Origin of the sequence: Alkalimonas amylolytica, from assembly GCF_900107845.1 — a bacterium.
GTDB lineage: Bacteria > Pseudomonadota > Gammaproteobacteria > Enterobacterales > Alteromonadaceae > Alkalimonas > Alkalimonas amylolytica.
Map to the genome: position 1 here is coordinate 1 of NZ_FNRM01000008.1, position 57,671 is coordinate 57,671.

The 57,671-nt window shown below is 52.0% G+C and carries 51 protein-coding genes, 2 tRNA genes and 1 other RNA gene (1 of these 54 running past the window's edge); 16 read left to right on the forward strand and 38 right to left on the reverse strand.

Annotation, left to right across the window (positions count from 1 at the left end):
• Window positions 1–14: 14 nt before the first annotated feature.
• The 10 genes from BLW37_RS14530 to BLW37_RS14575 form a co-directional block, all read right to left on the reverse strand.
• Window positions 15–386: a hypothetical protein gene (locus tag BLW37_RS14530; protein WP_139243731.1), complete on the reverse strand. Its 372-nt coding sequence runs from the start codon at window positions 384–386 to the stop codon at window positions 15–17.
• A 146-nt stretch (window positions 387–532) separates the two neighbouring features.
• Entirely contained in the window at window positions 533–1,696 is a 1,164-nt protein-coding gene (locus tag BLW37_RS14535) for a serine hydrolase domain-containing protein (RefSeq protein ID WP_245785754.1), read from the reverse strand.
• Between the two features lie 140 nt (window positions 1,697–1,836).
• On the reverse strand, window positions 1,837–2,226 hold the full coding sequence (locus BLW37_RS14540; protein WP_091344149.1) for a GFA family protein: 390 nt from the start codon (window positions 2,224–2,226) through the stop codon (window positions 1,837–1,839).
• A gap of 368 nt (window positions 2,227–2,594) precedes the next feature.
• Window positions 2,595–5,489 carry an aminomethyl-transferring glycine dehydrogenase gene (gcvP, locus tag BLW37_RS14545; protein ID WP_091344151.1) on the reverse strand — a complete coding sequence of 965 codons (2,895 nt, stop codon included), beginning with the start codon at window positions 5,487–5,489 and terminating at the stop codon, window positions 2,595–2,597.
• Window positions 5,490–5,585: 96 nt separating this feature from the next.
• On the reverse strand, window positions 5,586–5,975 hold the full coding sequence (gcvH, locus tag BLW37_RS14550) for a glycine cleavage system protein GcvH (RefSeq protein ID WP_091344153.1): 390 nt from the start codon (window positions 5,973–5,975) through the stop codon (window positions 5,586–5,588).
• Window positions 5,976–6,099: 124 nt separating this feature from the next.
• On the reverse strand, window positions 6,100–7,194 hold the full coding sequence (gcvT, locus tag BLW37_RS14555; protein ID WP_091344154.1) for a glycine cleavage system aminomethyltransferase GcvT: 1,095 nt from the start codon (window positions 7,192–7,194) through the stop codon (window positions 6,100–6,102).
• Window positions 7,195–7,345: 151 nt separating this feature from the next.
• The gene (locus BLW37_RS14560) at window positions 7,346–8,590 is read right to left on the reverse strand and encodes an FAD-dependent monooxygenase (RefSeq protein ID WP_091344157.1); all 1,245 of its coding nucleotides are present in this window, start codon (window positions 8,588–8,590) and stop codon (window positions 7,346–7,348) included.
• Window positions 8,577–9,842 carry a 2-octaprenyl-6-methoxyphenyl hydroxylase gene (gene ubiH / locus BLW37_RS14565; protein WP_091344159.1) on the reverse strand — a complete coding sequence of 422 codons (1,266 nt, stop codon included), beginning with the start codon at window positions 9,840–9,842 and terminating at the stop codon, window positions 8,577–8,579. The genes BLW37_RS14560 and ubiH overlap by 14 nt, the downstream gene beginning before the upstream one ends.
• Window positions 9,826–11,178 (reverse strand): Xaa-Pro aminopeptidase, encoded by a 1,353-nt coding sequence (pepP, locus tag BLW37_RS14570; RefSeq protein WP_091344161.1) that lies wholly within the window; start codon window positions 11,176–11,178, stop codon window positions 9,826–9,828. Before pepP ends, ubiH begins: the two co-directional genes overlap by 17 nt.
• A 32-nt stretch (window positions 11,179–11,210) precedes the next feature.
• A complete protein-coding gene (locus BLW37_RS14575; protein WP_091344163.1) occupies window positions 11,211–11,792 on the reverse strand; it encodes a UPF0149 family protein in 582 nt (193 codons plus the stop codon).
• A 158-nt stretch (window positions 11,793–11,950) separates the two neighbouring features.
• Between BLW37_RS14575 and ssrS the strand changes: the two genes are divergently transcribed.
• From ssrS to serA, 4 genes are all read left to right on the forward strand, one after another.
• Window positions 11,951–12,133, forward strand: a non-coding RNA gene (ssrS, locus tag BLW37_RS14580) — 6S RNA.
• A gap of 38 nt (window positions 12,134–12,171) precedes the next feature.
• A complete protein-coding gene (locus BLW37_RS14585) occupies window positions 12,172–12,762 on the forward strand; it encodes a 5-formyltetrahydrofolate cyclo-ligase (protein WP_091344166.1) in 591 nt (196 codons plus the stop codon).
• An 84-nt stretch (window positions 12,763–12,846) separates the two neighbouring features.
• On the forward strand, window positions 12,847–13,500 hold the full coding sequence (gene rpiA, locus BLW37_RS14590; RefSeq protein ID WP_091344168.1) for a ribose-5-phosphate isomerase RpiA: 654 nt from the start codon (window positions 12,847–12,849) through the stop codon (window positions 13,498–13,500).
• Between the two features lie 57 nt (window positions 13,501–13,557).
• Complete coding sequence (gene serA / locus BLW37_RS14595) at window positions 13,558–14,784, forward strand: phosphoglycerate dehydrogenase (RefSeq protein WP_091344170.1); 1,227 nt, start codon at window positions 13,558–13,560, stop codon at window positions 14,782–14,784.
• A 66-nt stretch (window positions 14,785–14,850) separates the two neighbouring features.
• Here the strand turns inward: serA and BLW37_RS14600 are convergent, their stop codons facing one another.
• On the reverse strand, window positions 14,851–15,630 hold the full coding sequence (locus tag BLW37_RS14600; RefSeq protein WP_171907638.1) for a DUF481 domain-containing protein: 780 nt from the start codon (window positions 15,628–15,630) through the stop codon (window positions 14,851–14,853).
• A gap of 169 nt (window positions 15,631–15,799) precedes the next feature.
• Window positions 15,800–17,212, reverse strand: coding sequence for a glutamate--tRNA ligase (gene gltX, locus BLW37_RS14605; RefSeq protein ID WP_091344173.1), 1,413 nt, complete (start codon window positions 17,210–17,212; stop codon window positions 15,800–15,802).
• Window positions 17,213–17,412: 200 nt separating this feature from the next.
• Here gltX and BLW37_RS14610 point away from each other — a divergent pair.
• The 4 genes from BLW37_RS14610 to BLW37_RS14625 all read left to right on the forward strand — a co-directional run bounded on the left by BLW37_RS14610 (window position 17,413) and on the right by BLW37_RS14625 (window position 19,954).
• A tRNA-Val gene (locus tag BLW37_RS14610) sits at window positions 17,413–17,488 on the forward strand.
• Window positions 17,489–17,518: 30 nt separating this feature from the next.
• Window positions 17,519–17,594: transfer RNA gene (locus tag BLW37_RS14615), tRNA-Val, on the forward strand.
• A gap of 221 nt (window positions 17,595–17,815) precedes the next feature.
• The gene (locus tag BLW37_RS14620) at window positions 17,816–18,190 is read left to right on the forward strand and encodes a hypothetical protein (RefSeq protein WP_091344174.1); all 375 of its coding nucleotides are present in this window, start codon (window positions 17,816–17,818) and stop codon (window positions 18,188–18,190) included.
• Between the two features lie 132 nt (window positions 18,191–18,322).
• Window positions 18,323–19,954 carry a response regulator gene (locus BLW37_RS14625; RefSeq protein WP_342744216.1) on the forward strand — a complete coding sequence of 544 codons (1,632 nt, stop codon included), beginning with the start codon at window positions 18,323–18,325 and terminating at the stop codon, window positions 19,952–19,954.
• Between the two features lie 22 nt (window positions 19,955–19,976).
• On the opposite strand, the gene BLW37_RS14630 is transcribed toward BLW37_RS14625, so the two are convergent.
• The 10 genes from BLW37_RS14630 to BLW37_RS14675 all read right to left on the reverse strand — a co-directional run bounded on the left by BLW37_RS14630 (window position 19,977) and on the right by BLW37_RS14675 (window position 31,720).
• Window positions 19,977–21,872, reverse strand: a complete 1,896-nt coding sequence (locus BLW37_RS14630) for a sensor domain-containing phosphodiesterase (protein ID WP_091344176.1) — start codon at window positions 21,870–21,872, stop codon at window positions 19,977–19,979.
• Between the two features lie 75 nt (window positions 21,873–21,947).
• Window positions 21,948–22,427: a DUF2919 family protein gene (locus BLW37_RS14635; RefSeq protein WP_091344177.1), complete on the reverse strand. Its 480-nt coding sequence runs from the start codon at window positions 22,425–22,427 to the stop codon at window positions 21,948–21,950.
• Window positions 22,427–22,759 carry a DUF3392 domain-containing protein gene (locus BLW37_RS14640; RefSeq protein WP_091344178.1) on the reverse strand — a complete coding sequence of 111 codons (333 nt, stop codon included), beginning with the start codon at window positions 22,757–22,759 and terminating at the stop codon, window positions 22,427–22,429. The genes BLW37_RS14635 and BLW37_RS14640 overlap by 1 nt, the downstream gene beginning before the upstream one ends.
• Window positions 22,759–24,792, reverse strand: coding sequence for an NAD-dependent DNA ligase LigA (gene ligA, locus BLW37_RS14645; protein ID WP_091344179.1), 2,034 nt, complete (start codon window positions 24,790–24,792; stop codon window positions 22,759–22,761). The genes BLW37_RS14640 and ligA overlap by 1 nt, the downstream gene beginning before the upstream one ends.
• Window positions 24,793–24,854: 62 nt before the next feature.
• Complete coding sequence (gene zipA / locus BLW37_RS14650; RefSeq protein WP_091344180.1) at window positions 24,855–25,742, reverse strand: cell division protein ZipA; 888 nt, start codon at window positions 25,740–25,742, stop codon at window positions 24,855–24,857.
• A gap of 18 nt (window positions 25,743–25,760) precedes the next feature.
• Window positions 25,761–29,180 carry a chromosome segregation protein SMC gene (smc, locus tag BLW37_RS14655; RefSeq protein ID WP_091344181.1) on the reverse strand — a complete coding sequence of 1,140 codons (3,420 nt, stop codon included), beginning with the start codon at window positions 29,178–29,180 and terminating at the stop codon, window positions 25,761–25,763.
• A 6-nt stretch (window positions 29,181–29,186) separates the two neighbouring features.
• On the reverse strand, window positions 29,187–29,690 hold the full coding sequence (locus BLW37_RS14660; protein ID WP_091344182.1) for a YcgN family cysteine cluster protein: 504 nt from the start codon (window positions 29,688–29,690) through the stop codon (window positions 29,187–29,189).
• Complete coding sequence (locus BLW37_RS14665; protein ID WP_091344183.1) at window positions 29,687–30,352, reverse strand: fumarylacetoacetate hydrolase family protein; 666 nt, start codon at window positions 30,350–30,352, stop codon at window positions 29,687–29,689. Before BLW37_RS14665 ends, BLW37_RS14660 begins: the two co-directional genes overlap by 4 nt.
• Before the next feature lie 21 nt (window positions 30,353–30,373).
• On the reverse strand, window positions 30,374–31,381 hold the full coding sequence (locus tag BLW37_RS14670; RefSeq protein WP_091344475.1) for a lytic murein transglycosylase: 1,008 nt from the start codon (window positions 31,379–31,381) through the stop codon (window positions 30,374–30,376).
• 63 nt (window positions 31,382–31,444) lie between these two features.
• Window positions 31,445–31,720, reverse strand: a complete 276-nt coding sequence (locus BLW37_RS14675) for a YcgL domain-containing protein (protein WP_091344185.1) — start codon at window positions 31,718–31,720, stop codon at window positions 31,445–31,447.
• Between the two features lie 266 nt (window positions 31,721–31,986).
• On the opposite strand from BLW37_RS14675, the gene minC reads away from it, so the two are divergent.
• Genes minC through minE form a run of 3 tightly spaced genes read left to right on the forward strand, consistent with a single transcriptional unit; the run spans window position 31,987 to window position 33,786 of the window.
• The gene (minC, locus tag BLW37_RS14680) at window positions 31,987–32,679 is read left to right on the forward strand and encodes a septum site-determining protein MinC (RefSeq protein WP_091344478.1); all 693 of its coding nucleotides are present in this window, start codon (window positions 31,987–31,989) and stop codon (window positions 32,677–32,679) included.
• Window positions 32,680–32,711: 32 nt separating this feature from the next.
• On the forward strand, window positions 32,712–33,521 hold the full coding sequence (gene minD / locus BLW37_RS14685; RefSeq protein ID WP_091344187.1) for a septum site-determining protein MinD: 810 nt from the start codon (window positions 32,712–32,714) through the stop codon (window positions 33,519–33,521).
• Between the two features lie 4 nt (window positions 33,522–33,525).
• A complete protein-coding gene (gene minE / locus BLW37_RS14690; protein ID WP_091344188.1) occupies window positions 33,526–33,786 on the forward strand; it encodes a cell division topological specificity factor MinE in 261 nt (86 codons plus the stop codon).
• 79 nt (window positions 33,787–33,865) lie between these two features.
• On the opposite strand, the gene BLW37_RS14695 is transcribed toward minE, so the two are convergent.
• The 5 genes from BLW37_RS14695 to BLW37_RS14715 form a co-directional block, all read right to left on the reverse strand.
• Entirely contained in the window at window positions 33,866–35,251 is a 1,386-nt protein-coding gene (locus BLW37_RS14695; RefSeq protein ID WP_091344189.1) for a DUF4397 domain-containing protein, read from the reverse strand.
• 145 nt (window positions 35,252–35,396) lie between these two features.
• Window positions 35,397–36,536, reverse strand: coding sequence for a ribonuclease D (rnd, locus tag BLW37_RS14700; RefSeq protein ID WP_091344193.1), 1,140 nt, complete (start codon window positions 36,534–36,536; stop codon window positions 35,397–35,399).
• A 3-nt stretch (window positions 36,537–36,539) separates the two neighbouring features.
• Window positions 36,540–38,198 (reverse strand): long-chain-fatty-acid--CoA ligase FadD, encoded by a 1,659-nt coding sequence (gene fadD, locus BLW37_RS14705; protein ID WP_091344196.1) that lies wholly within the window; start codon window positions 38,196–38,198, stop codon window positions 36,540–36,542.
• Between the two features lie 161 nt (window positions 38,199–38,359).
• A complete protein-coding gene (locus tag BLW37_RS14710; protein WP_091344197.1) occupies window positions 38,360–39,205 on the reverse strand; it encodes an alpha/beta hydrolase in 846 nt (281 codons plus the stop codon).
• Complete coding sequence (locus tag BLW37_RS14715) at window positions 39,189–39,947, reverse strand: class I SAM-dependent methyltransferase (RefSeq protein ID WP_245785751.1); 759 nt, start codon at window positions 39,945–39,947, stop codon at window positions 39,189–39,191. Before BLW37_RS14715 ends, BLW37_RS14710 begins: the two co-directional genes overlap by 17 nt.
• Before the next feature lie 333 nt (window positions 39,948–40,280).
• On the opposite strand from BLW37_RS14715, the gene BLW37_RS14720 reads away from it, so the two are divergent.
• Window positions 40,281–41,615 (forward strand): alkaline phosphatase, encoded by a 1,335-nt coding sequence (locus tag BLW37_RS14720; protein WP_091344200.1) that lies wholly within the window; start codon window positions 40,281–40,283, stop codon window positions 41,613–41,615.
• Between the two features lie 3 nt (window positions 41,616–41,618).
• Here the strand turns inward: BLW37_RS14720 and BLW37_RS14725 are convergent, their stop codons facing one another.
• The 11 genes from BLW37_RS14725 to BLW37_RS14775 all read right to left on the reverse strand — a co-directional run bounded on the left by BLW37_RS14725 (window position 41,619) and on the right by BLW37_RS14775 (window position 51,623).
• Entirely contained in the window at window positions 41,619–42,125 is a 507-nt protein-coding gene (locus tag BLW37_RS14725) for a chalcone isomerase family protein (RefSeq protein ID WP_091344202.1), read from the reverse strand.
• Window positions 42,106–42,597 carry a DUF2878 domain-containing protein gene (locus tag BLW37_RS14730; protein ID WP_091344203.1) on the reverse strand — a complete coding sequence of 164 codons (492 nt, stop codon included), beginning with the start codon at window positions 42,595–42,597 and terminating at the stop codon, window positions 42,106–42,108. The genes BLW37_RS14725 and BLW37_RS14730 overlap by 20 nt, the downstream gene beginning before the upstream one ends.
• Window positions 42,594–43,331 (reverse strand): SDR family NAD(P)-dependent oxidoreductase, encoded by a 738-nt coding sequence (locus tag BLW37_RS14735; protein WP_091344206.1) that lies wholly within the window; start codon window positions 43,329–43,331, stop codon window positions 42,594–42,596. Before BLW37_RS14735 ends, BLW37_RS14730 begins: the two co-directional genes overlap by 4 nt.
• A gap of 64 nt (window positions 43,332–43,395) precedes the next feature.
• A complete protein-coding gene (locus BLW37_RS14740) occupies window positions 43,396–43,692 on the reverse strand; it encodes a hypothetical protein (protein WP_091344209.1) in 297 nt (98 codons plus the stop codon).
• 62 nt (window positions 43,693–43,754) lie between these two features.
• Window positions 43,755–44,438, reverse strand: coding sequence for a tRNA (adenosine(37)-N6)-threonylcarbamoyltransferase complex dimerization subunit type 1 TsaB (gene tsaB, locus BLW37_RS14745; protein ID WP_091344210.1), 684 nt, complete (start codon window positions 44,436–44,438; stop codon window positions 43,755–43,757).
• A 64-nt stretch (window positions 44,439–44,502) separates the two neighbouring features.
• On the reverse strand, window positions 44,503–46,449 hold the full coding sequence (yoaA, locus tag BLW37_RS14750; protein WP_091344213.1) for a DNA repair helicase YoaA: 1,947 nt from the start codon (window positions 46,447–46,449) through the stop codon (window positions 44,503–44,505).
• A 55-nt stretch (window positions 46,450–46,504) separates the two neighbouring features.
• Window positions 46,505–46,756 carry a hypothetical protein gene (locus BLW37_RS14755; protein ID WP_091344215.1) on the reverse strand — a complete coding sequence of 84 codons (252 nt, stop codon included), beginning with the start codon at window positions 46,754–46,756 and terminating at the stop codon, window positions 46,505–46,507.
• Between the two features lie 133 nt (window positions 46,757–46,889).
• Window positions 46,890–48,104, reverse strand: coding sequence for a M24 family metallopeptidase (locus tag BLW37_RS14760; RefSeq protein WP_091344481.1), 1,215 nt, complete (start codon window positions 48,102–48,104; stop codon window positions 46,890–46,892).
• A 20-nt stretch (window positions 48,105–48,124) separates the two neighbouring features.
• On the reverse strand, window positions 48,125–49,645 hold the full coding sequence (locus BLW37_RS14765; protein WP_091344216.1) for an aldehyde dehydrogenase (NADP(+)): 1,521 nt from the start codon (window positions 49,643–49,645) through the stop codon (window positions 48,125–48,127).
• Window positions 49,646–49,677: 32 nt separating this feature from the next.
• Complete coding sequence (locus tag BLW37_RS14770) at window positions 49,678–50,679, reverse strand: 4-hydroxyproline epimerase (RefSeq protein WP_091344219.1); 1,002 nt, start codon at window positions 50,677–50,679, stop codon at window positions 49,678–49,680.
• The gene (locus tag BLW37_RS14775) at window positions 50,676–51,623 is read right to left on the reverse strand and encodes a dihydrodipicolinate synthase family protein (RefSeq protein WP_091344220.1); all 948 of its coding nucleotides are present in this window, start codon (window positions 51,621–51,623) and stop codon (window positions 50,676–50,678) included. The genes BLW37_RS14770 and BLW37_RS14775 overlap by 4 nt, the downstream gene beginning before the upstream one ends.
• Before the next feature lie 77 nt (window positions 51,624–51,700).
• On the opposite strand from BLW37_RS14775, the gene BLW37_RS14780 reads away from it, so the two are divergent.
• The 4 genes from BLW37_RS14780 to BLW37_RS14795 form a co-directional block, all read left to right on the forward strand.
• Window positions 51,701–52,954 carry an NAD(P)/FAD-dependent oxidoreductase gene (locus BLW37_RS14780; protein ID WP_091344223.1) on the forward strand — a complete coding sequence of 418 codons (1,254 nt, stop codon included), beginning with the start codon at window positions 51,701–51,703 and terminating at the stop codon, window positions 52,952–52,954.
• Window positions 52,955–53,054: 100 nt separating this feature from the next.
• Window positions 53,055–55,772 carry a TonB-dependent receptor domain-containing protein gene (locus BLW37_RS14785; RefSeq protein ID WP_091344226.1) on the forward strand — a complete coding sequence of 906 codons (2,718 nt, stop codon included), beginning with the start codon at window positions 53,055–53,057 and terminating at the stop codon, window positions 55,770–55,772.
• A 171-nt stretch (window positions 55,773–55,943) separates the two neighbouring features.
• Complete coding sequence (locus BLW37_RS14790) at window positions 55,944–57,551, forward strand: collagenase (RefSeq protein WP_171907639.1); 1,608 nt, start codon at window positions 55,944–55,946, stop codon at window positions 57,549–57,551.
• Window positions 57,541–57,671 carry the 5' portion of a peptide MFS transporter gene (locus tag BLW37_RS14795; RefSeq protein WP_091344232.1) on the forward strand. It continues 1,348 nt past the right edge of the window, so only the first 131 of its 1,479 coding nucleotides appear in the window; its start codon is at window positions 57,541–57,543; its stop codon lies beyond the right edge, outside the window. Before BLW37_RS14790 ends, BLW37_RS14795 begins: the two co-directional genes overlap by 11 nt.

Genomic DNA, 57,671 nt, shown 5'->3' on the forward strand with positions numbered 1-57,671 from the left:
AATTAAGCAACTTGTTAGGTGTCTTCACTGTTAGCATAAAAATACACCCCTACAGAAATCCAGATGACTAAACATGTTATAAACAAGCCTGGCTCTTGAGACCAGTATATCATTCCAGTCCGACCAGGAAGAGCACCGAAATATATAACTGCGATAATAGATATTGACCAAGTTATCAAAACAAATATCCGCGATTGTCTTATATCGATTTCTTTTTGTTTGAGTTGATGAATTTCGTAATCACTGAGATATGGTGACTTTTTAGCATCTAATCGAGCAATCATCTTTTCCAACTGCACTTTATCTTTTACGCTTAAAGTACTGTCTGAAATGAGAATACTCTTCATTTCATCAACAGAGCTTCGTTCAAAACGACTGAAAATCACAGTATCTACCTAACGCCCCGCGCATGCGCGCGAACTTGTGAGCGTCGCAGGGGCCGTAGGCCCCGAATGGCGCGGTTTGTTATGCTCTCTTTGCATGGTTAAAAACTGACCCCGGATGGCTAAAAGTTTAAAATCACCCAGTTTTGTCATTGGATATACTCTTTACGAACAACATTTGATAATTTAGGCATCAAACTTTGCTGCAAGGGAGTATTAGTCACATACAGAAAGACCACACCATCATCAACATAATTATAAATATCCATGTCAAAGAAAGGGTTGCCGCCTCCATGATTGATTATTCTTCGTGTACCAGCCTGATTCGCCCTAACCATCCAGCCATATCCATAAAATATACCCGACGTTACCTCAACATACGGCGAATACAGCTTATCTTTTGAAGCCTCAGATAAAATCGAGTTGTTTGCAAGAGCCAAGTACCACAGATGGAGATCATTGAGAGTGGAAAGTAAGCCACCATTGCCATGCAGAGACCACCAAGGTCCATCTTCTGCCCAAGATTGTTCAAGAGGCGTTCCCCACCGGTCGCTTCTTCCAAGAACAGAACCGACACCAGCCAGCAATCGATGATGACGATAACGAGAGTCGCTTTGGTAACCAACAATTAAGTCTTGCTCACTCCATGAAGGAATTCGATAGCCTGTATTGTTCATACCCGCAGGTAAAAATAGATGTTCATGCAAAAAAGCTTCATAGCTTTTATTGCTAGCTTTCTCAATAACAAGAGCAAGTAAGCTGTAACCAATGTTCGAGTAATTAAAGGTTTCACCAGGCCTTGAAAGAAGTCTCGAGTTAAGTGCATGCTGCTCCAGCTGTTGACGGGTTGCTGGTGTGTAGTCGCCTTTGTAGTTTGCTTTGAGGCCTGCAGTATGGGTTAAAAGTTGATGCAGTGTAATACCTTGTTTTTCGGTAGGTACATTATCAAAGAATTGCTCAAGCGTATCATGTACTGACAGAGCGCCTTGCTCTTCGAGCTTTAGAATTGCTGCTGCTGTAAACTGTTTCGTCATAGATAAGATATCGACAACAGTATCAGCAGTAAAAGGTCGTTTAGCTTCCTTGTCGGCATAGCCAAGGCCTTGCTCAAACAGCTTCGTTTGTCCTTGAGCTACAAGAACCATACCCGAAAAACCAGATGCTACAGCCTCTTGATACCATTCAATGAAAGGCTGGCGAGTGTCAGCGTTGGAGAGTGCACTAGCAGTCAGACAATCACTTTCGCGCTCATCCGGCTTGCTGTCGGCTATTGAACACGATGCGACTAGTGTTAGTGATAGCAGACCGATCACGATTCTCAATGCTTACTCCTTTTGCATAACGCCCGCATAACGGGCAATAACACGTAGGCTAAAATTGGAGCGAAGCGACTGAGCCTATGTGTTATTGTCCCAGCGAGCTTGCGAGCGAGTTAATGCGATTGTTATACCGCCTATACCACACCTTGCTCAAAATTGGGTAATGTAGCCAATTGATTAACCCATTGAAGTTGAGACTCACAATAAATATTGATTGCTGGTTTAAGATCCGGAGCCTTGTCTATTGAGCCCAAATATAAAATCTTTAGGCCAGCAAGCTTAGGATTTTGATTGTATATCGGCGTACCACAATGCTCACAGAAACTTTTAGAAGCGTTTTCTGACACTTGCACAGTTTTCAATGAGCCACTTTTTAAAATAAAACCTTCACTCGGAACAACTGCATATGTTGAAAATGCACTTCCATTCATTTTGCGGCAAAGATTACAGTGACAATTAACAATAGCTCTGATTTCATCCGATGAACTAAATTGAACACTCTTACAGTTACAAGTTCCTTCCATGAAATATCCTTTAAGATGAACACGCGGTATAACAGCTTAATAGTTTGGAAAATCCCTTCTTTCACACGCGGGATTTTCCCTTCTATCTTTTTTTATAAAGCCAATCTAGTCAACTACTCCATTTGAATCAACAACTTTTTAACTGGAACGCAATTTTTCACTGGTGAAAGCGTGTTTAAAGCTCGCGATTTACTTGATTACAATTATTTTACCAATAACTGTTTATATATACATATATAGATATTCCGAGGTTAGTTAAATACCTTCACCTTTTCAATTACATTGCTGAATTTATAATTACCGGACAAAACAAAAACCCCAGCACAGTGGCTGGGGTTTCGTGTTTATAGCTTTGCTTACAAACCAGACTAACGATAAGCCTCCGGGCTAGGACAGGCGCAGATCAAGTTACGGTCGCCGTAGACGTCGTCGATACGGGTCACGGTTGGCCAGAACTTGTTCTCGGCGACAAAAGCGGCCGGGAAGGCGGCGACCTGGCGGTCGTAGGCGCGGTTCCAATCGCTGCTGAAGATGTCCTGCATGCTGTGCGGGGCAAAGTGCAGCGGGTTGTTGTCCAGCGCCCACTCGCCGGATTCTACCTTGGCGATTTCCGCGCGGATGGTGGTCATGGCTTCGATGAACTTATCCAGCTCGGCTTTGCTTTCCGATTCGGTTGGCTCAATCATCAGGGTACCAGCCACCGGGAAGCTCATGGTCGGTGAGTGGTAACCAAAGTCCATCAGACGCTTGGCGATGTCCATCTCGGTGACGCCACTGGCTTCTTTGAGCGGACGAATATCAATGATGCACTCGTGCGCTACCCGGCCGTTGGCACCGCGGTACAGTACCGGGAAGTGTGGATCCAGCTTCTTCGCCATGTAGTTGGCGCTCAGGATGGCGATTTCAGTGGCCTGCTTTAAGCCTTCGCTGCCCATCATGGCAATGTACATCCAGCTGATTGGCAGGATGCCAGCGCTGCCGTATGGCGCGGCCGAAACGGCACCATTGTGCTCACCGGTACCGGCAATTTTGATCACCGGGTGGTTCGGTAAAAATGGTGCCAGATGGCTTTTTACACCAATCGGCCCCATGCCAGGGCCGCCACCACCGTGTGGAATGCAGAAGGTTTTGTGCAGGTTCAGGTGCGACACATCGGAGCCAATAAAGCCTGGTGAGGTTAAACCCACCTGAGCGTTCATATTGGCACCATCCATGTAGACCTGGCCACCGTGCGCGTGCACGATGTCGCACAGTTCACGGATGCTGGCTTCAAACACACCATGGGTCGACGGGTAGGTCACCATAATGGCCGCCAGCCGATCCGACACTTCCTCGGCCTTGGCTTTTAAGTCGGCCATATCGATGTTACCGGACTTGTCGCAATCCACCAGCACCACATCAAAACTTGCCATAGCCGCGGTGGCCGGGTTGGTGCCGTGGGCGGATACCGGGATCAGACAGACATTACGGTGGCCTTCGCCACGGCTTTCGTGGTACTTGCGAATGGCAATCATGCCAGCGTACTCCCCCTGAGCACCGGAGTTCGGCTGCATGGAGATGTTGTCGTAGCCGGTGATATTGACCAGCCAATCCCCCAGTTCGGTGATCATCTGGCTGTAACCCTGCGCCTGATCCAGTGGGCAGAATGGATGCAAAGCACCAAACTCCGGCCAGGTCACCGGGATCATCTCGGCGGTGGCGTTTAGTTTCATGGTGCAAGAGCCCAGCGAAATCATCGAGTGATTCAGCGCTAAGTCTTTGTTTTCCAGCTTTTTGATGTAACGCAGCATCTCGGTTTCTGAGTGGTACTGGTTAAACACCGGGTGCTGCAAAATCGCATCGTGGCGCAGCAGACTGGCCGGGATAGAAGTAGAGCCGTTTTTCACCAACTCAGCATCCAGCGCGTCGATGTTCAGCCCGTGATCATCGCCCAGCACAATGGCAAACAGCTCTGCGATATCAGCTGCCGTGGTCAGCTCGTGGAAGCTGACCGACAGGCTATCGCTCAGGTCAGTGCGCAGGTTCACTTCTTTGGCCAGCGCGCGGGCAATGACAGCGGCACGGTCGGCCACTTTAAAGCTGATGGTATCGAACCAGTGGTTGTGCAGCAGCTCGACGCCTTTGGCTTTTAAGCCAGCGGCAAAAATATCGGCAGAGCGGTGAATGCGCTCGGCGATGGTCTTCAGGCCTTGTGGGCCATGGTAGACGGCGTAGAAGGACGCCATATTGGCCAGCAGCACCTGAGCGGTGCAGATGTTGGAGTTGGCTTTTTCACGGCGGATATGCTGCTCACGGGTTTGCATCGCCATGCGCAGGGCATTGTTATCAAGCCGGTCTTTCGACACACCGATAATACGACCTGGCATCGAGCGCTTGTAGGCATCGCGGGTGGCAAAGAAAGCGGCATGCGGGCCGCCGTACCCCATAGGCACACCAAAACGCTGCGCCGAACCCAGCACCACATCGGCACCCAGCTGACCAGGAGATTTCATTAACACCAGTGCCATAATGTCGGTGGCGACCGCAACGATGGCCTTATTGGCCTGTAAATCTGCAATCAGGGCGCTGTCGTCGCGCACTTCGCCGCTGCTGCTAGGGTATTGCAGCAAGGCACCGAACACATCGTGCTTGGCAGCGTCGCTGGCCGGGCCTGTGACGATGTCAAAGCCGAACATCTCGGCACGGGTTTTCACCACGTCCAGTGTTTGCGGGTGCACATCGTTGGCGATAAAGTAGCTGTTGGATTTTTTGTTTTTTGACACCCGCTTGGCCAGCGCCATGGCTTCGGCAGCAGCGGTGGCTTCGTCCAGCAAGGACGCACTGGCCAGCTCCAGGCCGGTTAAATCCAGCGTCAGGTGCTGGAAGTTCAGCAGGGCTTCTAAGCGGCCCTGGGCGATTTCCGGTTGATACGGCGTGTAGGCGGTATACCAGCCCGGGTTTTCCAGCACATTACGCAGGATCACGTTTGGCGTCAGCGTTGGGTGATAGCCCATGCCAATGTAGGACTTGAACATTTTGTTCTTTGCAGCAACAGACTTCAGGTAAGCAAGGGCTTCGGCCTCGCTGCGGCTGTCACCAATCGCCAGCGGTGCTGGTAAACGGATATCGGCCGGAATGGTTTGCGCGATCAGCTCTTCCACCGAGCCGACATTCAGCTCGGCCAGCATGGCGGCAGTTTCATTGGCATCCGGGCCAATATGGCGTTGAATGAATTCCTGGTGATTCGCAAGTTGCGACAGCGTTTTAGCAGCAGGGTTGCTCATGCTTGATGTGTCCTATAAATACTATGGCGAAAAAAATGTACGGCGTATAAAGGTAAGCCCCGATAAATACGGGGCTTAAGCAGTTCCGGATGACAATTAATCTTCGTCGATAACGTTCTGGTAGCCTTCGGCGTCCAATAGCTCGTCCAGCTCAGCCAGATCCGAAGCCTTAATTTTAAACATCCAGCCATCGTGGTAAGGGCTGGCGTTTACTTGCTCCGGCGCATCGGCCAGTGATTCGTTCACTTCAACAACTTCACCGGACAGCGGTGCATAAATATCCGAAGCCGCTTTGACCGACTCAGCTACCGCGCAGTCGTCGCCCTGAGAAACGGTATCACCGACTTCCGGCAGCTCCACAAACACCATATCACCCAGCAGCTCCTGTGCATGTTCGGAAATGCCAACGCTGTAGATACCGTCGCCTTCGTGACGCACCCACTCATGCGAAGAAGCGTACTTTAATTCTGTAGGGATAGAGCTCATGTTTTATTCCTTACCTGACGTTGTTCTTTTAGTCGTTTGTCCGTGTGCACAGACGGTTTCAGTGTTATTGTGATACAGCAGGTGGCCCACTGTACAGCTTTTGTACAGCCGACCACTTGTTAGTTTAGATAAGTTTTTTGCCCATGCGAACAAAAGCCGGTTTTATCACCTTCACCGGCACCAGCTTGCCACGGATATCCACTTCCGCGCTGTCGCCAACACTGGCCGGTACCCGCGCCATGGCAATGCTAAAACCTAAGGTCGGTGAAAAAGTACCGGAGGTAATGATGCCTTCACCGCCGGCGACCACCACACGCTGACCATGACGCAGCACGCCTTTTTGTTCCATCACCAGGCCGACCAGTTTGTCGGTACCAGTAGCTTTTTGTTGCTCCAGCGCGGCGCGGCCAATAAAGTTGCGATCAGCCGGCTCAAAAGCAATGGTCCAGCCCATATTGGCAGCCAGTGGCGATACGGTTTCGTCCATATCCTGCCCATACAAATTCATGCCCGCTTCGAGGCGCAAAGTATCACGGGCACCCAGTCCCGCAGGCTTCACACCGGCATCCAGCAGTTTTTGCCAAAAATCAGCCGCTTTGGCTTCCGGCATGGCAATTTCGTAACCATCCTCACCGGTGTAGCCGGTAGTCGCGATAAATAAATCACCGCTTTGCACACCAAAGAAAGGCTTCATGCCTGCCACAGCGGCCTGTTGGTCCGCATCCAGTAAGGTGGCTACTTTGGCTTTGGCATTCGGGCCCTGCACGGCAATCAGCGCCAGCTCCGGCCGCTCGGTCACGGTCACGTCAAAAGCAGGCGCATGCTGATTCAGCCAGGCTAAGTCTTTTTCACGGGTGGCGGAGTTCACCACGATCCGGAAGTAATCTTCTTGCAGGAAATAAACAATCAGGTCGTCAATCACACCACCGGCTTCGTTCAGCATGGCGGTATAGAGCGCTTTGCCAGGCACTGTCAGCTTGGCTACATCATTGGCCAGCAAAAAGCGCAGGAAGTCACGGGTGCGGGCGCCGGTTACATCGACGATGGTCATATGCGATACGTCGAACATGCCAGCATCCTGGCGCACGGCATGGTGCTCTTCAATCTGGGAGCCGTAGTTGATTGGCATATGCCAGCCAAAAAAGTCCACCATCTTGGCACCGGCTTCCAGGTGTTTGGCGTGTAACACGGTTTGTTGTGATGCTGGTTGTTGTGACATTCGATGCTCCCTGTGCTTGGTATCGCAGCGGCGGTATTAAGGCGGCAAAGCAACCACTTATGCAGCCAGACCGACTAAGAATGCACCGATTATAGCGGATGCAGCCGGGTGCCAACAGCCCCTTTTTAATTAGATTTTATAATGCAACCACTCAAAGCGCCCTGCTCTGGTCGACGGCACCGCTGGCCGGGCGTAAGCCTGGCCGGACGCATTTGGGCAGATCACCTTGATTCCCAAGGGCTAGCGCCATCATGCGTTGCTTCAGACCGCCATGTTGATCCAGCAGCTTCATGCCAACAGAACGCAGTAATTTCGGTAACATAGCACCACCGCTAAAGCCACGTTTAAAGGCTTCCATCGCCAGGATCAGGCTCTGCGCCTCGGATTTACGCCAGCGCTGATAACGGGCCAGCATGCGCGGGCAATCGGGTTCCAGCTGCTGTTGCAGCTGCTCTGAGATTAGTTCTGCTAATGCAGCAACATCCATCAGTCCCAGGTTCATGCCCTGCCCGGCCAGCGGATGAATGCTGTGCGCCGCATCGGCCACCAACACCACCCGCCCCTGCACCCACTGATTGGCGTAGCGCATGCGCAGCGGGATCAGCTGCCGATCGCCGGCAAGCTTGAGTGGCCCCAGCACCGACTGGCTGGCAGCCGTCACCGCCTTAGCAAAGTCCACGGCTGGCAGTGCCTGCAGCGCTTCAGACCGCGCGGGCGGTACACTCCAGACAATGGACACCTGGTGACTGTCCGGCAATGGCAATAAAGCCAAAGGGCCATCCGGCCAGAACACCTGACGGGCGGTAGCCTGATGCGCTTGCTGGCAATGCAAGGTCGTGACCAGAGCATGATGCTGGTAATCCCAGTGGGTGAGTGGCAACTGCAGCTGTTCACGCACATAGGAATTGGCGCCATCAGCCGCAACCAATAAGCGGCTTAGCAGCAGCTCGCCAGTATCAAGTTGCAAGGCGACATTCTGCTCGCCTTGACTGATGCGCTGAATGCCAGCGTTAAAATGGCAGTGTACATTGGGCGCTTGTTGTAAGGCTTGATACAGCTGCTGGCGAATTTGCTCGTTATCGCAGATCCAGCCAAGGGCCGGTAATTGCTGCTCCGGCGCAGAAAAACCAATGCGGCCAAAACTGTCGGCTTGCCACACCTCCATCTGCTGGTAAGCGGCCAGCTGCTCCGACAGCCCGGGCCAGATCCCCAGTTGCGCAAACAGCCGCTGCGATGCCAGGTTCAGCGCGCTGACCCGTTTAAACTCAGCTTTTGCAGGCTCTGGAGCCGGCCCCTTTTCCACCAGTTGAATGGTCAGCTTCAGTGGAGCCAGCAGCAGCGCCAGCGTCAACCCCGCACTGCCAGCGCCAACGATGGTGATATCACAATGCTGCATGGTTTGAGAACTCCTTAAGCTGAGCCTGCAGGCGCTGCATGGCGCTGTAGCCCATGGCCTGATGGGCCAGCGGTTGTTTTAATTCATCGCACAACAGCATGCCAAGCAAGCCCAGATTGCGGCCCAGTGCTACCAGCCGTGAACGGTTGGAAAACAGCCGCACCAGCCCATCGGTCAGGGTCATCACCTGCTGCATATCGGCCTCGCGGGCCAGCTGGTATTGCCGCAACATGGTGTAATCGCCAATGGCTTTTGGCATCTGCTGCACCAGCTGCACCAAAGCAGCAATATCGCGCAATGCCAGATTAAAGCCCTGACCGGCAATGGGATGCAGACTGTGCAGACTATTGCCAAGCAGTGCAATGCGATGACGCACCGGGCTATCGGTGCGCCGCAGCGTTAACGGATAGCTGGCACGGGCGCCGGTTTTGACAAAAGCACCGGCCCGGTAACCAAAAGCCTGCTGGGCGGCGGCGGTGAATTCGCTATCGCCCAGCTGCATCAACCTTGCAGCCTGCTCCGGGCTGGTAGTCCAGACTAGCGAGTAGCGCTTGCCAGGCAGTGGCAGCAGTGCAATAGGACCATCGGCGGTAAAGCGCTCATACGCGCGCTCTTGATGCGGCTCGGCCAGCGCCAGATTGGCAATGACCGCGGTTTGTTCATAGTGCTCGCTAGCCAGGGCAAAGCCTGCCAGTTGTCGGGTGGGCGACAGGCCGCCTTCGCACACGACCAAAAGCGCAGCAGACAGCTGTTTGCCGCTGGCCAGTTGCAACTGTACTTGATCCTGCTGTTGCTGCAGGGCCGCAATGTGATCCGGCTGCAGCATCAGCAATTGTTCTTGCGGCACATTTTGCAAACGCTGCTGCAGCAACTGGCCCAGGTGTTCGACTTCGAGCACAGCGCCAAACTCGTTCAGGCCAAACTGTTCGGCTGTGAGGTAACATTTACCGAAATGGCCGCGATCCGACACATGAATATGGCGAATAGGACAGGCCTTGGCAGCCAGTTCCGGCCACAGCTGCCAGGCTTGCAATTGCTGCACACTGGCCGCAGCCAGCGCAATGCTGCGACTATCGAAACTGACCGGGCGCTCTACCGCCCCCTGCTGCTCAATCACGGCAAGTCGCAGCGTCGGCCTGGCCCGCAACAAGGCCCAGGCGAGTGTCAGGCCGGCCATGCCGCCACCGGCGATGGCAATATCGACTTCAGACACCGCCCCCTCAGACACAGCAATTTCAGTCAAACTGACCATCCTCTTTTCCTTTACCCGCAGCCATCAGAGCTTCAATCTCGGCGATGGTTTTAGGAACTGCAGCGGTCAGATTGCGATGGCCCTCTGCAGTCACCAACACATCGTCTTCAATACGAATACCGATGCCCCACCATTTGGGATCAGTATCACTGCCTTTGGGAATATAAAGACCGGGCTCTACCGTCAGCACCATACCAGGCTCAAAGGGTCGGTTTTTCGCACCTGGCTCTGGCAGGCTGCCTTTGGGCTGATAAGCACCGACATCGTGCACATCCAGCCCCAGCCAGTGGCCCAGACTGTGGATCATCCAGGGTTTGGCTGCTTCGGCTTCGATTAAGGCGCTCAGCTCCCCGTGCAGGATACCCAACTGATGCAAACCTTCGGTCAGCACCCGGTAACAGGCCTGGGTGGCAAGCGCAAAGCTGCTGCCGGGTTTGATTTCAGCCAGCGCCGCCAACTGTGCATCCAGCACCAGCTGATAAAGCGCAGCCTGCTCCTTGCTAAAGCGGCCATTGACCGGAAAGGTCCTGGTGATATCGGCTGCATAGCCCATTAGCTCGCAGCCAGCGTCTATCAGCACCAAATCGCCATCGCGAAGCTCAGCGTTATTTTCGGTGTAATGCAAAATACAGGCATTCTCGCCCCCGCCGACAATAGCATTGTATGCTTGATGACGAGCACCCAGCATGGCGCAGTGGTACTGAATGCAGGCTTCTAGCTGGTATTCCTGCATGCCGGGCTGACACAGCTGCATAGCGGCCTTGTGCGCGCCAGCGCTCATGCTGGCGGCCTGCTGCATCAAGCTGATTTCATGTTCATCTTTAAACAGGCGCAACTCGCTCAATAGCGGCCGTAAATCGCACTGTTGTTGTGGCGCCAGCTCACTTTGACGTGGTGTAGTGCGGATCTGCTGTTGGCAGGCGTTCAGCAAGCGTATCAGTGCTTCATCGTCGCCAAAACAAAACCACAGCTGTTGCTTGCCTTTGAGCGCAGCAAGCAACAGGGTTTGTTGCTCGCTGACAGAAGCTGCTGCTATGCCAAACTGCTGCTCTGCTTGCTCGGGGCCAAAGCGCCGGCCCTGCCAGACTTCTTTCTCGGCATCTTTATCGCGGCACACTAACAGCTCGCTGCAGTGCCCGGCCGCATCTTTGGTTAAAATCAGCAATGCTTCCGGCTCTGGAAAGCCGGTCAAGTACCAAAAGTCACTGTTGCTGCGAAAGGGGTAATCGGTATCGCGGCTGCGGATCTGCTCATGGCCGGCGGCAATCACCGCGACCGAGGAGGCAGCTAACTCAGCCAGCAACCGCTGGCGACGCTCAGCCTGGGGCCTGTTCATGGTTCTTCCTTAGTGCCGGTTTAAGTGCCGACTCAGTGCAGGGTCTTCTTCGGCGCCGCACCTTGCTGGTACTTCAGGCCGACTTCGTGAAAGCAATTCAGCGCCAGAATGCGGATGTGCTCCAGCACCAGGTAATAGGACTCTTCATTTTCCTGCTCGGAAAAATCGCTGCTGCTATGCACGTCCAGCCGGGTAATTTCGGTCAGTTGATTCACCGCTTCGCGGATATCGTCCGGCACCAGCGATAAATCGGTTTGCAACACCGCAAAGCCAACCAAAAACGCCTGACACCACTCTACCACCGCTTCAAGCCGCTCGATCAGGCTGTCGTCATCGCTTGGCAACAACAAGGCAAAGGCGTAATCGCTGTGCTGCAATTGCTCGGCTGTTTTTTCAATCAGCTCGACAATTTGCTTTTGCACCGCTACCGGCACGGCCTGACTGTCGTTTAGAAAATCGTACAATACCGGCAGAATTTGCTTTTGCTCGGCCTGCACTCCGGCCGACAACAAACCACTGATCAATCCATGCAGCTCGGCCGGAGAGGCCATCAGCTGCGATTCTTCCATCCGGAGCAGCCACTGCTCGTACGGCATAATATAAGGGGTTGGCATGATGGGATCACCTGACTAATGCTTTACTCTATCCTACCATTGCAGCAGGATAAGGCCAAGAACAGCCAGAGGAGAAAGCAGACCAGATTGAAACAGACTGCGCAGTATTTCGACGGGCAGCCCTTTCGTTGTCACCAGTGCCGGTGCTATACTGGATGTGTTCTCTGAGCTGTTAGTGATTGGATCGACGTCCCTGAGCCGATATTCAGATTGCCTAGGGATTCACCTTGTCGCTTTTGTGCAGGCCCGGCTTGTACCGGGAAGCCTACGGTGGCATCAGACTCCCGCCTTGAACCCAGGGTTCAAGGGCTACCATCCGACACGGCAGCTTCGGAGAACATAGACCCAAATAACCTTCGCAATACCAGGGAAGCCAAGGGTGCCAAGCCGTCACGAACTCCGCCAACTGATCCGCCAACGCCGGAACCAACTCAGCATCGAGCAACAACAGCAAGCCGCTCAACAGCTGGCAGACCGCTTTAGTCACTTGCCTTTTTTACCTGACTGCCAGCACATCGCCCTGTATTTAAGCAACGATGGCGAGCTGGATACCTGGCCACTGATCCATGCCTTGTGGCAGCTTGGCAAACAACTCTATCTGCCGCTGCTGCACCCTTTTACGCCCGGTCACCTTATTTTCCAACACTTTCAGGCCAATACGCCGATGCGCGTCAATCGCTTTGGTATTCCGGAACCGGACTGGAGTTGCCCGGATCTACGACCCGTGCCGCAACTGGATTTGATTTGCACTCCCTTGGTGGCCTTTGATACCGATGGCAATCGCCTGGGCATGGGTGGTGGCTTTTATGACCGTACTTTAGCGCACTACCCGGCCCGAAGCAGCGATGGTCAGCCCAAACTGATTGGTCTGGCCCACAGCTGCCAGCAGGTCGATGCCCTGCCGATTGAACCCTGGGATGTGCCCTTGCCGGCCATTTGCACCCCGGATGCAACTTTTCTGCAAGAATAGGCTGGATTCTGCTGTTGTCTGACGCTGACTTGGTTATAATAGCGGCTTATTTTATCCATCTGTACGGCTAATCAAGGTTTTCTTATGCTTGATGATATGAAACGCAAAGCAGCCTGGGCGGCGCTTGAATTTATCCCTCGCCATACGGTGGTCGGTGTTGGTACCGGCTCGACCGTCAATCATTTTATTGATGCTTTAGCGACCATCAAGGATGAGATCGAAGGGGCTGTTTCCAGCTCCGAGCAATCGACTGCCAAACTGAAAGCCTTAGGGATCCCGGTACTGGATCTGAACAGCATCGACCGCTTTTCGGTCTATGTGGATGGTGCTGATGAAATCAACCCGGATAAGCATATGATCAAAGGCGGCGGCGCTGCCCTAACCCGCGAGAAGATTGTTGCAGCGGTAGCCGAAACCTTTATCTGCATTGTAGACCAGAGCAAGCAGGTGCCGGTACTTGGCCGATTTCCGCTACCGGTCGAAGTGATCCCGATGGCCAGCAGTTATGTTGCCCGTGAGCTGACGAAGCTGGGGGGACGCGCCGAATTGCGTGCGGGCGTTACCACCGACAATGGCAATGTGATTCTGGATGTGCATGATCTGGAAATTCATCATCCGATTCAGTTGGAAGCACAAATCAACAACATCGTAGGGGTGGTCACCAATGGGATTTTTGCCATTCGGGCCGCTGATAAAGTATTGGTTGGCACCCCTGATGGTACCAAGCTGATTAAATAACAAAACAAAAGAGCCACGGGTCTGCGTCCACAGCCACTTTGCAACAAGAGATCAATCATGGAAAAATTTTCGCTGGCAAAAGACAAAATTAAGATTTTATTGCTGGAAGGCCTGCACCAAAGTGCGGTGCAAAGTTTTAAAAATCAGGGCTACAGTAATATTGAGTACCTGAAAACCTCCTTACCCGAAGACGAGCTGATTGAAAAAATCCGCGACGTTCACTTTATTGGCATTCGCTCCCGAACCCAGCTCACCGAAAACGTGTTGGCAGCCGCCGAAAAACTGGCAGCCATTGGCTGTTTCTGTATTGGAACAAATCAGGTGGATTTAAACGCCGCGCTTGAGCGTGGTATACCAGTATTTAACGCGCCTTTCTCCAATACGCGCTCAGTCGCCGAGTTGGTACTGGGTGAAATCATTATGCTGCTACGCGGTATTCCTGGCCGCAATGCTGCAGCCCATCGTGGTGAGTGGCAAAAAACCGCCAACAATTCCTATGAAGCCCGCGGTAAAACCCTTGGCATCATTGGCTATGGCCACATTGGAACTCAGCTGAGCATTATGGCCGAGCATCTGGGTATGCGGGTACAGTTTTACGATATTGAAGACAAACTGGTGCTGGGCAATGCTACTCAGGTGGACTTTTCCACCCTACTGAAAACCTCGGATGTCATCAGTTTGCATGTGCCGGAAACACCGCAAACCAAAAACATGATTGGCGAAGCAGAACTGGATTTAATGAAGCAAGGTGCCATTCTGATCAATGCCTCACGCGGCACTGTGGTCGATATTGCGGCTTTGGCTCAGGCACTGGAGAGTAAAAAACTAAATGGTGCGGCCATTGATGTGTTCCCAGTAGAGCCCAAAAGCAACAGCGAAGAGTTTGTTTCACCACTGCGGGCTTTTGACAATGTGCTGCTCACCCCGCACATTGGCGGTTCAACCCAGGAAGCTCAGGAAAATATCGGCTATGAAGTTGCTGGCAAGCTGGTGAAGTACAGTGACAATGGCTCTACCTTGTCGGCAGTCAATTTCCCGGAGGTATCGCTGCCAGAACATACCGGTCGTCATCGTTTGCTGCATATCCACAAAAACCAGCCTGGCATGCTGACCAAGATCAACGAAAGCTTTGCCCGTCATCAGATCAACATTGCCGGTCAGTACCTGCAAACCAGCGCAGATATCGGTTATGTGGTGATTGATATTGACTCAGCCGATTACGAGCTGGCTCTGGCTGAATTAAAAGCCATCCCCGGTACTTTGCGGGCGCGGGTGTTGCATTGAGAATTGTGCTAGCTGACGAGTGACGAGCTTCGATACTGAAACCGGCTGCAAACAGCCGGTTTTTTATTAGAATGAATACACTACCGAGGCCGAGGTTTCGGTATCGGTTTTAAAGCGCCCCACATCCGGCTTGGAATCGTATTTGACGATAAAGTTAAAGCGCATCGACAACCGACCATTTAATTGTGCTGTCAGACTGCTACGGCTGAGTACACTGGAGCTTTCACCATCCAGCGACAGCACTGTTTCAAGCCCCTGCCGAAAACGGGTGCCTTGATAGACTTTGTATTCCAGATTGGCCGCAGCAAACCAAATCAAACCGCCTTCACTGTCACCATTTTGCCGGCGCTGATAGCCAATACCAGGGCCTGTTTCTAAATCCAGGTAACTTGGGCTTTGATCAAAGATCCGGTTGGCGTAACCAAGCGCCACAGAGGCTTGTTCGCGAAAGGCACCAAAGCGATCGTTCAAATAGGCCGCACGACCAAAGCCACTTTGGTTGCTAGCAGCAAATTTGTAGTTGCTTTGACCGGTTAAACCAATACGCTGACCAGAGGTAATACGAGTGTAAGCATCCTCATTGGCATTGCGAACCTTGCTGGTACGGGTTAAACCCTGTATCTGATAACGATTACGAAAATAGGGGATCTCGTGCACCAGCTCGCTGTTCAACCGAACAGAGGTGGCTTTGGTATTACCGCTGCTGTAAAGCAACCCCAACTCAACATCACCTCCGAGTTTTGGTTGCAACAATGCCTGTTCGGCTTGTGAAAGTTCAGTTGCAGCCTGCACACTCAAGCAAACCGTGCTTAAGGTACACACCACTACCAAGGCAATATTACGCACTGCTATCACCTGAAATCCTTGTCTCGTAAAAAATGAAGTATTGTAAAGCTTTTCAAACAGCACGCCAACATAAGGGTTCACTGATTTGGTAACAAACCGATGAAGAGCCCATTTTGCTAGGTAAGATGCAACTAGGCCAGTATGCAGAGCACATACCAGCCCACGCATATCAGGCTTGCTCTGCCCGCTCAGCAATAAACGCCAGTGCCATATCAAGACGGCTTAAAGCCCGCTCGCGGCCAACCAGTGCCAGAGTCAACTCCAGCGACGGCGAGTTACCCGCGCCACTGACCGCCACCCGAATAGGCATGCCAACTTTACCCATGCCAAGTTCCAACTCTTCGGCCGTTGCTTGGATGGCCTGATGAATGGCTTCGGCCGTCCAATCGGCTAAAGTGCTCAGCTTCTGCTGTACCCGTTGCAAGGCCTCAGCTGCAACCGGTCGCAAATGCTTTTTGGCCGAAGCTTCATCAAAGGCAGTGAAATCTTCGTAGAAATAACGGCTCACCTGCACCAGCTCTTTTAGAGTTTTTACCCTATCGGCTTGCACCTTAATAACTTCAGTAATAGCTGGTCCTTTGCTGGTATCAAGTTGCTGATCCTGCAGGTGCCATTCCAGCTCTGCTGCAACCCTTTCAACTGGCAGGGTTTTGATGTAATGCTGGTTTAACCAAATCAGCTTTTCAGTATTAAATGCCGAAGGTGCCCGATTGCAGTTTTTCAGATCAAACAACTCTACCAGCTCGGTTTTGCTAAAAATTTCCTGATCACCATGCGACCAGCCAAGACGCACCAGGTAATTGAGTAAGGCTTCAGGTAAAAAACCGTTGTCGCGGTATTGCATCACGCCCACAGCACCATGACGCTTGGATAAACGTTTGCCATCGTCGCCCAGAATCATTGGGACATGAGCATAGTGTGGGATTTGCGCGCCAAGGGCAGCCAGAATATTCATCTGCCTTGGTGTATTGTTGACATGGTCATCACCACGGATCACATGGGTGATGCCCATTTTCCAATCATCCACCACCACCGTCAGGTTATAGGTAGGCGAACCATCTGTACGGGCAATAATTAAATCATCCAACTCTTTGTTGGCAATTTCGATGCGGCCTTTGATCAGGTCATCAATGACCACAGTGCCATCCTGCGGATTTTTAAACCGGATGACGTAAGGTTTATCGGTCGGATGATCGGTACGGTCACGCCACATGCCGTTGTAACGTGGTTTTTCGCCCGCAGCCATCTGAGCTTCACGCATCTGGTCCAGCTCTTCAATAGTGCAAAAACACTTGTAGGCTTTACCAGCATCCAACAACTGCTGGATCACTTCTTTGTACAAATCAAAACGCTTGGTCTGGTAGTAAGGTCCATCGTCCCAATCCAGCCCCAACCAATCCATGCCCTGCAAAATGGCATCGACCGACGCCTGAGTAGAACGCTCCAGATCGGTATCTTCAATGCGCAGAATAAACTTGCCACCCATTTTTTTGCTGTATAACCAGCTGTACAACGCAGTTCGAGCTCCACCAACATGCAAATAACCGGTAGGGCTTGGAGCAAAACGGGTAACGATCGACATAAGGCATTCCTGTAAGCAATATCAAATGGCGTTATTGTAGCAAGTTTTGCTGCTAACAGCGCAGCCATTTTGCCGCACAGCCACAGCCAATTGTGCTTTATGACAACAAAGTGACGCTTTTTACAGCAACTGCTTCGTAATTCAAAATTTCCTGTTGACACTCAATCACCGAACTCTATAATGAGCGCCATTGATGCAGCGGATGATTAGCTCAGCTGGGAGAGCACCGCCCTTACAAGGCGGGGGTCACTGGTTCGAACCCAGTATCATCCACCATCATCAATTGTTCGATTACTTTCTCCGAGTGGATGATTAGCTCAGCTGGGAGAGCACCGCCCTTACAAGGCGGGGGTCACTGGTTCGAACCCAGTATCATCCACCATCGTCACTGCCTTTCTTAATGCCATCCTGCTTATTGCTGTAACTTTTCATTTGTATCACCAGGTCTGCTGTTAGGCTGCCGCACATTCATCTTATCTGAATTAGTCATCGATGACATGAAAGAAACTAACTCTCATTGATAATTTTTTATCATTTTACAAACAATAAAATATACATTTAGATCACCTTGACTTAATGACAAGTCAATAAATGGAGGTCTGAATGAAACATCTAGTTATGCTATCCATAATTTTACTTGCGTATGTGGGTATAAGCGCCAACGTATATGCGCAACAAAGCTACGCTTCACCTGAGCTGGTTTTCCAGTACGGTCGTCTGAGCCAGCGCGTTCAGCAGCATCTGGCATTTGACCACTATCAATTACAGTACTGCCAGTCGCACGAGCTCCCTGAACCAGAGCCTGAAGCTGGCCCTGTATACCTCTCCCACTACATGCATTGCAGTTACCAAACCATTCCTCAGCCTTATCAGCTGCAAACCGACTATGCGCACCTGGTTATTGAAGTGCATAAAGACAGAACCCTACCAGCCTTTCATGAAGGAAGGGTCTGGGTAAGTTACTCAACGGCTTATTAGTAGGTAATCCATTGCCCGGTGCGTATCTTTTCATGTGCTAACCGGGCAGCTTTCACTTCATTTGCCTGCCAGAATCTTGCTATAGTAGTTCTATATTCTATTACAGTGCCGGGATGTAAAGAACCGATGGACATGAACGTCACTCATGATGTGCAAATCCTGATCATCGATGAACAATCGCTGGCGCAAAGCTATCTGAAGTTTGCTCTGGAAAAGCTGGGCTACCAACAAATTAATGTCGCTGATCGGGCGCAGGATGCCATTCAGCTGTGCAAAACACGTCAATACGATTTGATCATCTGTGCTCACAATCTGCAAAAAGGCAAAGATGGCTTTCAACTTTACGAAGAACTAAAAGCCCGCGGCTTACACAAACTGAGTACCGGTTTTATTTTTATCAGTGCCGATACTGATCCTTCCCTCGTGTACAGCGTCATCGAACTGCAGCCGGATGAATTCCTGGCCAAGCCTTTTGTCATCGGTGATTTGGAAGTGCGGATTGAGCGGGTTCTAAAACGCAAGCAACGGCTGAAGCCTGTTTATCAATTGCTGGATAATGGTCAGCCAGACCGAGCACTGGAAGTGGTCAATACGGAGTTGGCCAAATCAGCGAATAGCGCCTTTTATCCATTACTGCTGAAACTAAAAGGCGACTTGCTGTTGCAACTCAAGCAACACGACGCCGCTGAACAATTCTTTAATGCGATGCTGGATATACAACCTTTTCCCTGGGCGCGCATTGGACTAGCACGGACCCTGCTGTTGCTGAACAAAGACTCTCAGGCATTAAGCCTACTGCAACAACTGACCCGACGGCCGGAAACCCGACTGGAAGCACTGGACTGCATAGCAGAACTGGAGTTTCGTCAACAGCAGTTTGATGATGCTCAACAACACCTGGGGCAAGCGGCCAGCCTGGCGCCGCGCAACCTTCTGCGCCAGCAAAAGCTATTGCAGCTCTCCCGCATCAACCATGATTACGAAACACAATATCAGGCGGCTCAAAGCATGGTGAAGTTTTCCCGCCATTCGATGCATGAGCAACCCGATCTTTACCTGAATATGGCAAGGGCCGGTATTGATTTTGCTTTGACGCTGGAACAGGATGATGAACAAAGCCTCCGTTTAAACCGCCAAATCAATCAGTGCTTAAGCACCATAAGGCAGCAGTTTTCAGATAATCGCAAAGACTTCCAGCAAGAAGTTATTCAAGCCAGGCTATTGTATTTAAAAGATAATAAAGAAAAGGCCCAACAGCTGCTGAAAGATTTGCAAGAAAAAGCGCCGGACGACGACTCCATTGAAGATGCGCTGGACCGGGCCAAAGCACTGCATGAGGTTGGTCTGAGCGATCCGGCCAACAAACTATTCCGCCAAATCAGTCTGCGCTGCCAGCGGGAAGGGGCTGATCCCATGTTTAGTACCTATTTACAGCAAGAACAACAAGAACGTGCCAGTATGCCTTTTGGTGCTAGAGAGCTGAACAACAATGCTGTGCACCTGTATCAGCATGGTAATTGGCAGGAAGCTTTTAAAGCTTTTGAACTGGCACTTAGAGTGATGCCAAAAAGTGCCGCTATTGCACTGAACTTACTGCAGACTATCTTATCCGCACCAAGACGTCCAAGTATTGATGACAGCCGTCAGGAAACTCTCATCCTTCGCTGTCTGGATATTATTGAGCAAGGCAAACTGAACCCCGATCAGTTAAAACGCTATCAGAAACTAAAAGAGAAACACCCGGATCGTTTTGGTGCGCCTTAACCAATCCGGCACAAGCTTCCTATCAGCTACCGTTTTTTTGCCTTGCTATCTGTAAATCAAATAGCTTTGCCAAGGTTTCTGGTTCAAACGATTCAATAGCATCCGAGCTTAATGGCTTACTAAACAAAAAGCCTTGAAATGATTCGCAGCCAAGCGCTCTTAACTGTGCTAATTCCGCCTGAGTTTCTACCCCTTCGGCCACTACCTCCAGTTCTAGGCTGGCTGCCAATGCAAGGATAGCCTTGGTAATGGCTTTATTTTGAGGATTGGTGTCAAGATTGCGAATAAACTGCTGGTCTATCTTCAACTGACTCAGTGGAAATCGATGCAAATAGCTGAGTGATGAATAGCCGGTGCCGAAGTCATCCAAGGAAAACGTCACGCCCAAAGTTTGCAGCTTTCCCATTTTAGTGCGGATGTTTTCGACATCATCAATCAGCATGCCTTCGGTCAGCTCCAGCTTTAATCGCTCTGGGCTGACACCAGTATCCAACAGACACTGAATCATTTTTTCGACAAAATTATCCTGCGCAAACTGCAAAGCACTGATGTTGACCGAGCAACTAAGATGCCGTAGATGCTTGATTTTTTGCCATCGAACCAGTTGGGTACATGCCTGCTTGATCACCCAATCACCGATGGGAACAATCAAGCCACTTTGCTCAGCAAAAGGTATAAAGATCCCCGGTGAAATAAATCCTTGCTGCGGATGATGCCAGCGGATTAGAGCTTCTACCCCACACAGTTTTTTTTGTCGGATAATAGGCTGATATACCAGATGAAATTGTTGCTGCCGGGTTGCCTGATGAAGATCCTGCGCCAGCTGCCCCCGCTGTTCTGCCAGGATTTGCATCCTGGTATCAAAAAACTCCACACTATTACGACCGGCGGCTTTGGCACGATACATCGCCATTTCAACTTGCTTTAATAGTTCATCGACTGGGGTTTTATCGCCATGAAACAAGCTAATACCCACACTGACCGAGGCCTGATAACGATGTTCATTCAAAGGGATCGGGCAGTTGATGCTGCTCAGTAACTGATCGGCCAGTTTTCGCGCATGCATGGCGGCATCTTGGCTAGTGCTGCCAAGATCGCTTAGCACCACAGCAAACTCATCACCACCGGTTCGCGCCATCACATCACTGTCGCGTAGTTTATGCCGGATGATCTGAGCCACCATCTGCAGGTACTGATCGCCTTGCTGGTGGCCCTGACTTTCATTCAGGCTTTTAAAGTTATCCAAATCGACTAATAACAGCGCACCAAAGCGACCCGAACGGGCTGAGTTTGCCAATGCCTGCTGGAGCAGCTCAAGCAGTAGCCGACGGTTTGGTAAGGATGTCAGTTCATCATAAAACGCCAGGCGTTCTGCCTTGGTTTCAACGGCTTGACGTATTAGACCACCGGCGATATTACCGGCAATAAGCTCAAGAGCGGCAATGGTTTCATCCCACCACACGTTATCAGTACGTACAATGTCGAGACCAAACATACCCAGCAAGTTGCCACTGCTTATGAGCGGCAGCATGATGACCGACCGGATATGCTGCAATTCTAACAACAAACGCTCGGCACTTTGTGCTGGCAGGCTACTGACATCACTTATGGCTATCGTCGTGCCCTCTTTTAAAGGCTGCATCCAGCTGGCAAGCAGTTCGGTATCCAGCTGCTGCAACTGTGCTTTTTGACTAGAGACACCTATAGCGCACCATTCGTGGGTGTTTTTCGCAAACTGATAGTCAGGGCTGAATGAAAATAAGTAACTGCGGTCTGCTTCAAAAAATTCGCCGATCCCGCTAAGCGCCTGCTCAATCGCATCATCTAAATAAGCAGTACTGGCACCGGTCAAGCTGGAGGAAAGCCTGGAGACCAGTTGAAATAACGCTTTATTTGAAGAGGTTACTGCAACGCTCACTCATAAACAACTTTTTAAACAAGGGTCTATAAGTTTAGCTGCTGCTTACTAAGGATGCAAAACCAGTCAGGATAATTATTTTTTTGCAGGTGCAGGCTCAGGCCATTCGCTGAAAATGACCGGTACCCGGCGACTTCGCAGCAGCCAGAGACTTCCAATCACCAATAAAGACGGTGCCAGCAGCAGCCAGGGCTGCTCCACAGCCACATAAGGCGGCAAGGCGCGGATGGTCAGGATTAAATCGGGGATCAGAGTAGCCAACAGCAGCCACTTGCCATACCGCCAGATACGAAACCAGCCGGCATGGCCTTTCGGCCGACGCTGTGTTAAAGCCACACAAAGCAATAAAGTAGGTAAGGCCAATAAACAGGCCAACCAAAATTGCTGTTGATCCGGATAAAAGAAAGCCAGCATTTCGCCTTTTTGCTCTGGAATGGTCAACGCCAGGATCCAGCTTAGGATTGGTCGCAGCAACAACAGCAACAATAGATACAACCGCAGCGGCAAAGCAACCAGACCATCATCATCCAAGGGCCAGAGCAAGGGCTGTTTCATCAGGCTTGCCGCCGGCGCTGGGCTAAAATACCAAGCAAGGTAAAGATACCAAGTGTGGCCCATGGCAACCAAATAGTACTTAAACCGGCCAGCTGCGATGCTACCAGTGGCGTAACAAAAAGCGTAAAGGCACCATAGCCAAAGGCACACACCAAAACAAAAATTAGCGTACGCCAGAAAAAGTGCATACCGGCCACCTGGCGGCGAATAAACCGGTTGATATCGTCACCAAAGACCACCAGACTGGTCGCCACCATCGCCAGCGCAATATCCCGCACATAAGGCCGAAACAAAGCGCCCCATTGCAGTAAAACTTCATGCAACCAATCCATCAATCGACTCCGTACTTGGTAAATAAGGCCTGCATGGTGGCTTCGTCCCAGATGGCTACCCCCAGCTCCTCGGCCTTACTCAGCTTGGAGCCGGCATTTTCTCCGGCAATGACGGCATAGGTTTTCTTCGACACCGAGCCAGATACCTTGGCTCCCAGGCGCTGCAACCGTGCCTTAGCGTCATCCCGCCCCATACTGCTGAGTGTACCGGTCAACACCAGGGTTTGTCCGACCAAAGGCTGCTCACTGACGGCTTGCCGTTGAATGGCAGGCCAGTGCACACCAGCAACCAACAGCGCATCAATGACTTGCTGGTTGTGTGGCTCTTGAAAAAATGCTGCCAGATGCTGCGCTACCACAGCACCAACATCCGAGACCGTTTGCAAGGCCGTTTCATCTGCTTGCATTATGGCTTCAAGATCGCCAAAGTGCTGCGCCAGGTTTAAAGCGGTTGCTTCGCCCACCTCACGAATACCGAGCGCATAAATAAAACGCGGCAAAGTGGTGGTTTTAGCAGCTTCGATGGCTTGCAGCAACTTAGTGGCCGATTTTTCTGCCATCCGCTCCAGCCCCAGCAGGGCCGGTAAATCCAGCTTGAAGATATCGGCCGGGGTTTGCACCAGCTGCTGATCGACCAACTGTTCAATCAACTTATCGCCCAGGCCATCAATATCGAGCGCTTTACGAGCCACAAAATGCTTCAGTGCTTCTTTGCGCTGAGCAGCACAATAAAGGCCGCCGGTACAACGCGCCACGGCTTCGCCTGCTACCCGCTCAATATGAGACTGACACACCGGGCACTCGGTTGGAAACACGATTGGCTGACTGTCGGCCGGGCGACGCTCTGCCAACACCGAGACAATTTGCGGAATGACATCGCCGGCCCTACGCACCGTGACGGTATCGCCAATCCGCACGCCCAGACGGTTGATTTCATCCTGATTGTGCAAGGTGGCATTGCTTACGGTGACCCCTCCCACCAGTACCGGAGCCAAACGCGCCACCGGCGTAATGGCACCGGTTCGGCCGACCTGGAACTCGACATCCAGTAAAGTCGTTAATTGCTCCTGGGCAGGAAACTTAAAAGCAATGGCCCAGCGCGGTGCACGGGCCACAAAACCGAGCGCCAGTTGCTGCGCCAGGCTGTCGACTTTCACCACCACGCCATCAATTTCGTACGGCAAGCTGGCACGGCGTTCAGCAATGCGCTGATAATAGGCCAGGACTTCGGCCGGCCCTTGCACCGCTGCAATTTCCGGGCAGACCGGAAACCCCCAGTCTTTTACCTGTTGCAACCGCTGATAGTGACTGCTGCTATTTAGTTGCCCGGCGCTGTCTTGCACCTCGCCCAGGCCATAGGCATAAAACATCAAAGGCCTGCTGGCAGTAATGGCCGGATCCAATTGCCTCAAACTACCGGCAGCAGCGTTGCGTGGGTTAGCGAACACCTTATCACCACGCAAACGAGCTGCCTCGTTCATGCGTTCAAAGCCGGCCAAAGGCATGAAGACTTCGCCCCGTACCTCCAGCACTTCGGGCCAGTCATTGCCCCGTAACTTGAGCGGCAGTGCCCGTATGGTTTTGACGTTGTTGGTAATATCTTCGCCGGTACTTCCATCGCCCCGGGTTGCCGCCTGTACCAACTTCCCCTGCTCATAACGAATACTAACAGCCAGACCATCCAGTTTAGGTTCACAACAGAAATGAAATTCACCACTGTAATCCAGTCGATCTGACATGCGCTTACAAAACGCCAGAAAGTCTTCGTCGGCAAAGGCATTATCAAGCGATAACATCGGCACCTGGTGCTGCACCTGGGCAAACTGGCCTAGCGGCTTTTCACCCACGCGCTGGGTGGGTGAGTCAGGCTGCACCCACTCAGGGTGCTGCTGCTCCCAGGCTTGTAGCTGGCGAAACAGCCGATCGTATTCGGCATCCGGCACGCTGGGGTGATCCAGCACATAGTATTCATAACTGTATTGACTCAACTGCTGCTGCAATTGCTCGACATCGGACTGCGTCGGGGTGGTCATGGCAGACTGCTCACTCAAAAAACAAACCAACAGCAGGCAGCCCGAGACTGCCTGCCAGGGTATTAACGGTAGCCGCGGATCAGTTGCTGACGCTGAAACTCACGGATTTTTTCAACGTAATGGCGCACGGTTTGCACGGTCAACACGCTGCGCTGACCATCCAGCACCTGGCCACCAAACTCTTCAGCAATTTTCTTAGCGGCATTGTTCATCAGGTTAAAGTTTTGCAATGGCTCACCTGGGCCAGGCAAAGTCATGAACAAGCTAATGCCCCTGGTGGTGATTTTCTCCATCTGATCAATATCAAAGGTGCCTGGATTAAACATGTTCGCCAGACTAAACAACACCTCGCCCGAACCCGCACTGTCCTGATGACGATGGAAAATATCCATCTCGCCGAACTTAAAGCCCAGGGTCAGCAGCAAAGGCAGTAAATCCTGCCCTTTGATTTCACGCCCTTCCGGCAGCAACACATAGAGAATGAGCACTTCCGATGGTGCGGCTTCGGCTTGGCTGGTCTCCTCGCTCACTGGCTGCTCGCGCAGCTCCTGTGTCGGGGCCGAACCACTGGCTTGCGACTGGGTAGCACTGAGTGGCCGTTCTTCGCCTTCATCCAAAGCACTGAAAGTCAGCTTTGGCTCAGCAGGCTCATCAAAATCAAACTGATTCTGTATTTCTTCCGGCTCTGGCTCTGACTGAGTAGCGGTTGGCGACTCTGACTGGGGCTGGCTGCTGCCTTTTCGGATCACCCGCACCTTGCCAACACCGAACTCATCAAAGCCATCTGCATCGGCACTGCCAGACGCAGCATCAGTGCTGTCATCCCGGCCAGGGTAATACCGGTGTTTTTGACCGGCATTTTTCCGCACCGTCCAGAGGCCATGCAACAGCAAAGCACCAATGGCCAAGGCTATCAAAATAAAAAGCGCTAAACGTAATTCACTCGCCATTCCCGGATCCTTTTGATTCTAAGAGGCTTCAGCCATTTTTACTGCATCATCAACATCGACTGCGACCACCCTGGACACACCGGGCTCCTGCATGGTCACGCCCATCAGTTGAGCTGCCATCTCCATGGCTATTTTATTATGACTAATATAAATAAATTGTACCGTTTCCGACATTTCCCGTACAAGATTGCAGAAACGTCCGACATTGGCATCGTCCAAAGGTGCATCCACCTCATCCAGCATACAAAATGGTGCCGGATTCAGCTGAAAAATCGAAAACACCAATGATAATGCGGTTAGCGCCTTTTCACCACCCGACAGCAAATGAATGGTGCTGTTTTTTTTCCCCGGTGGCCTGGCCATGATACTGACACCGGTCTCCAGCAAATCATCGTCGGTTAATTCCAGATAAGCACTGCCACCGCCAAACACCTTAGGAAATAGGGTACGCAACCCCTGGTCGACCCGCTCAAAGGTCTCTTTAAAGCGCTGGCGGGTTTCCCGGTCAATTTTACGAATCGCCGTTTCCAGCGTCTCCAGTGCATCGGTTAAATCCTGATGCTGACTGTCCAGGTAGCTTTTCCGTTCGGCTTGTTGCTGGTACTCATCAATGGCCGCCAGGTTAATGGCACCGAGCCTGCTGATAGCATCGCTGGTTTTATCCAGCTCGCTTTGCAATTGTTGCTCATCGGCATCGGTGGCCAATTGTTCCAACACCTGTTTTAACTGAGCTTGTTGTTCCTGCAGAAGTTCCAACATATTGTTGGCACGAATGCGATCCCCTTCCGCATCCAGCTTGAGCGACTCCAGTTGCTGGCGCTTTTGATTGACCAGCTGCAAAATACTGTGCTGGCCCTGCTCCAGCTCACGCATTTTCTGCTCACAGTCCGACAACTGATTTTGCAACTGCTGCAGCTGTAATTCTGCCGTTTCACGTTGCAACAGCACTTCTTGCAGGGCTTCATGCAAGGCCAAATCCGGCTCATCGTCATCGCCATGCTGCAACAAGTGTTGCTCACGCTCCTGCAGATGCTGTTGTTGCTGCTGGCTACGTACCAGGCTTTGCTGCAACAGTTGCAACTGGCGTTGACCGCTGGTTAGGTTTACCGTCAGTTGCTGCAACTGCTGTTGTTGTTGTTCCAGCCGGGACCGTTGCTGACGTAATTGCTGCTGCAGATCCTGTCGCCGCTGCGCCAGGCCGTGCTCACGGCTTTGATGCTGCTCCAGCAGCTCATCCTGCTGCAACAACTGTTCAGACAAAGCTTCCTGCTGCAGCTGCGTATCTTCACCCAGTACTGCCAGTTGCGCCATCTCTTCTTCGAGTTGTTGGCTTTGCTGCTGCCATTGCTGCTGCTGTTGCTGCTGCAACAGCCATTGGGTTCGGGCTTCCTGCTCCTGCTGCTCGCTTTGTTGCAGTGCCTGCTTGCTGCTAGTAACCGCCAGCTGCTGTTGGCTCAGTCGCTGGCTGGTGGTTTCAAGCTCAGCCAATACGATCTGTTCTTGCTGGGCTAACACCGTTTGCTCGCTGCTGAGCTGCTGCAGCCGCTCAGCCCGTGCCAAAAAGCTGTCTTGTTCATCCAGCCCAGCCAACAAACACCAGTTTGGCCCATACCAGTGGCCACTGACTGTCATTAAGGTGAAACCAGCCGCCAAGTCTGGCAATTGTTGCTGCGCACTGGCATCGGTGTCGACTAACAGGATGCGGTAAAAATAATCCGGAATAGCCGCGCCTTGTACTTTATCTGCCAGACAGGGACCTGCTGACTGCGCTGACACAGAGACTGGCTGAGTTAACAGCAGCGTCTGATCTAATGCATCGGGCCAGTGCGGGCTTACACTGGCATGCTGCAAGGCTCCGAGTGCCAGACAGACGGCCTCTGCCCAACCGGGTTCCACCTGCAACTGACTGATCAATTGCTGTTGATTGGCTTGCTGCTGCGCTTGCTGCAGCTTGTTTTGCTCTTGGCTAAGTTGCTGCAACTGCAGCTGCAGCCGATCGTGCTGGCGCTGCAGCTGCTGCAGATCTTGCTGCGTTTGTGAAAGTAGCAGCTCAGCTTGCTGCAATTCGGTGCGCACCTGCTCTGTGCTCACCTTGGCTTGGTGCCAGACTTGTTCACGCTCGTTGTCGGCTTCGGCGGCAAGTTGCCGCTTTAATTCGGCAACTTGCTGCTGTAAACGCTGTTCACGTTGTTGCTGCTGGCTTTGTTGCTGCTGGGCATTGCTCAGTTGCAGTTGCCATTGCTGTTGCTGGCGCTGCAACTGAAACTGCTGTTGCTGCCAGACCTGCCAGTCCTGCTCTGCCTGGTCTTGCGCTTGCTCCAGGCTTTCGAGCTGCTGCTGCAACAAAGCGACTTGCTCTTCACAAAATGCCTGCTCTGGCAGGATCTCTTCCAGCATGGCTTGTTGCTCTTCAAGTTGCTGCTGCTCCAATGACAGATGTGCTCTGGCGTCTTGCAGTTGCTGCTGCACCTTATCCAGCTCTGCGCTGCGCTGCTGGCGCTGCTGACGTTGGTGCAGCAACTGCTGCTCGATACGACTGATTTCAGCGCCCAGCCGGTAAAAGCTCTCCTGCTCAATCGTCTGCTGCTGACGTAGATCCTGCTGCTGTTCCTTTAGTTCAATCAATACCCGCTGATCGCCCATCTGCGCCGCCTGAAACTTTTCCAGCTCGGTTTCCTCGGCAGCCAGTTGCTGTTCCAGTTGGGTTTGTAACTGGTGGAATTTGAGCCAGCGTAACGCGGTCACTTCCGCTTTTAAACGGCGCTCTCGGGCTTTAAGCTCTTTATAACGCTCCGCAGCACTGGCCTGGCGTTTCAGTTTGTCGAGGTTTTTGCCCAGCTCTTCCCGCACATCGGATAAACGATCCAGGTTGTCGCGGGTATGTCGGATGCGGTTTTCGGTTTCTCGTCGCCGCTCTTTGTATTTGGAGATACCAGCCGCTTCCTCAATAAAAACCCGCAGCTCTTGGGGCTTGGACTCAATCAAGCGTGAAATCATGCCTTGCTCGATAATAGCGTAGCTGCGCGGACCAAGACCGGTCCCCAGAAAAATATCGGTAATGTCGCGTCGACGGCATTTGCTACCATTGAGGAAGTAAGTGGATTGAGCATCGCGGGTCACTAAGCGTTTGATGGCAATTTCACTGCGATCGGCCATCGAGCCCTGCACCCTGCCCTGGGTATTTTCAAACACCAGCTCGACCGACGCCTGAGAAACCGGTTTACGCTGCGACGAGCCATTGAAAATAACATCGGTCATGGCATCACCGCGCAGATTCTTGGCCGAGCTTTCACCAAGCACCCAACGTACCGCATCAATGACATTGGATTTACCGCAGCCATTGGGGCCGACCACAGCCGTCATTTGCTGTGGGAAAGGCACTGACGTTGCGTCAACGAAGGATTTAAAGCCCGCCAGCCGGATCTGCTTTAAGCGCATTTCGCCTCAATCAAGGTCATTTAATGGCCAGCGCACAATGAAGTCTTCAAAGTCATGCAAATTGACCTGAGCTTCCGAAATGGTTTTATTGCGCACCGACATTTGTTTTTTATGCATCAGGCTTTTTTTACCATTGTTCAACAGCGGATGCCAGCTTGGCAAGCCTCTGCCTTCATGCAAACGTCGATAACTGCAGGAGGGTGGCATAAAAAAGATGTCTTTCAGGTTGTCTTTGGTCAGTTGAATGCAATCGGGCACCAGGACGGTACGGTTTTGGTATTCCGTGCATTCGCATTTGTGCGAATTCAGATAACGACAGGCGATGTTGGTGTAATGCACCTGCTCGCCTTCTTGCAACTGATCGGTCGGCAAAAAATCCAGCTCAGGGCCTTCATCATCGATAAACTTATTCAGGCAACATTTGGCGCAACCATCGCAGACGGCCTCCCATTCCTGCGGGCTCATCTCAGCCAGGGATTTATGTTCCCAAAAACGTTCTCCCAGGCTCATGCCGCCACCACTTCAGTGTTCAGATGCAACAAGTCGGCCAGTTGCAACACCAGACGATCGCCAGGCTGTAAAGGACCTACCCCAGCCGGGGTGCCAGTGAGGACGATATCGCCTGGTTGCAAACTAAACCAGTGCGACATCTCACTGATCATCTGATGAATACCACGGATCATGGTCGCTGTGGTACCGGATTGACGTAGCTCGCCATTAACGGTCAAACTGAAGTCCAATTGCTGCGGGTGCTTCACCTGCGCCTGCGGCACAAAAGGGCCAACCGGACAGGCCCCATCAAAGCCTTTGGCAATCTCCCAGGGACGCCCCAGTCGTTTCAGCTCGGTTTGAATATCACGTAGCGTGAGATCCAGCGCCAGACTGTAGCCCCAAATCGCCGGGGCCACTTGCTGGGCAGAGGCTTTGCAAAGCGGCGTTTGAATCAATACCGCCAGCTCGGTTTCATTATGCACAGCACCATGATGAAGTGGGATCGCGACCGGCTGGGTTAAGTCGGCAAGCGCCGTAGCGGGCTTGATAAAAAATAAAGCCTCGGCAGCGACCTGACTTTTCATTTCGGCAATATGATCCTGGTAATTCTGACCAATGCACACGACTTTGCCAACGGGCAGATCAATCCGATCACCACAGAGATTACGATGCTGATACATAACTCACTCGCTTCACAGGGCTTACTCGCCCGCTGCAATTAAATCGGCCAGATAACCGACACTGGTGACAAAATAATAAGATCGATTCCAGTGCATTAAGGTTTTGTAATTATCATAGGCCAAATAAGCCCGGCCGCCTTCATTATCCGGCAAAATCAAGGCCGCTTTAATATCACGCTCCGGCAAGTCACGACCATCCAGTCGCCGGACCCCCAACTGTTGCCACTCGGCCAAGGTACGCTCGGTACGTGCCCATTCGCGCAGCCAGGCAGCACGATTTGGAGTGCCGCGTGGAATGGCATAATCCATCGAGAAATTTTCTGGTAATTTGACCTCCCGCCCCCAGGTCTGGCTGTTATCCCAACCCAGTCTTTTCAGATAGTTAGCTATGGAAGCAAACACATCCATCTGGTTGCCCCAGATATCCTTGCGGCCGTCACCGTCGAAGTCCTGCGCATAGGATAAAAACGAACTTGGCATAAACTGGCTTTGTCCCATGGCACCAGCCCAAGAGCCTTTCATGTCGTCTAGCTCTATGTGACCTGCAGCCAGAATGTCCATGGCATGAAAAAATTCGCTGCGGAAAAAGGCCTCGCGCCGCCCCTCGTACGCCAGGGTAGCCAGAGACGAAGGCACTGAGTGGTTGCCCATAAAACGGCCAAAGCTGCTTTCAAGGCCCCATAACGCAATAATAAAGCGACCTTGCACGCCATAGCGGGCTTCCACTTCTTTCAGTTGTTCCTGATAGCGCTGATAGCGTTCACGGGCCATACGGATCCGGGTTTCACTGACCCGCTTGGGCAAATAGGTATCCAGGGTTTCCACCCGCTCCGGCTGGTTGCGATCGGCCGTCACTACCCGCTCATGGAATTGCAAACTGGTAAACACCTGCTCAATCAACGCAGGGTCATACCCCCGCTCAACGGCTTCCTGCCGAAGCCCCTCGGCGTATTCAGAAAAGCTGGGTTTGGCCAGTACCGGAAAAGCCAGCAATAGGCTTAACGCTGTGGCCTGGATCCATGGAATCATGCGCATAACACTCCCGTTCACGATTTTAATTGCACCCATTACTACGTTAAGTGCACTCTTTTACTATTTTAATTGCAATGTGGCTTTGTGTTCCGCCAGCAGATCTTCTGGTGGTGGAGGTAATTGCAGGTAGTAACCTTTATCACTGAGCTCTGCCTTCACTTTACTCAGATCAGCCAACGCCAAAGAAGTTCGCTTTTCAAGGTTAATCAATGTCACCAACTGGGGTTTGCCGAAACTGACCAGTAAGGCATCAGGCACTTTGGAGAAATCATCCCGACGCTCAATATAAAGGTAAGTCTGGTCTTTTTTCAGGCTTTTGTAGACAACACACAACATGGCGTAAAATCACTTTATCGAACTTGCCTAACACTGTAGTAAACTATACCATGAAGCCATTGGCTTGTACCGCGCTTCCCGCCCTGATGCAGAGTTAACAGGATGAAATTCACCCAGCCGGGTGCCCCTTACTCCGACGTCTGTTGCAAAGCTGTTTGAAGCGGCTCAGCCTGATTGGAATTAAACAAACCTAGAATAAAACAACACGTGAGTGTGCGCTGCATTTACCCAAGTTAAGATGATCATACCAAACTATGTCCGAATTATTGTCCGAACCATTCTTTGAGCTGAAAGGCAGCCTGTTTCCGCTGTCGGTCATTCATAGCAGCGACCTGAGTGTCGCAGGCCTGCAGGCCGCTTTGCAACAAAAGCTCGACCAGGCTCCTGGCTTTTTCCATCAGGCAGCCATGGTGATTCAACTGACCCCGGACCACCAAACGGTTGATTTTAACGCGCTTAAGCAGTTGTTTCAGCAGCTTAAGCTGGTGTTGGTTGGCGTGGCCGGAGCAAGCACCGAACAAAAACAGCTGGCTCAGGCAGCAGGCCTTGCCGTATTGCGCCTGGGACAGGACAGTAAACCGCTGGCACCAGCCCCTGGCTCATCGGGTGAAGCTCGGGTCGAGCAGGTACCGATGCATACCAAGGTGGTGGAGCAAAATATCCGCTCTGGCCAACAAATTTATGCCAAAGGAGCTGATTTGATTGTGCGGGGAGCCGTTGGTGCCGGTGCTGAAGTCATCGCCGATGGCAATATCCATATCTACGGCACCTTGCGTGGTAAAGCCATTGCCGGCGCCAGTGGTGACAGCACTAAGCGTATCTTTTGCCAAAACCTGCAGGCCGAGTTGGTATCCATCGCCGGCCATTATTGGTTGAGTGACAGCCTGCAAGGTGATTTTTGGAATAAAGCAGCCTGCATTCGGATGCAGGACGACAGCATTGCCATTGGCGAGCTGTAACATCAACTGAATTGAAAGAAGGAATTGAACCCATGGCAAAAATTATCGTGGTGACCTCAGGCAAGGGTGGCGTTGGTAAGACAACGTCCAGTGCGGCTATTGGCACCGGCCTTGCCTTAAGCGGCCATAAAACCGTCATCGTGGATTTTGATATCGGCTTGCGAAACCTCGATCTGATTATGGGGTGCGAGCGCCGCGTGGTGTACGACTTTGTTAATGTGATCAATGGCGAAGCCAATCTAAAACAAACTCTAATCAAAGACAAACGGGTCGAAAACCTGTTTATTTTACCAGCGTCGCAAACCCGTGATAAAGATGCCCTGACGAAAGAAGGGGTCGAAAAAGTCTTGAATGAACTGGCCAAAGACTTTGAGTTTATAATTTGTGACTCTCCAGCGGGTATTGAAGCCGGTGCCATGATGGCTCTCTATTTTGCCGATGAAGCCGTGGTCGTTACCAACCCGGAAGTCTCCTCGGTGCGCGACTCGGATCGCATTCTGGGCATGCTTAGCAGCAAATCACGACGGGCAGAGCGAAACGAGGATGCCATCAAAGAACATTTGCTGCTTACCCGCTATAACCCGGAGCGGGTGGCCAAAGGCGAGATGCTCAGCGTAGAAGATGTGCAGGAAATTCTGGCTATTCCACTGATTGGTGTCATTCCGGAGTCGCAAGCCGTGCTGAATGCTTCCAACTCTGGCCAACCTGTCACCTTGGATCAAGAAAGCGATGCTGGCCAGGCTTATCTGGACACTGTGAGCCGCTTGCTTGGCAATCACGTCGATTTCCGCTTTTTAACGGTGGAGAAGAAGGGATTACTCAAACGGATTTTTGGAGGTTAGCCGCATGTCATTACTGGATTATTTTCGCTCCACCAAGAAGAAAACTGCCAGTACCGCCAAAGAGCGGTTGCAAATTATTGTGGCGCACGAGCGCAACCGTCGCTCTGGCCCGGATTACCTGCCCCAGCTGGAACGCGATATTCTGGAAGTGATCCGCAAGTACGTCGATATTCCAGCCGATCAGATTTCAGTGTCGTTGGAGCAGCGCTCCGATGAACTCTCGGTGTTGGAGTTGAATGTTAGTTTCCCGGATGAAAAACGATAGTAAACAAAGAGCTTGCATAAAAAAGGCCCACTTTTAACGGTGGGCCAAGCTGCACATCAGTCAGGATGCAAGCACAGAATCAATCTTCCTGCACAAAGTCGTCCATCAGGATTAATCCAAAGTCGGCTGTAAGGCCCTCACCGTCACGCGCAATAGCGGTGTAAATGGTGTTGGCTTCCAGGTCCAGCGTGACCGGGCCAATGGCGGCATCTTTGCTACCAGTTGCTGTTACAGTTACTACATACGAACCTGCTGCCAGTGAGACATATCCGGTTTCCGCCAGGAATGGTACATTGCTAAAGGCTGGCTCAGCATCGCTGATATCATTGGTTGCTGTCACATAGATATCCACATTTGGTGCCAGGAAAGAACCATGGATGATACGTACTTTCGCCTCGGTAGCTACCCGGCGCGGCATGTCCATCAGCACCAATGGGGAAATCTCGCCTTCACCCAGGGAACCTAGTGCATGCACGCTGTAGAACACACCAGCCGCTAAATCCAAGTCTGCATCCAACGCTACAATGCTGTTGTCGGCATTGGCGACCACTTTGACATTGTACTCGTCTGGGTCAACATTAACGTAGCCAGTAAAATCCGGGAAGGATAAGTCCTCAACCAGTCGGATAGTATCATTCACCAAGACATCGACTGCCGGTGCATCGGAAACACCATGGATCACCCGCACCGCTGATTTGCTGTTAGCATCCAGCACATCAAAGAAGGTGCCATTGGGAGCTACCGCCAGTAAAGACACCGGTGAATCACCGGCAAAGCGATTGTTGATGGCAGCTACGACCAGATCGGTGCCAGCGGCTAAATCCAAAGCACCACTATCAAATACCACGGTGTCTTCTCCAGGCAGTGTAATGCGAACCCGGTAATTACCAGCAGGTACATCGACTGCACCGGTAAATTCTGCAAAATCCAGGGTAGCAAGGGGTGCGGTTAAATCATCATCTGGAGCCGTAACATGAATATCCACTGCCGGGGCGGCAGCAGCAGCATGCACCACCTGCAGACGAATGTTGCCGTCTGTAATATCTTCAATATCCGAAGTCACGACCACAGGCATGATGCTGTCTGCTACGACAGACCCTACAGCAAATACTTTGTAGTTGGTGGCCTCTTCCAAAGCTAAATCAACCGGCCCTATCACAGTGAGTGTATCGTCACCTGGCAACAAAGCGTCTACAGCAACGCTATATGTAGCAGGTGGAAGCTCTAATCGAGCAGAGCTTTCAGCGTAGTCAAGGCCTGCAACGGCCACATCACCATTGGCAAGAACATTGACGGCGGGCGCATCGGAAACCGCATGGATCACCCGTAAAGAGGCATCGACAACTGGTGGCGGTGGTGGTGGTGGTGGATTAACCGGCAGTTCAATACGGTCCGAGCTGCTGTTGCATGCTGCAAGTGAAGTCACGATGGCTGCCGAAACAGCAAGACGCTTTATTCCTTTCATGTGAATACCCTTATTGATTGGAGGTTGCTCAAACTTTACGCCACCATTCAAAAGGACGATCACATGAAAATTATTTGAAAAAATAATCCGTTATAATGCAAAAAAAAGGCTGATCCAACCCAGCCTTCCTACGTAAGAAAAAGGTTTAACTGTTATTCAGATGCTCAGGCCAGGGCAGCAGGGGCTGCAACAAGGGTTTACGCCAGCCGCGCAAAAGCTCAGGCACAGGCAACTCCTGACGCTCTGCATCCGACACCCGCCAGCACCAGTTCAAATACTCGGTTTGTTGTCGCTTAGTGGCGAGTAACTCAGCAGGTAATTGATGCTGGCTGGCTGCTTGCTGCACACGTTCACGAATTTGCGCAGTCACTTCACGATAACCGGCAAACTGCTCCCGATGGTAAGCTGGCTGTGGCCAAGCGGCCGGATCACTTTCCAGCGCTTGTTCCACCAAACGCAATACCACTTGACCATGACGCTTGAGCTCACGCTCCGGCAATCCTGGAATGGCCTGCAAGGCAGCAAAGCTTGCTGGGGCTTTGCGGGCAATATCAAACAGCTGCGCATCTTTAAAAACCAGGCCCAAAGCCAGATCTTTGCTCCTTGCGTAATCCAACCGCCACACCACCAATTGCTGCAGCACAGCCAACGCGCGGGGTGGTAACTGCCAACTGTTTTTGATGTCTATAAAACGAAGCTGATCAGGCCACTGCATGCTGCGTCTTAGCTGCAATTGCTCAGCCTCTTGCTGCAACAATTGGTGCTGTTCGGCAGTCAGCTGCTGCTGCAGTTGTTGGTAGACTGGTAATAAATACAGCACATCATTGGCGGCATAACTCAGCTGCGCATCGCGAAGCGGCCGTGCCAGCCAGTTGGTTCTTGACTCGCCTTTATCCAGTTTGGTGCCGGTGACCTGCTCCACCAAAGCTGCAAAACCAACACTGCTGCCCTGACCTAACAGTAACGCAGCCATCTGAGTATCAATTAAGGGCATAATGCTATCAATACCGATGGTCTGAAAGGCGTCTAAATCTTCCATGCAGGCATGCATCACCTTGGTAACATCGGCATTGACCAGCAGGTTTTTTAATGGCAACCAATCGGTAATAGCTAACGGGTCCACCAGCACCAGCTCATCCCCATCGTACAATTGGATTAAGCCCAGCTTTGGCTGCAAAGTGCTTTGACGGATAAACTCGGTGTCGAGTAACAGTAAAGGTTTGCTTGCAGCCTGCAGGCAAAATTGCCGCAGGCTGTCATTATCTTGCAGTAATGGCTTTAACAGAACTTAAGACTCCCGCAGTTCACGGCGTAAAATTTTACCGACATTGGTTTTGGGCAACTCGTCTCGAAACTCAACGTGTTTAGGTACCTTGTAACCAGTCAGGTTCTGTTTGCAATGTGCTATAAGCTCCTCAGCGGTAAGTGATGGATCTTTCTTCACTACGAAGAGTTTCACCACTTCACCAGCCGCATCATTGGGTACACCAACCGCTGCCACTTCCAGCACTTTGTCGTTCATGGCGGCCACTTCTTCAATCTCGTTCGGGAATACATTAAAACCAGACACCAGTATCATGTCTTTTTTACGATCCACGATGTAGAAGAAGCCTTCCTCATCCATACGGGCAACATCCCCTGTATACAACCAGCCATCCTTGATGGTTTTGTCGGTTTCATCCGGACGGTTGTAGTAGCCTTTCATCACTTGCGGTCCTTGTACGATCATCTCGCCAGGCTCACCAGTAGCGACATCCTTACCTTCTTCATCCACGATACGGATTAAGGTTGATGGTGCAGGCAAACCAATACTACCGGTAAAGCCATCCACATCGTAGGGGGTAAGGGTAACTAAAGGACAACATTCAGTTAAGCCATACCCTTCCAGCAAACGGGTTTTGGTTAATTTTTGCCAACGCTCAGCCACTGGACGCTGCACAGCCATACCCCCACCCAGTGATATCTTTAGCTGACTGAAGTCGATGTCGGTGAAACCAGGCGTATTCATCAAGCCATTAAACAGGGTGTTAACCCCAGTTAAAGCAGTGAATGGGAAAGCTTTAAGCTCTTTGATAAAGGTAGGCATATCACGCGGATTGGTGATCAGCAAGTTGGTGCCACCGTACTTCATAAAGACCAGGAAATTGGCGGTTAGTGCGAAGATATGGTACAGCGGCAAAGCGGTTACCACCCGCTCCTTACCTTCTTCAAGAATAGGATCCAAACAAGCGGAAGCCTGCTCCAGATTGGCCACCATATTACGGTGCGTCAACATAGCGCCTTTGGACACCCCAGTAGTACCACCGGTGTATTGCAAAAAGGCTAAATCGCTGCCATCAACATCTGGCAATTGGTATTTCAGGTGCTGGCCTTTTTCCAACACCTCTTTAAAAGAGATGACTTTGCTGAGCTGGTAGGCTGGCACCAACTTTTTGATGTGCTTTACCACCAGATTCACAATAGTGCCTTTGACCATTCCCAGCATATCACCCATCTTGGTCAGGATGACGTGTTCAAGCTTTACTTTCTTTTGCACTGCAGCCAGGGTATGGGCAAAGTTTTCGACGATAACAATAGCTTTGGCTTTGGAATCGTTTAACTGATGCTCCAGCTCACGTGGCGTGTACAACGGATTCACATTGACCACGGTGCAACCTGCACGCAACACACCGGTAATAGCAACCGGGTTCTGCAGTAGGTTTGGCATCATGATGGCAACGGCATCACCTTTACCAAGTCCCAGCTCTTTTTGCAAATAGGCCGCAAATGCTTTGCTCAGCTTATCGAGTTCGCGGTAACTGATGCTTTTACCCATGTTGACGAAAGCAGTGTGATCCGGAAACTTATTGATACTCTGCTCAATGATATCCAACAAGGAATGATAATGATCGGCATTGATCTCAGCAGGTACGCCGGCTGGGTAACGTTTTAACCAAACTTGCTCCACCGTCCTCTCCTTAAAAATTCTTGTCTTAATTGTGTTTTATTCTGTTTTATTATGGCTTGGCCCGACTGTCAATGCAGCAGCACCAGTTCAGAGTTTTTACTCTAGCCAATTATCTTCCCACAAAAGTGGTCAGGCCACAATCGGCTTGCTGTCATCTCACTTCAGGATGCGGCAGATAAAAATTGCTGAATACTGACGGCTACCTGCTTAGCTTCGGTCATGTGACAATGATGTCCACCAATGACCCTTTGGTGTCGTAATCGATGATAATACGGCTGCCAGGAAATACCTTGCTCTTTAAACATACCATCTTGTGCCAGAACTGCCAGTACCGGACACTCAACCGCAGCAATCAAGGCTTTGGCTTGCGCCGGACTTAACCGATAGACAGATTGCTGCCGTAAACGCATATCTGCCCGCCAACGAAAACCATCGGCTTGCTGCACGGTGCCACGCTCGGCCAGCAACATGGCTTCGGTCAGGGTAAAATCACTTTGTTTTAAGCGGGCTTCGGCAGCAGCTTTCAGGCTCGGGTAACAAGGGACTCGGCTGGGTTGTGGCTTTAATCGTGATTCAATGCCCAGACGCAGTTGCCCAGCAGCCGTTGCTTCATCCGCCACCACAAACCCAAGACTATCTATCAACACCAGCTGCTTTACCAGCTCAGGGAAACTGGCTGCCAAGGCCGTCGCCACCATGCCGCCCATCGAGTGACCAATAATGGTCAGGTCTTGCCATTGCTGTTGCTGGCATAAGGCAACTAAATCCTGTACCCAATCAAAAAAATAATAAGCCGCATCAGGACCACGGTGAGATGAATGGCCGTGGCCGGGAAATTCTAATGCCAAAAGTGGAAGCCCTTTGAGCTGCTTTGCTAAAGGCAAAAAGCTGGCCGCATTATCCAGCCAGCCATGCAAACACAGTATCGGCTGCCCCGGCAGAGTCGCATTGCTGCTAAGTGCGGCTAATTCAAGACCACTGAGTAAGAACTTATGGCTGAACTGCATAAGGACGTGAAGAATAATGCTCTGGTTTGATAAATTTCAGCGTCATGCGGTCACTTTCGCCAATCGCCAAAAATCGCTCACGATCTTCAGAACCCATCGCCAATGTGGGGGGTAAACTGTAAACCCCGCGCGGATGATCGCGTGTATCCAGTGGATTGGCATTAATCTCACTGCGATCCAGCAACTGAAAGCCAGCGAATTCCGCCACCATAATGATGTACGCTTCATCCAGATAGCCTTCGCCGGCAAAACTGGTGATGTCGGATACCCGGCTGGCTCTGTGCTCCACCATACCCAGAATGCCACCTGGTTTTAATACCCGGAAAAACTCCTGCATGCTCTGCAGTAACAAGCCATGCTGATCCCAAATATGGGCATTGCGAAAACTCAATACTCTATCGTAGTGGCCTTCTTGCCCCAGATGAAGCAGCTCAGGCGGATCAAACGCCAACTGCTTCACAGCACCAAAATACTCCGGTTGCAGCTCAATCCGCTCGGACAGTTGACGACTGATTCGCGCCCAAAACCGCTGCCTATCGTCATCTGCATCCAATTGCAGCTGGCGATGATGAGCAATGGTTAACTGCCCCTGATCTCTTAAATAAGGTGCCAGAATTTCCGTGTACCAACCCCGGGCAGGCCAGATTTCCAATACCTGATGCTGTGGTTCGACGGCAAAAAACAGCAATGTATCCACAGGATTGCGGTAGCGATTGCGAGCTTTGTGTCCATCAGAACGCAATGGGTGATCCGCATAAAAACTGAGTTGGTCGGAGAATGAAAGTTCTTGCGTTGCTGTATCTGCTTGAAGCGGCAATAGCAAACTGGTACAACAAAGCAAACACGCCTGAATTATTTTTGTTGGTAGCGTCATTGGAACCTCGTTGACTTGCACTTGAGTCAGGTGATGATTACAAATTCTTACAAATCATCTGAGTACAGCATGCCACGAAAGTTCCGACTGTCCAGCTTTTATGCAGTTTATCGCTATAAAAGCAGGATTTAGCCGATGTTTTTGTAGAGTAGTCTGCAATTCGGTACACTTAACCTCGTATTACTCCTGAAAGGAATGTTGATGAATCGCTTCGTCTTGCCGCTGGCTGCTACTCTTATCCTGGCGGCCTGCGCCCAAACCCCATCCTCCACCCCACCCGCTGTGGAGCAGACTGCACCCAGCAATATTATTTTTATGATTGGCGATGGCATGGGGTCTAACTATCTGACGGCCTATCGTTATTTTCTGGCTGAAGGCAAACACCAACAGATTAAACCTACTATCTACGATCAGCTCTGGACTGGCATGTCCAGTACCTGGCCGGATGATCAAACCCTGGTGACCGATTCTGCTGCCAGTGCCACCGCATTAGCGACAGGCTTTAAGTCATTTAATGGTGCCATCTCAGTCGACCAGCAACACGTACCCATTGGCACTATGATGCAGCAAGCTAAACGCCTGGGTAAAGCCAATGGCATAGTGGCCAGCTCACAAATCAATCATGCCACACCGGCTGCTTTTTTAGCGCACAATAAAAGTCGACGGAATATGGATGCCATTGCCGATCAGTACTTTGATATTCGCATCAATGGGCAGTTGGTACCGGATGTAATGTTCGGTGGTGGTTTAACACACTTTATTCGCGACGATCGTAATCTGGTGTCTGAGTTTCAGGCCGAGGGCTATCAGTATGCCGACAGCTGGCAGCAGCTGAAGCAGCTAAACCAGATGCCGGCACTGGCACTGCTGGCTGAGAATGGCCTGCCTTATGTGCTCAACCAGGAGATGGAGTCACCGCTTCAGATCATGACAGAAAAAGCACTGGAGTTGTTGGCGGGTCACCCACACGGCTTTGTGCTGATGGTCGAAGGCAGCCAAATCGACTGGTGTGGTCATGCCAATGACATTGCCTGCGCCATGGCTGAGATGCACGACTTTGCCAGGGCCATTCAGTCGGCCAAGGCGTTTGTTGATGCCAATCCGGATACTTTGCTGATTATTACTGCCGATCACGAGACCGGAGGTCTGGCGCTGGCAGCCGATGGTATTTATGAATGGCGAGCCGATCTTATCTATGGTGTCCAGTTCACCGTGCGGGAAATTACCCGTCGTATGATGGAGCTGGAGCAGGCTGAGCTGGCCGATCAATGGCGGCACTGGACCGGCCTAACATTAAGTGATGAGCAACGAATGGCCGTGCTGGCGGTCCATGATGACAAAACAGAGCTTAGAAACCTGCTAAATGGCTTTATCAATCAGGCCACCCGCACTGGCTGGACCACAACTGGTCATACAGCCGCCGATGTGCCGGTACTGGCTTATGGCAAAGGCGCTGAACAATTCACTGGTTTTATGGACAACATCGACATTGCCAAACGGCTGATGCAGTTTATCCAGTCTTCAGCCAGCCAATAAAAATCATCCCCTACGCGCCGCCAATAACTGGCGGCGAAGGCCCGGTGCGCTGGTATCCGGATGCAACCAAATATCAAAAAACAGTGGGCCAAAGTCGGCGTCGTCGATACGGCCAATAGGCTCTCCATTCAGGTAAAAGTCCACCGTCATATCATGCTGCAACAAAGCCGACAACCGATCCCCCCGACCCACATCCTGCCAGATGGTTTTAAGCTGACTGGCCCAGTCTTGCTGTTGCGCTTGGCTACTCTGGCCAAGGTGCTGCCACTGATCGACGGTAGCATCAATAAACTGGTCGCGACTGATGCTGCGCTTGTAGGTGAGCTCCAGCAACACAGGCGCATTTTTCTCATACCCCTCGAAGCTGCCATCACTGGTTTTTAAACGGGCATCGTACAATTGCCAGAACATGTAACGAAAAGTACCTTCTCCGACCAATTGTAGATCCGGCATAGCAGCAGCTGGCCAGAGCCATACCAATAAAAGGATACTAAGCCATTTTTTCTGCATGCAAACGCTCCTTATTTAACGAACCATAGTAAGCAGCCAGGCCAGCCCAAATCAGAACCAGGCAAGTCCAGGACAACCAGCCCAATGGCATCAATAGCTGACCGCCACTAAGCACTGCACCACCGAGATATGACAATGGGCCACCAACAGCCCCCAGTAGCGGCGCAAGCCAGAGATTTCTGAGTAAAGAAGCAAAGACTTCCACCACAGCCAAGGCAAACAAACACCACAACAGCAAGAACCAGGCAGGCAGCCAAATGGTGGTGGTAAACTGCAACACCCCGGTTAGCACCAGTACACTGTCAATACCAATACCAAGCAATGCCAGTTGCAGTACCAGGATTTGCTGGGATTTCGGCAAACGCCACCAAGCCCAGAACAGGTAAATAGCCACCGGCAGCATGGCCAGGTGTTGAAAATACACCAGCGCCAGCCAACCCAGTTCAAAGCCAATCACGGCGCGCCAATTCATGGTTTCATCCTCTTCGCCAGACGAATTCGCCAGCGATACGGCAAAACCCGCAACAGATTTAGCGACCAGACCAGGCGTTTGGGAAATCGAATACGCGGCTTGCTGTGATCCAGCCCAGAGACAATGCGGTTAGTAGCATCTTCCACAGTCAGTAAAAACGGCATAGCAAAATCATTCTTCTGTGTCAGCGGTGTATCAACAAAACCTGGCTCAATCAGGCTCACCGCCACGCCCTCACTGGCCCAATCGGCCCGCAAGCTGTCGGCAAAATAACTGACGGCAGCTTTACTGGCGCCATAGGCTTCGGCCCGGGTAAATGGAAAATAATGCGCTAAGCTGCTTACCAACGCCAACCGACCTTTTGCCGCCTGTTTAAGCAAAGGCAGCAGAGCAGCACTGAGCGCAACCAAAGCAAAGAAGTTAATGGCGAAAGTCTGCTCAAAGTCACTTAGCTTAAGATCAGTTGCATCCACATAGATGCAGGTACCTGCATTGAGAATGGCTAAATCGAGTGGCTGACCAGAGTCTGTTAGAGCCTGGCACAGCGCTGCGATGTCTTTAGCCTGAGTAAGATCCGCGGTAAAAGGCTGAATGCTGGTGTGCTGCTGTGCTAACGCATTCAGCGCATCGGTCGAGCGGGCCACCGCCAACACCTGCCAGCCCGCTTTGGCATAATGCATAGCCAACTGACGGCCAATGCCTGAGCTAGCACCGGTAATTAAGCAATTAGGCATGATGGTTCCGATTGAGGGTAATGCAGGCTTATACGAACAGAAAGATAAGGAAGATCAGAACGACTCAGGCGTAAAGATCAATGCCCAACATGGATTGCAGTTCAGTACGTTGCTGTTGATTGGCAATGTCCTGATACAGCGCCGTCTTTTGCGAGGTCTGAGCCCCTGCTGGCATGGCATTTTGCCGGCTGCGGTTTTGCTCCAGCGTATCCAGTGCTTTTTCAGAGCGGCGTATCCCCCGTCCTTCAGGCAACTCCGAGTTAACAGCTGGCTCTTGTGGCCGGGCAGGCCGCGCTGTGGTATCCCGAAAGATCCCAGCGACGCCAGTGGCAGCAAGATTGTTATCCAGACTCAGGCTCAAAGAGGTGGCTCAACAGAGAGATGAATGCTCAGAGTATAACCAGATATCCGCCAACTGAAAAGTCAGCGACCAGGGAGTTTTTGCCAGCTGACGGTATCGCGCACATAGCTAGGCTCCGCCTGCTCCGCCGCTACAAAGCTGCCCGCCTGCCAGGCTGGCCCGGCCAGAGTCAACATATCCCGGGCCGATGGATACAGAATATCGGTGCTTTGCGCCGGCTGCCATTGCTGCAACACAGCCCCGTAAGTCTGCCAGCCGGTACCGACAGCAGTGCACTCTGCAGAGTGGGTCCGCGGTTGCAGCAACTCTGGCCGGATCGCCTGCTCCAGCCCCTGCAATTGCATCACGCCGCTATCGTCCAACTGATATTCACCAAAGTAGATTTCTGCCATACGGGCATCAATGGCGGCCAGTACCTGCCGGGCCTGATGCAATCGCTGCGCCGCCTGAGCCATCGCCGCCAGTGTAGAGATGCCATACAACGGCAAGTCAGCACCAAAAGCCAGCCCCTGCGCCACCCCAACACCAATGCGCACCCCGGTAAAACTGCCTGGCCCCTTGCCAAACACCAACCCATCCAATTGGCTCAGTGTCAGCCCAGCATCGCTCAACAGCTGTTGCACCATCGGCAGTACCCGCTTGCTGTGTTGCTGCGGACAAACTTCATCCAAAGCCAACACCTCGTCATTCAGTCGCAAAGCGACCGAACACGCTTCGGTTGAGGTATCTAAGGCCAGTAATTTCACATTCTACTCCAGCGCAGCACTTAAAGAGCCCGGATTTTACCTGCTCAGGCGCTAAAATACCATGTCAGTCAGAGCGCTTGGCAGCGTCTTTATCGGCAATAAACTGCAACGTTCTGGTCAAGTCCCTTGTGCGCTGCATCGGCGGCAGGCTTTTTAAAAACACGTCACCATAAGGCCTGGTCACCAACCGGTTGTCGCAAATCACCAGCACGCCACGATCGGTGACATCCCGGATCAACCGGCCAACCCCTTGCTTTAAACTGATCACCGCCTGCGGCAGCTGCACTGCCGCAAAAGGATCCCCCCCCTGCTTGCTGCTGGCTTCCATCCGCGCCTGCAACAAGGGATCGTCCGGGCTGGCAAAAGGCAGTTTGTCGATAATCACCAGGCTAAGCGCATCCCCCCGTACGTCTACGCCTTCCCAGAAGCTGCTGGTGCCAAGCAGCACCGCATCATCCAGCTGCACAAATTTATCCAGCAACACCCGTTTGCTGGTTTGGCCCTGCACCAGTACCGGCTGGCGGATCTGTTCCGGCAGCACATCCGCCATCCACTTTAACATGCGGTGGCTGGTAAAGAGCATAAAGCAGCGCCCCTGATTGGCCTGAATCAGGGGGATAGCCGTTTGCAGCAATGCTTGTTGCATGGCCTGGTGCTGATGTGGCTCGGGCAGATAACGTGGTACACACAAGAGCGCCTGCTGCTGGTAATCAAAAGGGCTGTCCAACAACAGACTATCGGCTTGCTCCAGCCCCATCTGCTGCTGGTAATGAACAAAACCACCATCAACCGACAGAGTTGCCGAGGTGAAAATCCAGCTTTTCTGCCCGGCAAACACCACTTCGCGAAATTTTTCGGCAATACTTAGCGGCGTCAGGTGCAAGGTGAGATGCATGCGGCTGGTGTCGTACCAAAGACTGACATCCGGCTTACTGGTATCGTTGAGTTTTTGCAAGCGGCTACGGTTTTGCGCCAGCCGCTCAAAGCAATGATCAGCCGCCTCGCTGCGCCCCAGACTTTCCTTTAATACCTGATACAGTAAATCCATAGTTTCGGTTAAGCGCTGCATCATGCTTTGCATCTGAGGCTGCTGGCTACGCTCGCGCCAGTTACCCCGCTCGGGCTCTACCGGGAACTGCAAGCGCCAGTCTTTCACCTGTTGCGCAACTTTGTCAGTGATTTTGCGCAGCTGGGGGTGATCGCGCAAATCGGTTTTGCAGGCCAGATCCAGATCACGGCACAGCTCCAGTAGCTGACGGCTGGATACATGCTCGCCAAAGTAATCGCAGGCTAAATCCGGCAATTGATGGGCTTCATCGAACACAAACACATCCATTTGCGGTAACAGCTCACCAAAACCGGTGTCTTTAATGGCCAGATCGGCAAAAAACAAATGGTGATTGACTACCACCAGATCGGCCGCCTGGGCTTTTTTGCGGGCTTTGAGCAAATGGCAGTTTTCGTACACCGGGCAGTCTTTCCCCAGGCAGTTGTCGGTGGTACTGGTGACGTAAGGCAGTGCTTTGGAGTCTTCGGCAATGTACGTCAGCTCACCGATATCGCCGGTTTGGGTTTCTGCGGCCCACTTGTTGATTAAACTTAAATCCTGCATCAGCTGCGGCTCGGCCACCGGCACATGGGCCACATGCTGCTCTAGCCGGTACAGACACAAGTAATTGGAGCGGCCTTTTAACAGCGCCAATTGCAGTGGGCTGGCCAAAGCGGCCGTCATCGTTGGTAAGTCGCGGTGAAACAGCTGTTCCTGCAGATTCTTGGTACCGGTCGAGATCAGCACTTTCTGGCCGGATAACAGCGCCGGTACCAGATAGGCAAAGGTCTTGCCGGTACCTGTGCCGGCTTCAGCCACCAGCACACTCTGATTATCGATGGCTTGGGCAATGCTATCCGCTAACTGCAATTGGGCATTGCGGGCACGAAAACCAGCAATATGGCGGGCCAGCGGCCCTTCAGAGCGAAATGCAGCTGCGACTTCTTTACGAATGGATGCCATGCCTGCCTTAACGAAGGTAACGATAATTTTATGGCGCTATGGTAGCAGAAAAGGCTCAGATATAGATATCGACATGGCCATCGGCATCGACGGTTTGCTCTGCTTCCGGCGTGGTTTCCGGCCCGGCTGGTACATCGTCTTTGCGCCTGCGATGCCTGCTTTGGCGCCTTTCCGGGGTGTCACGCTGTTCATTTTCTTTTTTTAACGGCGTTAGGCGTGCTTCTTTAAACACAGGAGGAACGACCCGCGGTTCCTGTTCAACAGGGGTACCAGGCGTACGCGGCAAAAATGGAATAATGACATCCATTTGGGGCCTCCGGGTGCGAATTTAACCATAGCTTAGCAGTTTATCGGCCAGTACGGTTAAAACTTAAGCAACAGCATGCAAGCAACTGTTGCTTAATCTAAGACTGCGCGTAACTTACAACAGTTCCATCACCTTACGGCTTTAGGCCGAACGGATCATCAATCGCGTGTGCCGGCTCGGTAAACCAAACCGGGCCTTGCTCTGTCATATAAAAGTGATCTTCCAGCCGCACGCCGAACTCACCAGGCAATACCAACATAGGTTCGTTGCTAAAACACATACCCTCTGCCAGTGCGGTGGTATTGCCTTCCACCAGATAGGGCCACTCATGGATATCCAGCCCTATGCCGTGGCCGGTTCGGTGAGGCAGGCCCGGTAGCTGATAATCCGGACCATAGCCTTGTTGCTGCAGATAGCCCCGGGCTGCCCTATCTACTTGCTGGCAAGCCTGGCCGGGCTGAGCTGCTTCGAAAGCCACCCATTGAGCCTTTTTCTCGTGCAGCCACACCGAGCGCTGTTTTGCGCTGGCCTCCCCAAACACATAGCTGCGGGTGATATCCGATAAATAGCCATGCAAACGACAGCCGGTATCAATCAGCACCATGTCGCCATCTTGCAGCACTTTGGGATGGGCTACGCCATGTGGGAAAGCTGTGTCAGTGCCAAACAGCACGATACAAAAATAAGAGCCACTGGCCCCGACCCGGCGATGCGCTTCATCGATAAAGCTGGTGACTTCGGCGGTGCTGATGCCCGGATACAAGATGCTGGCTGTGGCCTGATGCACTGCCAATGTCATGTCCATGGCCCTTTGAATAAGCGCCAGCTCAGCGGCTGATTTCTGCATTCGACAGCCTGCCGTTACCGTTTTGGCATCGCTGAGCTGAAGCTCCGGCCCCATCTGGCGAATGCCATCAGCAATAAAAAACTGCGCGCTTTCATCAATGGCCAAGCTAGCTTGCGGGCCGGCAAAAGCCGTGACAGCATCGGCGCAAAGCTGATAGGGGTTCTGGTGTTCCTGCCAGCTTAAAATCGCGCCGGGTACCAACATAAGAGGCTCAAGGCTGCCGATTTCAAAATGCGGCAACACATACAACAAACGGCCATCGCGCAGCAACAAGGCCGCCACCAACCGCTCACTGGCATACCAATCCACACCGGTAAAATAACGCAGGTTAGTGCCAGCATTGAGCAGCACAGCATCCAGTTGCTGTTGCTGCATCAGGCTAAGCGCTTTATCGATCCGTTGCCGGTATTCTGCCACCGCGATAGGAGCCACCGAGGCCGTCATATCGTTTAACCCATTTAAGGCTTCTTCTTTGCTTTTACCGCCAATGCCGTTTGCCATTGATAACTCCTGTTGTTTCATTACTGCGATGCTTGCTGGTCAAAATACCAGGCTGGTACATTCTGATAGCATACCGGACGGACAAAGCGCTGTATCGCCCGACTACCGACTGCCGTGTACCGACTGTCGGAAGCTGCCGGGAAAGGCCCGCCATGGTTCATGCTGGCACAGACTTCTACCCCAGTGGGCATCTGACCTACAATCACCCGGCCTGCCTTTTGCTCCAGCGCCTGCAACAGAGTTCGCACGCTAGCCTGCTCGCTGCCGCTGGCGTACAGGGTGGCGGTTAACTGGCCCGCCAAAGTGGTCAGCAGCATCTCCAACTCAGTGACATCACTGCACTCAATCAGCAAGGTTGCCGGGCCAAACACTTCTTCACGCAGCAATGGCTGCTCGACAAAAGTACGGGCAGAGGTACAAAAAATACGAGCTCTGGTAAAACAACCCTCTTCCTCCCCCTGGCCTTCAGCCAATAAGCTTACACCGGCAGTCTGCTGTAAAGTCGCAGCCTGCTGTCGGTAAGATGTGGCTATCTTAGGCGTCAGCATGGCCCAGGCGATGTGCTGCCGGCACAAAGCCTGCAACTGTGCTTTCAATGCGTCACTGCCAGCATCGCGCAGCAAAAACACCAGGCCTGGCCGGGTGCAAAACTGTCCCTGCCCCATCACCACTGAATTGAATAATTGCTCAGCAAAGACCTCGCTATGCTGTTGCAGGTAAGCAGGCAACACACAGACCGGATTTTGAGAGCCCAGCTCGCCATAAAAAGGAATGGGCTCTTTACGCTGCCAAATCAAACGCTGAAAGTGCATACCAACCTGCTCCGAGCCAGTAAAAGCCACTGCTTTAATGGCCGGATGCTGGATCAGTTGCTCAGAAAATGCATGCGTCCTTGCATGCACCAAGGCAAACACTCCTATCGGCATCTGGCACTGCTCTATCGCATTGGCGATGGCTCTGGCTACCAGCTCACTGGTAGCCGGGTGGGCGTTGTGTGCTTTGACAATCACCGGGCAACCGGCTGCCAGGGCTGAGGCGGTATCGCCACCGGCGACCGAAAAAGCCAGCGGAAAGTTGCTGGCACCAAATACCACCACAGGGCCCAGCGCCACAGTGCGCAAACGCAACTCTGGTTTGGGCAGTGGCTGACGGTCTGGCTGAGCCTGCTCGTGCACTTCCTCTTGCGGTGAACGCAGCAAGCTGGCAAAAAGCCGCAGCTGATTGCAGGTTCGGCCACGCTCCCCTTCTACCCGGGCCTTTGGCAAGGCTGTTTCTGCCATCACCGTCTCAATCAAAAGCTCGCCCAGTGCTTCAATATTGTCTGCAATGTGCTCAAGAAAAGCAGCCCGTTGCTCGCGGCTGGTTAATCGATACGTTAAGGCAGCACTTTCCGCCAGTTCGGTGACTTGTTGTAACTCCATCGAACCTGCTTCAGCAAAGGCCCAACGTAATGACTGATTTAATGCAGGATTAAATGAGCAAGCGTCAGCTTGTGGCTGCCCCTGCCAGCGGCCGCCGATGTAATGTTGTCCTGTAATCATGGTTGCTGTACTCCTGGTTCCTGTAGTCATAGTTACCTCACTTCAAAGCCAAAGGCATAAGGGTCGGCATCGTCCACCAGGATTTGGTTGAATCCGATCACCCGGGCCCAGCCGGCAATGGAAGGAATAATGGCCTCGGTTGAGCCGAGCATGGTTGTTGCTTCGACCTTGCCAACAAACTGACTGCCGATGATGCTTTCGTGCACAAAGCTATCGCCAACCGCTAATTTGCCGCGGGCATAGAGCTGCGCCATACGGGCACTGGTGCCGGTGCCACAAGGAGAGCGGTCGATAGCCCCTTCACCGTAAAACACTGCATTGGCTGCATCCGAGCCCGCTGTTTTCGGCCGACCGGTCCACTGCACATGACTGATGCCACGAATGCTGGGATCCAGCGGATGGACACAGTCGTAAGCTGCGGCTGCCGCAGCACGCAGCAAGGGGCTAAAGCGCAATACTTCGGCCGCACTCCAGTGCTCAAGGCCAGGGAAGTTGGGCTGCGGCTCGACGATGGCATAAAAATTACCGCCATAGGCCACATCAAAACGGATGCGGCCAAGGCCAGAGACCTCGACTTCTGCATCCTGTATCGCCAGGTACGACGCCACATTACGGATCTGCACTCGGGTGACTTTGTTGCCTTGCTGCTGATAACGGACTTCAACCTGGCCGGCCGGTACATCGAGCAGCAAGCGTCCCGGCACCTTTGGCTGCAACAAACCTTGCTCCAAAGCTGCGGTGACCGTGCCTATGGTACCGTGGCCGCACATCGGCAAGCAGCCGCTGGTTTCAATAAACAAAATCGAGGCATCCGACCCTTCGCTGCAAGGGGGGTATAAAAAAGCACCGGACATCATGGCATGGCCACGCGGTTCAAACATCAGCGCCTGGCGTATCCAGTCAAAGCGTTCGATAAAATCGAGACGCTTTTCGCTCATGTTGCTACCCCGCAGTTCTGGATGACCGCTGGTTACAAGCCGTACCGGGTTGCCGCAGGTGTGGGCATCAACACAAAAGTAAGTACCTTTGATCATAGCTGCCAGAATTCCCGGTTCTGGCCCGAGGTGCCAAAGCCAAAACGACTTAAATCGGGCCGATTGGCCAGCGCCTGCTGCACCACCTGCTCGACATACGCACGATCCTTTCCTTCCAGTGCCAGCCGTGGCAAGCGGACATTCTCACTGCCTCGCTCGAGCAGTTGTTCCGCTAACTTAATGCACTGCACCAGGGTTGGAATGGTATCGAGCCGCAGCAGCGGCATAAACCAGCGGTAAATCTCACGCGCTTCTTCCAGTCGGCCAAGCCGTGCCAGATGAAAAAGCGCCACCGACTCACGCGGGAACACATTGGTCAGGCCCGAGATCCAGCCGGTCGCTCCCAACAAAATGGATTCAAGAGCAATATCATCCACCCCGGTGAACACACAGAACCGTTCAGCAAACCGGCTTTGCAGCTCGGTAATGCGGCGGGTATCGGTGGTGGACTCTTTAATGGCAACAATATTCGGCTCTTCGGCTAGGATAGCGGTCATCTCCAGATTGATGTCGATGCCATAGCCCACAGGGTTGTTGTAGATCATGATGGGCAAGCTGGTGGAACGTGCCACGTATTGATAATGCGCCACCACTTCGCGATCGGTACCGCGGTACACCATAGCAGGCAGCAACATCAGTCCATCAACTCCAATAGCTTCTGCATCTTGCGCATACGCCGCAGCTGCTTGTGCCGTGTTCTCGGTGCAACCAGCAATCACCGGGATACGCCCAGCCACGGTTTCTACCGTATGACGTAAAAACTCCCGCTTTTCCTGAGCAGTAAGTGACGCATTCTCACCTACGGTACCAAGCGCGATGATGCCATCAATGCCATCTTCAATTAGTTGGTTCAGCATACGGGCATTGCTTTGATAGTTAATGTGGCCATCTGCAAGGAATTGCGTTGAGATCGCCGGATAAACACCACGCCAGTTGACTTGCATTTTTTTACTCCTAAAGGTTGCTGTCGGAATAAGAATATTGTATACAATCTACATTATCAAGTCATTTGGGAAAAAACATGCAACAAGTAACGGTTGTAGGTGCTGGTGTGGTGGGTCTCTGTACCGCTTTCTTTTTACAGCACAGTGGCTTTTCGGTGTTGCTGGTGGATGAGAAAGCTCCGGCGGAAGGCTGTTCTAAAGGCAATGCCGGCCATTTTGCCACCGAGCAGGTCTTTCCTCTGGCTAATAAGGCCTTACTGTGGCAACTACCGGCCATGCTGCTCAAGCCAGATGGCCCGCTGAAAATTCGCGCTGCTCACCTACTGAAAAGCTTGCCCTGGTTTTGCCGTTTTATCGGCCAGATGGGCCAACATCAGCAGCTGCAACTGCAGCAAGCCTTAAGCCACCTGAACGGTGGTAGCCTGGCCAGCTGGCAAAAACTGGCTAGCTTATGCCAGAGCCAGGATCTGATTCGCTTCGACGGAGCTTTGCTGGTGACAGAGCAAAGCAATCTGACCCAGCTCAAACAGCAATACCAAAATTACCGTGCTGCCGGCATCGATGTCAGTCTGCTTGATCAGGCAAGTACTCTGGCGTTGGAGCCAGAACTATCCAGGAACATTCAGGGAGCTCTTGATTTTACCGAGGTAGCACATACCGTTGACCCCTGGCTGTTATGCCAGCGCATCTTTGCTGCTTTTCAGGCAGCCGGCGGGCAATGGTTGCAAAGCAAAGTTCTATCCGTTTTTCCAAGAGGCCTAATACAGCTTCTGACCGAAAGCCGTTTGATTGCAACGGAGCGACTGGTTTTATGCGCAGGGGCTCACTCGGCTAATTTTGCTGCTCAACTGGGCTGGAAAGTTCCTTTGGCCCCCGAGCGTGGCTACCACCTGATGGCTGAGTCAGTAGCTATAAACCGTCCGGTAAGTTCACTGGAGCGCAAATTCATTATGACACCGATGCGCGAGGGATTGCGTTTAGCCGGTACTGTTGAATTTGCAGGTCTGGAGGCCAAGCCTGATTTTAATCGTGCTAAGGCTCTCTTTGCTCACGCTAGCCATTTAATAGAAAAACCACTGACTGCACAACGCAACGCGATGTGGCATGGAAACCGGCCATCACTGCCAGATTCCTTGCCGGTACTTGGACCCTGCCCTGCACATCAGGGGGTGTACTACAACTTTGGCCATCAACACCTCGGTTTAACTCAGGCGGCATACTCAGCAGAGCTTATTAGCCAAAGCATGAACGGTAATTTGCCCAAAGGCAAACTCGAGCCCTACCGCATTGACAGGTTCGGCCCATACCGTCGCCAAAAGGAACAGGCTTAATTTTGACGATAAAATTGCATACAAAATACTTTATTTAAAATGCAGTGCCGAGGTGACGGCTGTATTCACCAAACCAACAAAAGTGAAACAGGAAGCAACGATGAAACATAAGAAACTTACCCTACTGATAAGTATGCTGCTAGGCACCACAGTGCTGTCCACACAAGCCCAAAACCAGGACGAAGAGGTTCAGGCAGGCACCGTCGAGCGCATCGCGGTGACAGGCTCCCGCTTGCGCCAGGTTGATATGGAAGGTGCCAGCCCCATCACAGTGATTGACAGCGAAGCCATTATTGCCAGCGGTTTTAACAATGTTGGCGATGCCCTGCGGGCTTCCAACTTCAACAGCTTTGGTTCCTGGGGAGGTGGAACCAACAATGATTGGGCCTCTCAGTCGACGGTATCCATGAAAGGTGCTGGCGCAGCACGAACCCTGGTCTTGCTGGATGGCCAGCGCATGGCCAAATCTCCTGTAATGGATGGGGGGGCTGCTAACCTCAATACCTTGCCTATGGCGGCGGTAGAGCGGATTGAGGTTTTAAGCGATGGTGCTTCTGCCATTTATGGCACCGATGCAATGGCTGGGGTTATCAATGTCATCCTGAAGAAAGATTTTTCCGGCAGTGAGGTGAGTGTTCGTCGGGAACAAACCAGCCGCAGTGGCGGTGGTGACAGCTACGACTTTTCCTTCACCACAGGTTTTAGCGATGCCAGTAGCAACTTCATCATGACCTGGGAGCACAAACAGAGTGATCCTATCAGCATGAACTCCCGCGCTTATGAAGCACCTTACGTAGTTGCAGGTGGTGATCCAGGCTTGATGGATGACTGGCGTATGATTTGGGAGTGGGGCCGCACCATCGTCAAATCGTCGGATGGGTCATGGGCTTATCAAACCCCATTGATGAATGATGACTGCTCGGTCTACAACAAAGATGGTCAGAATGCTTTTATTGGCCCGGTCTCTTCGCTGGACTACCCAGATGATCGCGCCTGTTTGTATGATCACTCCGTTGCTGCCAATATGACATCCGGCAGCAATCAGGACAATATCCTGGTAATCTACAACCGGGAGCTAACACCGGATATTCGTTTGAGCGCCCGCACTTACTGGGCCAATAATCGCAGCACCGATGTCTCGGCTCCGGTACCTGGCACCATTATTTTTCCGCATGACCTGCCATCATATACCACAGCTGCCGGCCACACCTTGCGCGCAGTGAATCAAGGGGACCGTATCTACTACCGCTTCGATTCTGCCGGTGACAGGGTAGCCAAGCACCATGATCAAATTCTGGACTTTCTGGTCAGCCTGGAGGGTGAAACCTCCTGGGGATTCTGGGAAAGTGCGCTCAGCGTCAACCGTTATGGCCGCTTTACCTGGGGAACCGGCTACCTCTATACCGACGCAGTGGTTGGTTTAATTGGCCAGTTCGATGAAGACAGCAACACCTTTGTCGGCTGGGATCCTCGGGATCCAGATTCAGCCGTACCCGGTGGAGCAGCTGCCAATGTCGATAAATACTCCAAAGCAAGAGCGGTCGATTTTAGCATGGGTGCCGGTTTCGATCTGTTGGAGCTGCCTGCAGGCTTCGTCAGCGCCTACCTTGGTGCCTCTGCACGTAAGGAACATTTTTTATCCGATATCGACTCACTGACCAAAGCAGGCAAAATTTTTGGCGGTAGTGGCGGGGCTGGCGGTGAAGGCGATCGAACCGCCAAAGCGGTCTATACCGAAATCGGCGTTCCTCTGCTGGATGACCTGGAGCTGAATATTGCCGGTCGTTACGATCATTACAGTGATTTTGGCAGCACCTTTAACCCGCAACTTGGCTTACGCTATACTCCACTGTCAAACTTACTGATTCGTGCTTCCTACGGTGAAGGTTTCCGCGCGCCTACCCTGGCGGACTTGTACCGGGGTCCTACTCAGGGTTGGTACACCATCACCAACTACCCGCTTTGTTACGAAACGGAAGGGGAAGACATTGCAGGCTGTACCCGCCGTGACAGTCTGTATGTTGATATCGGTGGTAACGACAAGCTGGATGCCGAAACCTCCAAAACCACCAATATTGGTGTGGTCTGGGACATCAATGATGCTGTCAGTCTAACCGCTGATTTCTGGGAGCTGAAAATTGATAACATCATTACCCAATTAAGCCCGGCTCTGATTTCCTACACCCAGGCTCAGCTGTGGCAAGCTGCCGATGCAGCAGGTGTACCGCGCCCGTCTGTATCTGAGTTGTTCCCAAATACATCCATAACTTTCCTACCAAATGGCCGGATCCAAAGTATGGCCATCACCACCAGTAACCGTGGCTTTGAAGAAAAACGTGGCATTGATGTTCAGTTAAGGGGCCGCCTGAGCACCGACTTTGGTGAGTTCAGGGCCGATCTGGGCTTATCGCATATCACTCGTTTTAAACGTTCTCAAACCGTTCAGACCAATATGCAGGAGCTAGAACTTGGCATCAACGAAATTGGCCGTATTGGCTCGCCATCAGACCGGGTCAACTTAACCCTCAATTACCGGCTTGGAGATCACAGCCTGACTTACTACGGTAACTTCATCAGTAGCCAGAAAAACAAAGAGCTGGACGACAGTAATAACTGGATAGTGGCTAACCAGGTTGGCTCCATGGTCACACACAACCTCTCTTATCAGCTGGATCTGCCATGGCAAGGAAAAGTCGCCATCGGGGTGAATAACCTGACAGATGAAGACCCACGCTTCGATAAGTGGGGGGCTTATTCTCGCAATTTGTACAGTGTGCATGGCCGTAGCATGTACCTTAGCTATACCCAGAGCTTCTAAACCCTGGTAGGCAAAAGATGGCTTCTCCCCTCTTTTGCTGTTTGCTCCCGGTGCACGCCGGGAGCTTTTTTGAGGTATACCATGAAAATTCCAGTTCTTTCAGTTTGTTTCCTGGTTGGGTTTAGCGCCCTGACAAATGCAGATTCTCTACGAACGGTAGAGGCCAACTTTATGGTCTCCCTTCAAAACAGCAACGAGCTACTGGAGCAAACAACCATTGACCTGCCAAGGTTGGGATCCCAGCTGCGCTTTTTACGCGATCTATCCTATCAAACCGACTGGCACCAGCTCAGTAGCGAGAGCAAAGATGCCGTGACTCCTTTGCTGCTAAAGCTAGCCGGGCATGCTGATTTCTTTCAGGCGAGCCCTGACGCCTGGCGCTGGCAGGAGCAATTCAGTGTGCTGAGCTATCGCTACCCACCCGAAGATGCCACAAAACGGCTGGAACTACTCGGTACACTACGCCAAATCACCAGCCAGCTCCCCAATGGCCAACTGGCAGCAGATTACGCCTTGTGGGAAGCCATCCGTGCCCAGGCTTTTTTGGCTTTCGATGCCCGCAACCAGGATGATTTAAAACAGCTATTAAACCAGAGCGAATGGCACGAGCCGGTTTTAGCACTAGTGCCAAAGGCCAGTGACTGGCAACTGGAGCACTTGCTGTGGTTATTGGCCTACCAACATGTTTTGCTGCCAGATGAGGCGCAAGAAAAGCTCGATCAGGCAGTAATGGCTGCCCTGCAAACGCACCCCCAACTCACACAGGAAGAGCGACAACAGCTGTTTAGCTGGCGCTATCTCACCAACTCATTCCGGGTACGGGACAATTGCCAGGGCAAGTTTGCCGACTGGTGTATCTTGCCCCCGCTGGAGCAAGCTCTGCCCCATCAGCACCTGTGCCATGATGGCTTGGTCATTCGCTACCGCAGCATTAGCAATCAGCAATTGCAGCAACTTTGCCAGCAAATGATGGCCCAGGAGGACGATTTTCATCAGTTGCTGGCCACTGGCCGTCAGCCGGTGGCCAACGACTGGAATGACCGGCTGGAAGTGATCATTTTTGACGATTACAGCGATTACAACCTCTTTGGCTCCCTGCACTTTAACATTCGCACCAACAATGGTGGCATGTACATCGAAGGCACCCCAAGCGATCCAGACAATCAGGCCCGCTTCTTTGCCTTTCAACAATTTTGGCAGGCTAAACCCTTTGCCGTCTGGAACCTGGAGCACGAGTACATTCACTACCTGGATGGACGCTATGCCAGCTATGGGCCTTTTGGTCACTTCCCCAGTCACAAAGTCTGGTGGTCGGAAGGCCTGGCTGAGTTAATTTCACTGGGTGCAGACAATCCCAGAGCCATCCGCATGCTGCAAGACACGCCCATCGGGGAGGAACCCTCGCTAAGCCAGATTTTTGCCGCAAGCTACCAGGATGGATTGGATCTCACTTACCGCTGGTCTTATTTTGCCTGGCGCTTTTTGCAACGCGAGCTGCCAGCCGAGATCCCTAAATTGACACAGGCGCTTCGGACCGACTTTTTTACCGGCTATCTGCGCCAACTTGAACAACTGGCCGCAGATCACCAAGCCAATTTCAGTGATTTTTTAGCCGAAAAGCGCCGGCAAACAACCGATGATCGCATCCAGCAACCACCGCTCCTGGGGCGTTATCTGTACCGCAGTTACCTGCAGCCTGCGCATTTGCCGATTACCGTAGAGCATTTTCACCGCCTTCAGCTAACAACCGTGACCAAGGAGCCAGCCAATGACCACTAAAAATGGACCCTCCACCGATTTATGGGGGCATCCGAAAGGCCTCTTTTTATTATTTGGTACCGAAATGTGGGAGCGTTTTTCCTACTACGCCATGCGGGCACTGCTGGTGCTCTATCTGGT

Excerpts from the sequence above, each read along its gene's own strand:
- BLW37_RS14540 (WP_091344149.1), bottom strand. The coding sequence starts at position 2,226 with ATGGAAGGAACTTGTAACTGTAAGAGTGTTCAATTTAGTTCATCGGAT.
- gcvP (WP_091344151.1), bottom strand. The coding sequence starts at position 5,489 with ATGAGCAACCCTGCTGCTAAAACGCTGTCGCAACTTGCGAATCACCAG.
- gcvH (WP_091344153.1), bottom strand. The coding sequence starts at position 5,975 with ATGAGCTCTATCCCTACAGAATTAAAGTACGCTTCTTCGCATGAGTGG.
- gcvT (WP_091344154.1), bottom strand. The coding sequence starts at position 7,194 with ATGTCACAACAACCAGCATCACAACAAACCGTGTTACACGCCAAACAC.
- BLW37_RS14560 (WP_091344157.1), bottom strand. The coding sequence starts at position 8,590 with ATGCAGCATTGTGATATCACCATCGTTGGCGCTGGCAGTGCGGGGTTG.
- ubiH (WP_091344159.1), bottom strand. The coding sequence starts at position 9,842 with ATGGTCAGTTTGACTGAAATTGCTGTGTCTGAGGGGGCGGTGTCTGAA.
- pepP (WP_091344161.1), bottom strand. The coding sequence starts at position 11,178 with ATGAACAGGCCCCAGGCTGAGCGTCGCCAGCGGTTGCTGGCTGAGTTA.
- BLW37_RS14575 (WP_091344163.1), bottom strand. The coding sequence starts at position 11,792 with ATGCCAACCCCTTATATTATGCCGTACGAGCAGTGGCTGCTCCGGATG.
- rpiA (WP_091344168.1), top strand. The coding sequence starts at position 12,847 with ATGCTTGATGATATGAAACGCAAAGCAGCCTGGGCGGCGCTTGAATTT.
- serA (WP_091344170.1), top strand. The coding sequence starts at position 13,558 with ATGGAAAAATTTTCGCTGGCAAAAGACAAAATTAAGATTTTATTGCTG.
- gltX (WP_091344173.1), bottom strand. The coding sequence starts at position 17,212 with ATGTCGATCGTTACCCGTTTTGCTCCAAGCCCTACCGGTTATTTGCAT.
- BLW37_RS14620 (WP_091344174.1), top strand. The coding sequence starts at position 17,816 with ATGAAACATCTAGTTATGCTATCCATAATTTTACTTGCGTATGTGGGT.
- BLW37_RS14625 (WP_342744216.1), top strand. The coding sequence starts at position 18,323 with ATGAACGTCACTCATGATGTGCAAATCCTGATCATCGATGAACAATCG.
- BLW37_RS14635 (WP_091344177.1), bottom strand. The coding sequence starts at position 22,427 with ATGAAACAGCCCTTGCTCTGGCCCTTGGATGATGATGGTCTGGTTGCT.
- BLW37_RS14640 (WP_091344178.1), bottom strand. The coding sequence starts at position 22,759 with ATGGATTGGTTGCATGAAGTTTTACTGCAATGGGGCGCTTTGTTTCGG.
- ligA (WP_091344179.1), bottom strand. The coding sequence starts at position 24,792 with ATGACCACCCCGACGCAGTCCGATGTCGAGCAATTGCAGCAGCAGTTG.
- zipA (WP_091344180.1), bottom strand. The coding sequence starts at position 25,742 with ATGGCGAGTGAATTACGTTTAGCGCTTTTTATTTTGATAGCCTTGGCC.
- smc (WP_091344181.1), bottom strand. The coding sequence starts at position 29,180 with ATGCGCTTAAAGCAGATCCGGCTGGCGGGCTTTAAATCCTTCGTTGAC.
- BLW37_RS14660 (WP_091344182.1), bottom strand. The coding sequence starts at position 29,690 with ATGAGCCTGGGAGAACGTTTTTGGGAACATAAATCCCTGGCTGAGATG.
- BLW37_RS14665 (WP_091344183.1), bottom strand. The coding sequence starts at position 30,352 with ATGTATCAGCATCGTAATCTCTGTGGTGATCGGATTGATCTGCCCGTT.
- BLW37_RS14670 (WP_091344475.1), bottom strand. The coding sequence starts at position 31,381 with ATGATTCCATGGATCCAGGCCACAGCGTTAAGCCTATTGCTGGCTTTT.
- BLW37_RS14675 (WP_091344185.1), bottom strand. The coding sequence starts at position 31,720 with ATGTTGTGTGTTGTCTACAAAAGCCTGAAAAAAGACCAGACTTACCTT.
- minD (WP_091344187.1), top strand. The coding sequence starts at position 32,712 with ATGGCAAAAATTATCGTGGTGACCTCAGGCAAGGGTGGCGTTGGTAAG.
- minE (WP_091344188.1), top strand. The coding sequence starts at position 33,526 with ATGTCATTACTGGATTATTTTCGCTCCACCAAGAAGAAAACTGCCAGT.
- BLW37_RS14695 (WP_091344189.1), bottom strand. The coding sequence starts at position 35,251 with ATGAAAGGAATAAAGCGTCTTGCTGTTTCGGCAGCCATCGTGACTTCA.
- BLW37_RS14710 (WP_091344197.1), bottom strand. The coding sequence starts at position 39,205 with ATGCAGTTCAGCCATAAGTTCTTACTCAGTGGTCTTGAATTAGCCGCA.
- BLW37_RS14720 (WP_091344200.1), top strand. The coding sequence starts at position 40,281 with ATGAATCGCTTCGTCTTGCCGCTGGCTGCTACTCTTATCCTGGCGGCC.
- BLW37_RS14725 (WP_091344202.1), bottom strand. The coding sequence starts at position 42,125 with ATGCAGAAAAAATGGCTTAGTATCCTTTTATTGGTATGGCTCTGGCCA.
- BLW37_RS14730 (WP_091344203.1), bottom strand. The coding sequence starts at position 42,597 with ATGAATTGGCGCGCCGTGATTGGCTTTGAACTGGGTTGGCTGGCGCTG.
- BLW37_RS14735 (WP_091344206.1), bottom strand. The coding sequence starts at position 43,331 with ATGCCTAATTGCTTAATTACCGGTGCTAGCTCAGGCATTGGCCGTCAG.
- yoaA (WP_091344213.1), bottom strand. The coding sequence starts at position 46,449 with ATGGCATCCATTCGTAAAGAAGTCGCAGCTGCATTTCGCTCTGAAGGG.
- BLW37_RS14755 (WP_091344215.1), bottom strand. The coding sequence starts at position 46,756 with ATGGATGTCATTATTCCATTTTTGCCGCGTACGCCTGGTACCCCTGTT.
- BLW37_RS14760 (WP_091344481.1), bottom strand. The coding sequence starts at position 48,104 with ATGGCAAACGGCATTGGCGGTAAAAGCAAAGAAGAAGCCTTAAATGGG.
- BLW37_RS14765 (WP_091344216.1), bottom strand. The coding sequence starts at position 49,645 with ATGATTACAGGACAACATTACATCGGCGGCCGCTGGCAGGGGCAGCCA.
- BLW37_RS14770 (WP_091344219.1), bottom strand. The coding sequence starts at position 50,679 with ATGATCAAAGGTACTTACTTTTGTGTTGATGCCCACACCTGCGGCAAC.
- BLW37_RS14775 (WP_091344220.1), bottom strand. The coding sequence starts at position 51,623 with ATGCAAGTCAACTGGCGTGGTGTTTATCCGGCGATCTCAACGCAATTC.
- BLW37_RS14780 (WP_091344223.1), top strand. The coding sequence starts at position 51,701 with ATGCAACAAGTAACGGTTGTAGGTGCTGGTGTGGTGGGTCTCTGTACC.
- BLW37_RS14785 (WP_091344226.1), top strand. The coding sequence starts at position 53,055 with ATGAAACATAAGAAACTTACCCTACTGATAAGTATGCTGCTAGGCACC.
- BLW37_RS14790 (WP_171907639.1), top strand. The coding sequence starts at position 55,944 with ATGGTCTCCCTTCAAAACAGCAACGAGCTACTGGAGCAAACAACCATT.